Source organism: Candidatus Latescibacterota bacterium (assembly GCA_020633725.1).
Classification (GTDB): domain Bacteria; phylum Krumholzibacteriota; class Krumholzibacteriia; order JACNKJ01; family JACNKJ01; genus VGXI01.
Map to the genome: position 1 here is coordinate 461374 of JACKDC010000002.1, position 57671 is coordinate 519044.

The window sequence follows — 57671 nt, forward strand, 5'->3', positions numbered from 1 at the left end:
CCCTCAGCGGCAACCTGGCGCTCTCCGGCCGCTTCAGCTACGGCGAGCAGGAGAAGGACGAGCGCGCGCGCAACCTGGTGCTCCAGCGCGAGGGCGGCGCAGCGCCCACGGACACGACGCAGGCCGCCCCCGCCGCCGACGGCAGCGGCTTCGACCCCGACGCCCCGCTGCGGGACGAGGCCCCCGCGCCGCCGCGCGGCCCCGTCGGCGAGCAGCGCTGGAACTTGTCCGGTAGCTTCTCGTTGAACCGCACCCAGACGAGTTCGCCCAGCCCCACCGTCAACCTCAGAGGTCGCGTCGACCTTACAGATAACTGGAGCCTCGACTATCAAACGAGCCTGAGCCTTCAGGACGGCGAGCTGGGCACGCAGTCGATCCATGTGACACGCAACTTGCACTGCTGGGAGGCGACCTTCTCGCGGCTTGTCTTCCAAGGACGGGAGCAGTACTATTTCCGCATCTACCTGAAAGCGCACCCCGAGGACATCAAGCTCGAGTCGGGTGACCGCAGCGCCGGGTACGGCGGGTTCTAATGCGGCGCCACGCGGCGCCCGCCAGCCGAGGGAGCAGCATGAACAAAGCGGATCTCGTGGATCAGCTGGCCGAGGCCAGCGGTCTCAGCAAGAAGGACGCGCGCGCGGCGGTGGAGGTGCTCTTTGCCACCGATCCTCGCAACGGCGTCATCGCGAATGCGCTCGAACGGGGCGACAAGGTGCAGATCACGGGCTTCGGCACCTTCGAGCTTCGCCAGCGCAAGGCCCGCACGGGCCGCAATCCCCGCACCGGCGAGGAGATCAGCATCGCGGCCAGCCGCGCGCCGGTCTTCTCGGCGGGCAAGGGTTTCAAGGACCGTTACAACGACTGAGGCGTCGCCGGGACTCACCCGGCGGCGAGCGAAGGAGAGATAGCAACCATGCCAAGCCAGCGACACGGCCTCCTGCTGGGAGGCGCCCTGCTGCTGCTGGGAACGGTGTTCGGCGCCGTTCCGGCCGCCCATGCCGATGTGGACGTCGTCATCGGCTACGAGACTCGAGCCGTTGGCGAGCTCGAGCAGTGTGGGTGACATAGCAAGCAGAAGGGCGGCGTCGCCCGGCGGGCGGCGCTAATCAACACGCTTCGCGACGAGAGTGAGAACGTCCTCATCCTGAGCGGCGGCGACAACGTTTCCAACAAGGGCGATCGCCAGTGGAACCGTCAGTCGCAGATGCTGCTGAGCATGATGGGCGAGATGGGCACAGGTGCGGCGGCCGTGCAGAGCCAGGATCTCTTCCTGGGCCTGGACGTGCTGAACAGCGCCGCGGCGGAGCACGGCCTCAGCCTGATTTGCGCCAATCTGGTGGGGGAAGACGGCAAGCCGCTCTACCCGGCCTACAAGGTGTTCACCTACGGCGACAAGAAGCTGGGCGTGCTCGCGGTGACGGATCCGCGCCTTCAGAGCGCCATCAAGAGCATGCCGAACGGACTGAAGTTCGACGACCCCGCCCCCGCGCTGGCGGCCGGCGTCAAGGCGCTCCATGATGCGGAGGGCTGCGACGCGGTGGTCCTGCTCTTCGGCGGCCGCCGGGAGCAGGCGCTGGAGCGCTGCAAGGATCTGCAGGGCGTCGATCTGATCTTCTACGGCAACGCGACGATCAGTCAGCGCGTGCCTGCCGAGACGGATGCGGGGGTTCCCGTGTACACCGCGGCCAACCGCGGCAAGGACTTCGGCGAGATCACGCTGACGATGAAGGACGACGGCACGGTGGAGCTCAGTCCGATGCTCATTCACGAGCTGGACAAGAACTACGCGGAGGAGCCGAGCTACGCCGAGCGCGTGAACGCGTTCAAGGCGGAGATCGAGGTCGAGCACACGCGCGCGCAGGAGATCGAGACGATGGCGCGGGAGTTCAGCGCGGCGCCGGTGACGGACACCTACCTGGGGACGGACACCTGCGCACGCTGCCACGCGGACATCGCGAAGAAGTTCGAGAGCTCGGCGCACGCGCACGCAATGGCCACGCTCGAAGCCAAGTACGAGGACAACAACCCGGACTGCGTGGCCTGCCACGTGACCGGCTGGAAGGAGCCCGGGGGCTACGGGATCGATCCGCAGAACCGGGCCATGCTGGCCGGCGTGCAGTGCGAAGCCTGCCACGGCTACGGGACGGCGCACGACCGCAGCACGAACGCCATGGCGGCGCCCAAGGACATGTGCCTGCGCTGCCACGACGCCGCGAACAGCCCCGAATTCGACTTCGACCGCTACTGGGCGAAGATCAAGCACTAGGGGACGGCGTGCGCAGAACGGCTGTCGTGGCGGCCTGCCTTGGACTGGCCGCCGGATTCATCGCCCGGACGGGGAGCGCCTCGGCGCTCCTCGAGCCGGGCTTCTTCATGGCCTATCGCGTGGAGACCGTCAGCGCGGGCCAGCGCGCGGAGCAGCGCTTCCGCGTGGAGGTCACGGACGACCGCGGCGGCGGCCGCCGGGGGGTCCTGCTCAGCATCGACGGGGCGCCGTCCTACCGGGCCGTCTACCAGACCGACGACGACGAGCCCATGGGCGTCTTCGACGCCGAGCGCTTCGAGCGAATGGAGGGCCTGCAGGACGGCGAGTGGCTGCCGCTGGCGACCGACGACGTGGAGATGTTCGACGCGCTGCGGGCCATGGAGGCCAGCCTTGCGGGCGGCGCGGCCTCGAGCGACTCCACCGTCACCTTGGGCGGACGCGACTGGACCGCCCAGCGCTACGCCCTGACGGACAGCTCGACCACGGTGCAGGAGAGCGCGAGCGTCACGCTGCGCACGGAGCGCCGCACGCAGGGCGTGGCGTGGATGATCCCCGAGCTTCCCTTCGGCGGCTGGCTGCGCTACGAGGCGCTGACGGAGGCGCGCAAGGTGAGCGAGGTCGGCGGCCGCCGCTTCGCCGGCGACCCCGAGGCCAGCCGCGAAACGTGGACCCTGGTCGAGCTGGGACTCCCCCCGAACAATAAGTAAAGTCCGCCGGGCGCGTCCTACGCCGTGGGCGCCGCGTTCGAGCGGGGCGAACACCCCTCCTGGCCAGCCCTGGCGGCGGTTCGCCGCGTCCGCCCGCATTCCCCTTGACATGTTCTTGACGATTGGATAGTGTGTCCACTACATCTGGGGCGCTACTGTCCATTTCAGGACCCAAGGCCCCATATCTAGGGTGAGAGAAATCACCCCGCGACGAGTCATTACTCAAAGGAAAGGGTGAGCCGATGAGTAATACGAATCCGGGCGTTGCCACGTCTGCCTACCTGGAACGTGAGCTGGATTCTAATAAGAAATACGTCAAGTACCACAAACTCCTCGCCAAGGCCGAGAAGGAAGGCCGCATCGACGGGCGCTACGCGTGCCCGGTGTGCGGCATGCGCTACATGGTCTGGGACGAGGCCGATACGTGCTGCAAGTTGCTCCCGGGGATGAGGTAGCCCGCCGGCGCGGAGAGAGGATTCCATGAAGCAGTACTGCTCCGTTTGCAAGGACCACCTCGACATGGAAGTGGTGGAAGAGGGCGGAGAAGACGAGGTCACTTGGCTGAAGTGCCCGCGTTGCAAGGGAATCCTGCCTCACATGAAGCTGGAGGGCGAGGACGAAGGCGCCTCGGCCCCGGAGGCCGAGGCGTTCAGCCTCGACGGCATCGACGAGGCGTCGGTCCATGAGTACGACGCCTCGCGGAACTACGAGGTGGGGGACGTCATCTACCATCGCTCGTGGAACGACTACGGGCGCGTGGTGGAGAAGCTGATCCTGCCCGGGGACCGTCATGCCATCAAAGTGCAGTTCCTCAACCAGGGCGACGTCAACTTGCTCGAGGCCGTCCGCAACGAGGCCTAGCGCGGGCGCGCTGCGCGCCCGTGTCGTCGTCAGCGTGGTTCTACTGGTCCTGCTCGGGGGCCGGTCTGCGCACGCCCGCCTGCTTCTCCTGGAGTCGCCGCTCGAGAGCCTCGCGCCGCTGCCCGCGGATGCGCGTCGTCTGGAGTTCAGTTCGACGGCCTTCGGTGCGCAGCACTGGGCCGGCCAGCGCCTCCAGCTGCGCTACGCCGGTTCGCGCGGCACGCAGCTAAGCTGGAGCCTCGCGCTGCCCTGGCTGTACTCGTCCTATGCGAACGGCGGGCGGTCGGGGCGCGACAACCTCTTCCTGGGGGCGGGGCTGCGCGTGCTCGGCGACGAGGGCGCGCGCCTGCGCGTGGGCGGCGAGCTGTGGCTGCCCTTCGCGGCCCCGGAACTCGCGCCCCTCGGGGAACGGCGCGCGTTCGGGCGCCTGGCGCTGCTGGCCGGCGGCGGGCCGCGCGCACCGCTGCAGGTTTCGCTGAGCTGGCGAACCGAGCTGCGCGGGCTGGGCCCGGAACTCGACGCGTCCGCCGATCAACGCATCTGGCCCGAGCGCTGGAATCTGGACGCGCGACTCGGCCGCTTCCCGGCGGCGGGGCTTGCCGCCTTCGTGCGCGGCGGCAGCTCCCTGCAGTACGACGACGGCAAGCGCCGCCAGCTCGGCTGGATCGGCGGCGGCGCGCAGTTCGCCTGGGGGGAGGTCTTCAGCGTCGAGCTGTCAGGCGAGGGCTGGCTGGGGCTGGGTGGCGACCCCGTGCGCCCCGACTACCGGCTGCGCCTGACCCTGCGCCGCGACGCGATCGCGCCGCCAGCGCCCGCCGAACCTGCGTCCCCGGGCGAGCCGTCCTCCAGCGGATCCTAGCGCCGGCTCAGCAGCTCCAGCTTGTACTTGCCGTACTTGAAGCGGCTGCCGTCGCCGGAGATCACGAGCCGTGACTTCTCGTCGGGGCGCACGAGCACCTCCGGCACCTCCAGCTCGGCCGACAGGAGCTGGGACTGCTTCTCGCCCTGCTCCATGCGGTCCAGCTCGTTGCCCAGCACCACCAGCACGCGGTGCGGCCCCGCCGGCAGCGTGAGCGTGACGGGAGGGAACTGGTGCTGGTTGCGCAGGAAGGTCCAGCCGCGGTCGGCGAACTCCTTCTCGATGCTGTCGTCCTCGGTCTCGCTGAGCAACTCGCCGTCGACGTAGATCTTGAGGTGCAGCGTGTTCAGTTCGACCATGCGCTCGCGATCCGCGGGGCTGCGATAGCGGGCCGAGGAGCGCGGGACGTCGCCGATCAGGGCGACTTCCAGTTCGCCGCTGCCCTGCATCGCCGGCCGGGCGGCCTCCTGGGCCGGCGCGGGCGCGGTCGGCGGGGCCGCGGTCGCGCCGCGGGGATCCTCCAGCAGGATCGCCTTGATCTGATCGCGCGGAACGGCGAGGGAGTCCGCGTAGCTGGTGCGCAGCACCAGCTGTTCCGCGTCCATGCTCACGACCTCGCCGTGGAGCACGGAGCCATCCTGGAGCTGGACGTACTGCTGCATCGCCTCGGCGGCATGGGCCACGGCCGCCGGCAGGGCGGCGAGCGCGAGCAGGGACAGGCATCGACGGAGTTGCATCATGCTGAACCTCACGGGAGAGCGTCCGGGCGCCCCGGCTTGCATCGGCGGGGCGGCTGTGGCAGCTTCGGCGCAGTCTAGGCGGACGGCGCCGGTGGCACAAACACTTTCAGGGGAGCCGGGCATGGGCTTTCACAGCACTCGTGGGACGATGGCGATCTCGATCTGGGTCGTGGCGCTGCTGACGGTCATCGTGGCGCCGGTCGGCGCCGCGGATCTGCAGGAGCACCATCTCGACAACGGACTCGATCTCCTCTTCAAGGAAGCCCACGGCGGGCCCATGGTGGCGTCCATCGTCACGGTGGGCGCCGGCGCGCGCTTCGAGGACGAGACCAGCTACGGCGCCAGCCACTTCCTCGAGCACATGGTTTTCAACGGCACCGCCACGCGGAGCCGGGAGGACATCAACGAGGGCATCAAGGCCTACGGCGGTTACATCAACGCCATGACCCGCCGCGAGTACACCTGCTACATCCTGCTCGTGCCCCGCGAGTACCTGCGTCAAGGCCTGGAGATACAGGCGGACATGCTCTTCGGTTCCCTGCTGCCCCCGGACGAGTTCGAGAAGGAGAAGCGCGTCGTCATCGAGGAGATGAACAAGGACTACGACAGCGGCAGCTACCGCGGCGATCTCGCGCGGGGCAGCTTCTTCCTCGACGGCACGCCCTACGACCATCCCATCCTGGGCACGGTGGAGACCATCGAGCGGCTTCAGCGCGACCAGGTGATGGCCTACTACCGGTCCCGCTATCAGCCCGGCAACTGCCGTCTGTTCCTGGTGGGGGATTTCGAGAGCGAGCCGGCGCTCGCCCTCGTGGACTCGATCTTCGGCATCGTGCCGGGGCGCGCGGCGGCCACGCCGCGGCGGGTGCGTCCCATGTGGTCCGAGGAGCCGGAGTTCCGCGTCTACCGGGCGGAGGAGGGCACGCCGCGACTGGACCTCGCCTGGCTGGCGCCGGCGCTGCGGGACGGCGACTACGCCGCGCAGCTCGCCCTGGCCGGCATGCTCGGCGACGAGCACCGCTCGCCGCTGCGGGTGGACGACGAGGGCGGGCGCGTCCTCGAGCTGAGCGCGAGCGTCGAGCCCTTCGCGGACTTCAGCCTCTTCACGCTGACCCTGGACATCGGCGACCAGAACGTCGGCGAGCTCTCCCGGCTCCTCGCGGAACGGCTCGCCGGCCTCGCCACCTGGGTCCCCGACGCGGCCTGGACCGCGGAGGTCGCGCATGGCCTGCGCGTGGAGGACGTCTTCCTGCAGGACACCTACCACTACTACGCGATGATGAAGTCCGCCGAGCTGCACCTGGGCGGCTACGCCTTCCTCGCCGGCTACGACGCCTCCCTGGCGACGCTCTCGCCGGCGGCGCTCCGCGGCGCGCTGGAGCGCAGCCTCCTGGCGGGCGCGCCTCGCGTGATCTGGAGCGGGCAGGACGCGGACTCGACGGCGACGTCGATCCCCGGCGGCCCGCCGCTCGCCGACTTCCACGTGCTGCCGAGCACCGCGCAGCTGCCCATCCCGCCCGCGGCGGCGCCGGCGGGCGCGCTGGCCAGCGGGAGCCCGCAGGGCGCCGGAGGCGAGGAGCGTCTCGTGTTCGACAACGGCCTCACGGTGTTGCTGCGCTCGGACGCGGCGAGCCAGGTCTGCGCCGCGCATCTGCTGATCCGCGGGCGCTCGGACGCCGAGCCGGAGGGCCGCGAGGGCATGGTGGCGCTGGCCCACAACCTTCTGTCCAGCGGCACCCGCGAGCACGACGAGGCCGCGATCGCGGGCATCCTCTCCTCGCTGGGCGCCACGCTCAAGGTCGGGGACAATCCCTGGATCCCCTTCGACGACTACTACACGCGGCAGGACTTCTCCTTCCTGCGCCTGGAGCTGCTGGACGAATCCGCGGCCGAGGGCCTGGCCCTGCTGGCCGAACTGGTCGGCAACGCCACCTACCCCGACGCGGCCGTGGACCGTGAGAAGGGGCGCATGCTGGCGTCGCTGCGGATGGGCAGCCCGCGGCCGAGCGAGGTGGCGCGTGAAGCGCTGGCCGCCTGGACCTACGCGGACGGCCCCCTGGGCCGCCCGGTGGAGGGCACGGCCGAGAGCATCGCCGCGATCGACGCCGCGCAGCTGCGCGACTTCCATCCCCGCTACTTCGACCCGGCGCGGATGGTCCTCTCGGTGGTCTCCGGCCTGCCGCTGGAGCGCCTGCGCGGGATCGTGCGCGAGCGCTTCGGCGCCCTGACGCGGCCCGAGGAGCCGCTCGCACTGCCCGCCAGCGCGCTGCAGCCGGGACCCGGCGAGCTGCGCCACCCCATGGAGGACAAGGCCCAGGTCGCGCTCATCGCCGCGCGGCTCACGCCTCCGGCGGGCGATCTGCCCGACGGCCTGGAGGTGCTGGTGGACGTCCTCTCGGCCCGGATGGCGCTGGAGCTGCGGGAGAAGCAGGGGCTCGCCTATTCGGTCGGAGCGGGCCTGCGCCTGGTGCCGGGCCTGGCGGCGGGGGAGCACGGCTACGGGCAGGTCACGCTGCAGATGTCCACCGGCGCGGACAACCTGGAACAGGCGCGGACCGGCATGCAGGCCGAGCTGGAGCGCATGGGCGCCGAGCCGCCGAGCGCGGAGGAGGTCTTCCGCGCCGTCAACGGGCGCTGGGGGCGCGAGCTCATGCGGGATCTCTCTAGGATCCACCAGGCCTACCAGCTCGGGCTGCGCGAGCACCTGGGGCTGGATCCCTTCGCGGGGAGCGAGGGCCGCGTGGCGAAGCAACGGGCCATTCCGCCGGCAGAACTTGCCGCACTGGCCCGGCAGTATCTGCTGCAGGATGACTGGCTCTGGGTCCTGGCGGGTGGCGGATTGCAGTGAAATCCTCTATACCGAAGCCAAGCTGTTAGGGATTTGTCAGCCCTTAATTCCTGGAAATACGCCAAGAATCATCTGAATCTCTGAGCATAGCGCAAGGAATCCGGGATAGTTGTACGGCGTCAGGTCCGTAAGTGCAGTCAACAGCGTTTCTTGTGAGGGTGGATGGAACTTTCCGGAAGGGCCGGCGTTTTGCTTTGCACTTGACTTGAGCGCGTCGATCCGTGATACTCCCGGTGCCGAGTTGTGACAACCTTCACAATTCAGCACGATAAACCGGAACGGCAGAACTCTCCCAGGGTTCATCCACAGGGGCGAAGAAATGGCTGGAGTCTTTCAGAATCAGGCCGAGAGCGAGACCCTCAACGCTTACCTGCAGTCCATCGGTGACTTCCAGAGCCTGAGCCGCGAGCAGGAAGCCGCCGTCACGGTGCGCATCCGCGAGGGGGACGAAAAGGCGCTGGAGGAGATGATCACCGCGAACCTGAAGTTCGTGGTGTCCATCGCCAAGCAGTACGTCGGCCAGGGCCTGAGCCTGCTCGACCTGATCAACGAGGGCAACCTCGGCCTGATCAAGGCGGCCTATCGCTTCAACGAGAAGAAGGGCTTCAAGTTCATCTCGTACGCCGTCTGGTGGATCCGTCAGTCGATCATGCAGGCCATCGTGGAGCAGGGCAACATCGTCCGCCTGCCCATGAACAAGGCCAACATCCTCTACCAGATCCGCAAGCGGAACCGGGCGCTGTGGGAGCAGCTGGGCCGTCAGCCAACCAAGGCCGAGCTCGCCAAGGCGCTGGGCATCGCCGAGTCCGTGATCAACGAGATCGAGCTGGCGACGAACACCTACCGCTCGCTGGACGAGCCGCTCGGCACCGAGGAGGATCACATCCTCCTGAACACGCTCGAGGACGAGGATCAGCCCAGCCCGGCCGAGAACCTCGACATGAGCGAGTTCCACAGCCTGATCGAGGCGGCGCTGGATTCGCTGAGCCCCCGCGAGGCGATGATCCTGCGGAACTACTACGGGCTCGGCGCCCGTGAGCCGATGACGCTCGAGGAGATCGGCAAGGACCTGAACATCAGCCGTGAGCGCGTGCGCCAGGTGAAGGTCAAGGCCCTCAGCCGCATCCGCAACAGCCAGGTGGGCAAGCGCCTGGCCGAGCACGCCAGTTAAGCCATCGCTGCCAGTCAGCGACGCGCCGGCCTCCCCGCTCCGGGAGGCCGGTTTTTCTTGATGCGTGGCATCTGGACCCCGTAATCCGGCATGGCCGATTCCTCTTTCTCGGCGCGATGGCTGAGGATAGAATTGAAAGCACGGTGAGCTTCCCCGCTCAACTCACACCGGGTCGGATGCGTAGCGCGTCGGAGTCTCAGTCCCCTCCTGAAGGTCCCTGCTCGCCGCCGGCCTCCGCCGGAGGTCATCATGTTCGCTTCTTCGATGCGGCGCTCGCTCGCGATCGCGCCTCTCGTCGTGGGACTGCTCTCGCTGCCGGTCACGCCCGCCTCGGCGCGCGATCGCGCGCCCACCCCGACCGCGCTGAAGCCGGTTCCCGCCTCATCCCTCAGCGTGCGCGCGGACACGCTCTTCCTGTTCGCGGCCAGCGGTCCGGGCAGCTTCGGCAGTCCCGGGACCGTCGCCCGCGGCTTCAGCTTCGACGCGGCGGACGGCTCGCCGGACCCCGCGGGCTGGACCGGCGTCGACGCATCGGTGCTCGACCAGAACGTCCACTGGCATGTGACCGAGACCGCGGTCACCGCCGGGCACGACACCGACATGAGCGGCGCGGCGCCCTTCGACCCTGGCGACACCGCGAACGACTACTCCTTCTGGTGCGGCGAGCTGGACCAGTGCAACTGGGTCCACCCCAGCGGCTACGGGCTGAACTGGATCCAGAGCGCGGTGATCGACCTGGAGGGGGCGCCCGTGGGCAGCGCGCTCCAGCTCGACTTCGGCATGTCGACCTGGTTCGAGGGGGACGTCTACGACTATCTCGAGGTCATCGCCCGGTGGCGTGGCGGCGGCGAGCAGCTGATCGCCACCTACAACGACTACCTGGCCAGCCCCTACGCGCCGTACACGCTCACGCTGCCGGCTGCGCAGGCCGACGGCGACAGCCTCGACGCCGTGATCTTCCGCTTCACGTCCGACGGTTCCTTCGCCGACCAGGACGGCCAGTTCCCCACCGACATCGGCGCGGTCTGGCTGGACAACATCGTGGTCACGGTGGACGGCGCCGAACGCTTCGCCGCGGACTTCGAGGACGGCCAGCTCCCCGCCGCGATGAGCCTCGTAGCCGGCGCGCCGGGCGCGGGCGACTTCGCGACGCTTCGTCATGGACTGAACACCCAGGACAGCTGCGTGAACAACGGCAGCTACTACTGGACCTTCTTCGACCCCTCGCTCCCCGAGCCCGGCTGGCCCGACGGCGTGGTTCCCTACGGACCGCCCTTCATGTGGAACTACGTGCGCAGCCCGGTGCTGAGCCGCGACCAGTACGGACAGCCGCTCAACCTCGACGCCAGCTCGCGGCTCATCGTCTCCGCCGACGTCTACCTGGATCTGCCCCTGGAGCAGGTGGTCTTCTTCCAGGCGGCCATCTCCGCGGGGAGCGGCGAGGATCCGAACTGCTACGTCAGAACCGCCGACAACAATCTCTACTTCGGGGAAGAGACGCAGTGGCGGCACTACGCGCTCGACTTCACCTACACCCTGCACCAGATCATGGGTGACGGTGTGGGCGACACCGGCGGCATCGTGGTCGACATCGGCGTCGTCGACGCCTGCCCCTTCTTCTGCAACATCTACGGGGACGGCCAGCACCACCACGGGACGCCCTACATCGACAACATCACCGTGGCGATCCTGGACGGCGGTCCCGCGGCCTTCGACGTGCTCCCGGCCGGGCGCTTCCAGGACGCCTTCGACGTGGACGGCGACGGCACGGTGCGCATCGACAGCGCGCGCGATCTCGTCCAGCTGAACAACACCATGAGCCACGTGGCCGGCGATTCGCTCGGCTTCACGCTGGGCCTCGACGCCCACGGCGGCGTCGCCCAGACCTTCAACGGCCTCGCCGGCGAACCGCGCCCCGAACTGCGGCTCTTCTGGCGCGTGGTGGACGGCCCGCACGCCGGCTCCACCGATCCGACCATGGCGGATCCCGACGCGGCCGACGGCATCTGGTCGCCCTGGGCGGGCGTCATGACCCTGGACGACGGGCCATGGTGCACCATGCAGGCGGAGCTGGTCTGGGATCGGCCGTTCCTTCCCGACTACTACGCCTTCGACTTCAACGACGCCTACTTCCTGCCCGGCGACAGGATCGAGTACTTCCTGCGCGGCCTGGCCGTGGACGGCAAGGAGGCGCTCGCACCCGGAGACGCCCGCGCCGCCGACCCCGCGGCCCGCGCGTACTTCCACGTGAGCTGCCTGCCCACGGCGGGGCACAACCTGCTCCTCGTCGACAAGGGCGGCGATCTGCTGGACGCCTGGGAGCTCGCCTTCGCCGCGAACGGACTGAGCGCCCAGGTGGACCGCTTCACGGCCAACGCGCCGGGGGGCGAATACCTCAACTCGCTGGGCACGCAGGCGAGCCTCGCCTCGCTGTCCGGATACCGCGCGATCCTCTGGGACAACGGCAGCACCGGGGCGAACACGCTGATCACGGGTCTCGGGCCACGCGACCGGGCGGACGAGGGCCAGCTGCTCCAGGACTGGCTGGCGGCCAGCACCGTCGACGCCGGCCTGTGGATCATGGGCGATCACGTGGCGGAGGACATCGACGACGGCTCGCCCTACCTCGCGGAGTTGCTCGGCGCCGAGCTCCACGGCGGCAGCTACCAGCAGCAGACCGGCATCCTCACGCCCAGCGTGCTCGCGAGCCATCCGCTGCTCGCCTACCTCGGCGGGACCCCGGACTTCATCGCCGACGGCGGCTGCCCCGACCTGCGCGAATTCTCCGGCATTCGACCCGTCGTGGACCCGCTGGTGGAGACCGCTTTCACCTGGGCCGACGACGGCGGCTCCGGCACCGTGGCCGGGACCTACGCTCTCGATCCGGAAGGCGACGGCGACAGCACCAACGCCGGCGGCCACGCGACGCGCGCTCTCCTGACGCCGTTCGGTTACGCCACGCTTCGCGACACCGGCTATGGCAACGTGGACCCGGACTACGTCCGTCAGCTTCCGCTCATGGTCCTCAGCCGCTTGATGGGCTACCCCGGGGACGTCACGGGCACTTCCGACCCGGCGCCCTCGGTCACCGGGCTGGCGCGGGCCTATCCGAATCCCTTCAACCCGTCCACGACGCTCCGCTACTCCCTCGCGGCGCCGCAGCGCGCGCGGCTCAGCGTGCACGACATCCTGGGCCGTGAACTCGCCGTGCTCGTCGACGGACTTCAGCCCGCCGGGCCGCAGGAGGTGGTCTGGGACGGCCGCGACGGCGCGGGCCGCCCGCAGGCCAGCGGGATCTACTTCGCGGAATTCCGCGCGGGGGTGTCGCGAGAGCGGCAGAAGCTCGTACTCCTAAAGTAGCGAGCCTGTGTCCTCTCGCGCGCCGCTTCGAAGGCGCGCGACCCGGACACAGGGCTCGCTAGCGTCCGGAAGGTGCGCGACCCGCACACGCACCTGCTCGCGGGCAGAGTGCACGGCCAAGACGACCACTCGCTCGCAGGCAGAACAGAAGGTGCGCGACCGGGATACGCGCCGCAGCGAAAGACCGAGGCCGGCCGAATCCTGTTTGACGTCGCCGGCATCCAAGGCCACACTGATCGCGGTGTGACGAACCGGGAAGGAGAGCCCGCATGAAACGGATTCTGATCCTCTTTGCCTTGCTGGCCATGGGCGTGCTGGCCGTCAACGGCCTCCAGGGCTGCGCCAAGCAGGCGGACGCCATGGTCCAGTGCGCCGGCGGATGCGGCATGGAGATGCCCAAGTCGGCGGCCAAGGAGATCGACGGCAAGTTCTACTGCGCCGGCTGCGCGGCCAAGATGGCCGGCGACATGCACGACCATGGCGACATGGTCGCCTGCGCCGGCGGCTGCGGCATGGAGATCGCCAAGGCCGATGCGACCGAGCACGACGGCAAGTTCTACTGCGCCGGCTGCGCGGCCAAGATGGGCTTCGAGACCGCCATGGTGCAGTGCGCCGGGTGCGGCATGAAGGTCGCCCAGGCGGACGCCAAGGAAATGGACGGCAAGTTCTACTGCAGCGGTTGCGCCGAGCATGCCGGCCACGGCCACTAGAGCTTAAGGTCTTGTAGCGCAGAGAGTTGAGGGGCCCGGGGCGCATTGACACCCCCGGGCCCCCTTCTTATCATATCCCCGTGCGGCCGATCGGCCGCGGCTCCGCCGTTTCCCGCTTCCGGAGGCCATCATGAAAGTAAGCACCTTCGAGGAGAAGGTCGGACTCGCCGAGATGCTCAAGGGCGGGGTCATCATGGACGTGACCAACGCCGCGCAGGCGAAGATCGCCGAGGACGCCGGCGCCGCCGCGGTGATGGCCCTCGAGCGCATTCCTTCGGACATCCGGGCCGACGGCGGCATCGCCCGCATGAGCGACCCGCGCATGATCCGCGAGATCCAGGCCGCCGTGAACATCCCCGTCATGGCGAAGTGCCGCATCGGGCACATCGCCGAGGCCCGGGTACTCGAAGCGCTGGAGGTGGACTTCATCGACGAGTCCGAGGTGCTCACGCCGGCGGACGATGCGAATCACGTCTGGAAGCACGAGTTCAAGGTGCCCTTCGTCTGCGGCTGCCGTGACCTGGGCGAGGCGCTGCGGCGCATCGGCGAGGGCGCGGCCATGATCCGCACCAAGGGCGAGGCCGGCACGGGCAACATCGTGGAGGCCGTGCGGCATCTGCGCGCGGTGGTGGGCGGGATCCGTCGCCTGACGCAGCTGGACGCGGGCGAGCTGATGGCCGCCGCCAAGGAACTCGGCGCGCCCTTCGCGCTGGTGAAACAGGTGGCCGAGTCGGGCAAGCTGCCCGTCCCCAACTTCTCCGCCGGCGGCGTGGCCACGCCCGCCGACGCGGCGCTGATGCGCACGCTGGGGGCGGAGGCGGTCTTCGTCGGCTCGGGCATCTTCAAGTCGTCCGATCCGGAGCGCATGGCCAAGGCGGTCGTCGAGGCCACGACCCACTGGCAGGACGCCGACCGTCTCGCGCGCATCTCCGAGGGGCTGGGCGCGGCCATGCGCGGCCTCGACATGGCCGAGATTCCCCAGGATCAGGTCCTGCAGACGCGCGGCTGGTAGCGCATGCCCACGGTGGGCGTGCTCGCCCTGCAGGGCGCGGTGGAGAAGCACCTGCGGCGGCTGGAGTCGCTGGGCGCGGCGGCGCGCCCCGTGCTCACGGCGGCCGATCTCAACGGCCTCGACGCCATCGTCCTCCCCGGCGGCGAGTCCAGCACCATGACCCATCTCCTGGCCGCGGGTGGCCTGCGCGCACCGCTGGCCGAGTTCCTCGCCGCGCGTCCCGTGCTCGCCACCTGCGCGGGGCTCATCCTGCTGGCGCGCAGCGCGAACCACCTGCCGGCGCCGCCCTTCGGCCTGCTGGACGTGGACGTCGCCCGCAACGCCTGGGGACGCCAGGTCTTCAGCTTCCAGGAGGAGCTCGACTGGCCGCTGCCCGCGCCCGACGGCTCCCCCGGCGCGCCCACGCTCAAGGCCATCTTCATCCGCGCGCCGCGCATCACGCGCGTGGGGGAGGGCGTCGACGTCCTCGCGCGCTTCCGCGGCGAGCCCGTGGCCCTGCGGGAGGGCAAGCTGCTGGCTCTGGCCTTCCACCCGGAGCTCACCGACGATCCCCGCGTCCACGCCTGGTTTCTGCGCGAGTTCGTCGGCGCGGCGGAGATTCGCGCTTAACGCGACCGTCGGCGCGCGCTATCCTTCCCGCGGCCGGCTTCCCCGCCACGCCATCCGGAGCGGAACGCCATGCGCACTCAACTGCCCCTGCTCGTCGTCATCGCACTGTCCTTCAACGCCTGCGCGCCCCACGGTCTCGTGCCGCGCGGCGACTACCTCGGTCAGACGCCGCCCGCCCCCGGCGCGGACGCGGCGCTCTTCGCACCCGGGATCGTCTCCACGGCGCTATACACCCGCGACCTCGCCATGACGCCCGACGGCGGCGAGATCTACTTCGGCGTCGTCCTGGGCAACTTCGACTACAGCACGATCATGGTCACGCGCCGTGGCGACGACGGCCGCTGGTCCGCGCCCGAGGTCGCGCCCTGGGCGGCGAACCCCGACTGGAAGGACCTGGAGCCGCACGTCAGCCCCGACGGCACGCGGCTCTTCTTCATGTCCGACCGCCCCGATCCGGCCGCCGGCGAGACCGAGCCGGGCGACGCCGACATCTGGGTGATGGAACGCGCGGGCCGCGGCTGGACCGAACCGCGAAACCTGGGCGCCCCGATCTGCAGCGACTCGGCCGAGTACTTCCCGTCGACGACCCGCGACGGCACCCTCTACTTCACGCGCGAGGACGCCGAGACCCGCTCCGGCGGGATCTACCGCAGCCGCCGTCTGCCGGATGGCGGCTACGCGGAACCCGAGCGCCTGGGCGAGGCCGTGAACTCGACGCCGAACGTGTTCAACGCCTTCGTCGATCCCGACGAGCGCTTCCTCGTCGTCCCGACCTTCGGGCGCGACGACAGCCTGGGGCGCACCGACTACTACGTCTGCTTCCCGGACGGCGAGGGCGGATGGGAGGGGCCCCACAACCTGGGGCCGCGCGTGAACTCGCCCGGCGGCCTGGAGTACTCGGCCTCGCTGTCGCCCGACGGCCGCGTGCTCTTCTTCATGGCCACCCGTCCGCGGTCCGCCCCCTTCGGCGACGAGGGCATGACGGCGCGGTCCCTGCATCAGCTTCAGGCGGAGCCGGGCGTGAGCAATCCGGCCATCTGGTGGATCGACGCGGGGGTGATCGACGCGGCGCGCTGAGCCTGGCGTAAATGGCATTCACCCGCTAGCTTCTGCCTGAACGCCAACGGGGAGCGACGACATGCCCTTCTACGAGTACGAGTGTCGCGAGTGCGGCGAGAAGTTCACGGCCCTGCTCAGCATGAGCCGGCGCGACGAGCTCGAGCCCACCCTGGCCTGCCCGCGCTGCGAGGCCAAGGGTCCCCGTCGCCTGCTGTCCAGCTTCGCCACCGGCGGCTCCGGCAGCGGCGGGGCGCCGGCGCCCAGCTGCGGCGGTGGTGGCTGACGGATCGGCTAGGGAGGCGTCGCCTCCCCAACCGCCGTCACCGCAGCCGCATCACCGCCGCAACTGGCCGGCCCGGATCACTTCATCAATAGAGCGACTTGACCGCGCTGAGGCTGGTCTCGTCCGTGGGCGTGGGATCCATCACGGTGATGGTGACCCTGGCCGAGGGCGGGAAGTTCCAGGTCAGCACGCCGTAGGTCGGATCGTTGACCACGCTGTAGCTGCTGATCATGCTGATCGGGTTGTCCTCGTCCGGTCCCGTGTTCGGGTTGCCGTAGAAGCCGAGGTCCTCGATCATCCCCGTGTTGACCTCGGTGCCCGAGTCCCAGACGTCGGTGTCCATGGACATGGAGCCGCTGGCCGGCAGCACGATGTCGTAGAGGCCCGCGAAGAGGTCGTTGGTGCGGCCCAGCATCCAGGCCACCGAGAAGAGGTCGCCGGGGTTGCCCTCGATCATGATGCTCTGCGAGCCGAAGAAAGGCCCGCTGCCCACGACCACCGAGTAGACGTTCGCGTCGCCCATGGCCTCGGCGGCCAGCGTCGTGGGATCGCCCTCGCGGGCGACGATCTCGAGTCCCGGCGAGGCCATCGCGCCGGGCGCCCACTGCGAGTAGCCGGCATTGTGGACGACGCAGACCGGAGGCGAGAACGGCTGGCCGGTGTCGAGGCCGCCGGGGATGAGGTTCTCCACCGTCACTTCGTAGTTGGTGGCGCTCGCGCTCGCGCTCAGCACGGTGGCCAGAGCGAGGGCGGCCAGCGCCGCGGTAGTGCGAAAGTTCATGGGTACTCCCTTCAAGATCGCGTCGCGCGGTGAACACGGTGCGGCTGCTTGCCGGTGTCCGCGCGACGCACAGTGACGGGGAGTACGAGTCGCGCTTCGGCGCGTGACCCTTCGCATCAAAAAGATCACGGGAAGCGGCGACGCCGCTCCCCGTGCGAGCATTCCGGACCGATGAGGGTGCTACTTGTCCTTGTCGCCGTCGGCGGCCCACATCGCGGCCTTGGTCTCTTCCACCTTGCTGGTGGGCCAGTCCTCGATCTTCACCTCGAGGATCTTCTGGTCCTCGTTCGGGCGGTCGCGGTCGTTGCGCGGCGTGTTCACGATCGCGTCCACGACCTCGATGCCGTCGATGGTCTCGCCGAACACGGTGTACTTGCCGTCGAGGAAGGGCGCGTCGCCGTGCATGATGAAGAACTGGCTGCCCGCGCTGTCTGGGTCGCGCGAACGCGCCATGGACAGGATGCCCCGCGTGTGGTGACGGTCGTTGAACTCCGCCGGCAGGCTCGTGCCCGGGCCCTTGTAGCTGTAGCCGCCCATGCCGTCGTTGTTCGGGTCCTCGTCCTTGCTGTTGGGATCGCCGCCCTGGATCATGAACCCGGGGATCACGCGGTGGAACAGGGTGCCCGTGTAGAGCCCGCTCCGCGCGTGCGTCAGGAAGTTCTTCACGTGCTCCGGGGCGCTGTCGGGAAAGAAGCGCAGGACGATGTCGCCCCGGCTGGTGACGAGCGTCACCACCGGCTCGGTGGCGCTCTCGTCGGCCGCCGCGAATCCTGCCATCCCCGCCACGAGGGCGAGGGCGAACAGGGGCAGCAGCAGGATGCGTTGGGTTCGGGTCATCGGTTCACCTTTCGATTGCGGTCGCGCTGCGAGCCGTGTCAATGCCCCGGTCCGGCGGGGGTTCCCGCCGACCGCTTCAGAATCGGGGTGCCGCGGGGTCGGCCGCGGTCATCTCCTCCTTGACCGCTTCCACCTTGGCCGTGGGCCAGTCCTCCACGCGCGCGGCGAGGATGGTCTGGTTCTCCACGGGGCGGTCGCGGTCGTCGCGGACGACGTTCGCGATGGCGTCGACGACCTCGATGCCGTCGATCACCTCGCCGAAGACGCTGTACTGGCCGTCGAGCTGGGGCGCTTCGCCGTGCATGATGAAGAACTGGCTGCCCGCGCTGGCCGGATCGGTCGCGCGCGCCATGGACAGGATGCCGCGCCGATGCCGCCGCGCGCTGAACTCGGGCGGCAGGGTCGTGCCCTCGCCCAGGTAGCTATCGCCGCCCATGCCGTCGTTGGCGGGGTCGTCGTCCTTGCTGTTGGGATCGCCGCCCTGGATCATGAAGCCCGGGATCACGCGGTGGAAGGTGCAGCCGGGATAGGTGTGCGCCGCGTGCCAGAGAAAGTTCTTCACGTGTTCGGGCGCCGTCTCGGGGAAGAAGCGCAGGACGATGTCCCCCTGCGCCACGCTCAGGACGACCACCTGCTCGGTGGCCGGCTCCCGACCCGCGCTACCCGCGCAGCCGGCGAGACCAAGCGCGAAGAGGACGGCCACCCGCAGGGCGACGTGCCTCACCGCCCCTCCTTCGCGAGCGCGCTGAGCGCCGCCTGCACCTGGTCGCCGTCCCACTCCTCGACCGTGACGCTCTCGATGCGCTGGTCCTCCCGGGGGCGGTCGTTGCCGTCGGTGTCGGCGCTGACGATCGCGTCGACCACGTCGAGTCCCGTGATCGCCTCGCCGAAGACGCTGTACTGGCCGTCGAGGAAGGGCGCGGCCTCGTGCATGATGAAGAACTGGCTGCCGGCGCTGTTCGGATCCTGCGAGCGCGCCATGGACAGCGTGCCGCGCACGTGGGGACGCTCGTTGAACTCCGCCTTGAGCTGCGTGCCCGGGCCCTTGTAGCTGTGCCCGCCCGTCCCGGGGATGCCCTTGGCGCCGGGTTTGGTGTTCGGGTCGCCGCCCTGGATCATGAAGCCCGGGATCACCCGGTGGAAGGTGCAGCCGGGGTAGGTGTTCTCGGCGTGCCAGATGAAGTTCTTCACGTGCTCCGGCGCCGTGCCGGGGAAGAAGCGCAGGGCGATGTCACCCCGGTTGGTCTTGAGGGTGACCACGGTCTCCTTGTCCGCCATGTTCTTCTCCTGATTGAGGTTCTCCGATTCCGGGGGACGTCGGAAGCTAGCATTCGCGCCGGGAGGGGTCAAGCGGAGGGCCTAGGGCGTGCCGCCCGGCACCTCTCGGCACCAGAGCGCCAGTCGGCCCGCTCGCGCGCGCGGCCGCAGAGCGATCCCCGTGGCGCGCTCGAGCGCCTGGTCATCCCCGGAGCCGGCCAGCACCGCTCCACCCGCCTCGAGGGCCGCGGTCAGCACGATGGGGTCCGTGGGCGCCCAGCGGGCGAGCGCCGCGGGCGAGTCGAAGGGGCCCGTGGGCTCACGTTCCAGCACCGGCACCGGCGATCCCCAATAGTAGGAAAGCGCCGTGGGCATGACCCGATAGGCCACCAGCGGCCCCCCCTCTGCCTTGGCCGCGCGGACGAGCGCGCGCGTGGGCGGCGTCCAGTCGGAGCGCAGGCCCAGCACCAGAGGGGCCAGGATCGCCAGTCCCACCCAGAGCCCCGTGCGCCAGCGCAGCCCGCGCAGGCCGCCTTCGGGAAGCGCGGCGGCGGCCATCAGCGCCAGCGGCGGCACGAGGGGCAGGAGATAGTTGGGACGCTTGCTGCCGCTGAGGCTGAGCAGCAAGAGCGGCAGCAGCGCCCAGGCGACGAGCGTGGCGCGCCGCCGGTCGCGCAGCCCTCGCCACAGGCCACGCGCAGCCTCGGGCAGCCAGGGCAGCAGCGCCGCCGGCGTCAGCGCGAGAAAGTACCACCAGGGCTCCGCGCGGCCGTGCGCCGTGCTGAGGTAGCGCTGTTCGGTCTCGCCCCAGATCCAGTAGTGCAGGAGTCCGGGGTGCCGCAGGATCTCCGCCACGAACCAGGGGAGGCCGAGCCCGAGCAGGAGCAGCCAGGTCAGGGGATGGGCCAGCGTCAGCAATCGCCGCGGTTCCCGCGCCAGGGGCAACCCGACGGCGAGCGGTAGCCAGCACCAGAAGAGCACCATGTGTCCCTTGGCCAGCAGCCCGACGGCCAGGCCGGCGCCGGTCCAGAGCGCACGTCGCCAGCCGGGCCCGGCCGACAGCACGCCGCGATAGGCGAGGATCACGCCGAGTGCGAGGAAGACGTCGCTGCTGAGCATGTGCCCCTGCACCATCGCGAGCGGCGCCGTGCCGCCGAGCCAGGCCGCCCAGCGCGCGCGCCGTCGATCGAGACCGAGGTCCAGCGCGAGCGGATAGAGCAGCAGGGCGCCCGCCAGCCAGGCCAGCGTGGCGGGCAGGCGCAGCGCGAACTCGCCGTCGGGCAGCAGGGTCAGGCCCAGCGCCCCGGCCCAGTAGGCGAGCGGCGGCTTGGTGAGGTGGACCAGGCCGTTGAAGTGCGGCTCCAGCCAGTCGCCGCCGCGCCGCATCTCCGCGGCGACGGACCCGTAGCGCCCCTCCGTGCTCTCGAAGAGCGGCGTCGTGGCGAGCCCCGCGAGCCAGAGCAGGCCAGCGGCCACGGCGAGGAGGACCCGGCGCCGGCTCACGCGGCGCGAACCCGGCGGCGCAGGGCGAGATTGCGGATGTAGACCACGAAGCCGAAGGCCTGCCCGATGGTGAAGATGGGATCGCGGATGTGCAGCGCATAGACCAGCAGTCCGGCGGCCCCCACGAGGCTCGCGTACCAGAAGTAGGCGGGGATCACGCTCTGCCCGCGCGCCTCGGACACCACCCACTGCACGATGAAGCGCGAGGCGAAGGCGAGCTGCGCCGCGCCGCCGAGGACATGCCAGCCGTCGAGTTGCATCAGGAGCCCAGCCTTTCTCGGCGCAGACGTCGCGCGAGGCGCGCCATGCGCAGCAGGTCCGCGGGGCCGCGCAGGGCGCGTCCCAGGTTGCCGTACTTGCTCTGTCCGTGCTGCCGCGGTCGATGCCGCGTCGGCACCTGGAGGATGCGCCAGCCCGCCCGTTCGACCAGCGCGGGCAGATAGCGGTGCAGATCGGGGAGCGGGGGCAGCGTGGTCAGCACGTCGCGGCGCAGCACGCGGGTCGAACAGCCGATGTCGACGATGCTGTCGCGCAGCACCCACTTGCGGATGGCGTTGGCCGCCCGGCTGGCAAGGCGTCGCGACAGCGAGTCGCTGCGTGCCGCGCGAAAGCCGAAGACCGCGTCGTAGCCCTCGCGGGCTTTGGCGAGCAGGGCGGGGAGGTCGCGGGGATCGTTCTGCAGGTCCCCGTCGAGGTGGGCCACCCAGTCGGCGCGGGCGATCTGCAGGCCGTCGTGGAGGGCCTGGGTCTGTCCGCCGCGGGCGTCGCGCAACACGGGACGCAGGCGCGGCTCGGTCAGGGCGGCCTCGCGGAGGAGGGCGCGCGAGGCGTCGGTGGAGCCGTCGTCCACGAGGATGAACTCGGCCGGCACGCCGGCCGCGTCGAAGGTGGCCTGCAGCTCCGCCAGCAGCGAGGGCAGCGAGCCGGCCTCGTTGAGGCAGGGGATGACGACGGAGAGCTCGGGGCGGGGCTCGGCGTCCGCGGCCTGGGAAGGCCGGCCTGCGGAGTGCGCGGTGGACATGGCCGCAGTGTAGGCGCGGCGGCCCCCGCAGGCAAGACCCGCCCGAGTTGACCCCCCGCGGCGCTTGGGCTAGATTACCGGCTCTTGCCGCCGGGAGGGGGCCGATGTCGCGCTTTTACGTCACCACGCCGATCTACTACGTCAACGACGAACCGCACCTGGGCCACGCCTACACCACGGTGCTGGCGGACGTGCTCGCGCGCTACCACCGTCTCATGGGCGACGAGACGCGCTTCCTCACCGGCACGGACGAGCACGGCCAGAAGGTGCAGCAGGCTGCCGAGAAGCGCGGCATCAGCCCGCAGCAGCACACCGACGCGATGAGCCCGCGCTTCGCCGAGGTCTGGCGGCGCCTGGGCATCAGCAACGACTTCTACATCCGCACGACCATGGCCGAGCACAAGGCCGTGGTGCGGCGTGTGCTGCAGCAGCTCTGGGACGAGGGCCAGATCTACGCGGACGACTACGAGGGCTGGTACGACGTCTCCGAGGAGCGCTTCTTCACCGAGAAGGAGCTGGTGGACGGGCAAAGCCCGCTGGGCAACCCCGTGGTGTCCATCAAGGAGAAGAACTACTTCTTCCGCATGGGGCAGTACCAGCAGGCGCTGATCGATCACATCGAGGCCAACCCGGGCTTCATCGTGCCCGAGAAGCGCGCCAACGAGGTGCTGGGCTTCCTGCGCCAGCCGCTGGGCGACCTCTGCATCAGCCGGCCGAAGTCGCGGCTCGGTTGGGGGATTGCTCTGCCCTTCGATGACGACTACGTCTGCTACGTCTGGTTCGACGCGCTGCTCAACTATTACAGCGCGCTGAGCTTCGGCTTCGCCGGCGACGAGACCGACGCCTTCTGGCCGGCCGACCTGCACCTGATCGGCAAGGACATCCTCACGACGCACGCGGTCTACTGGCCCACCATGCTGATGGGCGCGGGCCTGCCGCTGCCGAAGACGATCCTCGCCCACGGCTGGTGGCTCTTCGGCGATGCCGGCGCGAAGATGAGCAAGTCCAAGGGCAACGTGGTGAAGCCGCTGGACACGATGGATCTCTACGGGCGGGACGTCCTGCGCTACTTCCTCATGCGCGAGATGACCCCGGGCCAGGACAGCGCCTTCAGCGAAGGGCTCATCATCGAGCGCAACAACGCCGAGCTGGCCAACGACATCGGCAACGGCCTCAACCGCGTCACCAAGCTGGTGGAGACGCAGTTCGAGGGCAAGCTGCCCACGGGCCAGGGCTACGGCGAGGCGGAGCGCGCCCTCAAGACGCTGGCGGGGGAAGTGGCCGCGCGGGTCGCCGAGGAGATCGCGCGCTATCATCCCAACGGCGCGATCGGCGCCGTGCGCCAGCTCTCGGGCGCGGTGAACCGCTACCTCGAGGAGAAGGCGCCCTGGAAGGCGGTCAAGCAGCCCGGCGGCCGCGAGGCCACCGCGGTCACGCTCTACCACGCCGCCGAGGCGCTGCGCATCGTGGGGACGCTGCTGCACCCGGTGATGCCCGAACGCTGCGGCGAGCTGCTGCGGCGGCTGGGGGCGGCGCCCGAGCCGGCGCCCTTCGCCGAGAGCCTGGCCTGGGGCGGCCTGACGCCGGGCGCGCCAGTGTGCACCGGCGAGCCGCTCTTCCCGCGCTTCGATCCGTTGGACTAGCGGAAGCGCCGACTCCACATCGGTAATCCTCTCAGGAGATCCGTCCCACTGCGATGGACGCTGGGCCGGCGTGCCCATGCGATCGTCACCGCATCTCCTGGAGGTACCCAATGCGTTCCCTGAAGCGTCTTCCGCTGCTGGGTGTCGGACTCGCCGCCCTGCTCGCCCTCGCACTTCTCTCGGCCCCACCGGGGGCCACGCGGGCCCAGGCCCAGTACCAGTGGCCTCAGTCCGGGCACGTCTACAATCAGAACGGCTACCCCGTGAACGACTTCCACCTGATCATGGTGGGTTCGCAGCAGGGGGTCCTGCACACCTACACGGAGACCGACGGCTCCTACGTGTTCTACGCCAATGCCTGGGAAGTCTTCACCATCGAGCCCTTCGACGGCTCCGTCGACGCCACTCCGCCCTCGCATTCGGGGCAGGCGACAGCCCCTCACAGCAACTACGACTTCTCCATCGTGACCATTGGGCACGTCAGCGGCTCCATCGTGAACGCGCCCGGCGGCAACCTGGAGCTCGGTGGCATCCGGATCACCGTGGGCGGCAGCTATGCCGCGACGACGGACGCGACGGGGCACTTCGGCTTCTCGACTTTCGACGGCCACATCCTCCCCCCGCTTCCCCCCATGCAGGGGACGGCCACTCCGCAGCACTCGTTCTACAGTTTCAGCCCCGCGGGTCTCGCCTATGACAGCCGGCCCGGCGACGTCCAGCTGGCGCCCATCACCGTGACCCTCGCGAACATCGCCGCCGCGGGCGTGGCGGAGTACAGCTGGGACAACCCCGGCGGCGAGGGCTGGTCCTACTTCCCGCTGGATCCCTACAATCGCGCCACCAACAACCCGAACGTCGTGGTTGAGGTGGACTTCGACGACGCGCTCATGTCCACGCCCGTTCCGGCCGATCACGTGCGGCTTCTCGACACCAGCGGGGGCATGCTGCAGGGCGCCTTGTACCCCGTGGAGGAGCTGAACAGCGCCAACGGCTGGACGGCGCGCTTCGAGACGCCGATCGGGAACTGTGGGCGTGGCGAGCTGGGCGTCTATGTCGGCATCGACACGCAGACGCGAGGCCGCGTCTGGCAGTCGCTGTCCGAGACGCTGGAGACCGGCACGAGCCACCTGGATCTCAACGACGACGGCGTCATGAACCTGGCCGATATCGTCCTCTTCAGCGGGACCTATGGCCGGAGCGAGGGCGACCCGCTGTTCCTGCCCTGCGCGGACTACGCCCCGGACGGCGTGATCGACCTCAGCGACATCACCGTGTTCACCACCTACTACAACATGGCGCCGCCGCGGACTCCGGTGGACCAGCCGACGCTGGAGGCCATCTCCGGCCTGTTCACGATCGACCCGATCTCGGGCAAGCTCTCGATGGCGGGGGACGAGCCCGTGGACGCGCCGATGGCCGTCGGCCTCAGCGCGCAGCCCAATCCCTTCAACCCGAAGACGACGCTCAGCTTCGCGCTCAACGCGGACAGCCGCGCGTCCCTGACCATCTACGACATCAGCGGCCGCACGGTCCGCCATCTGCTGGACGGCGCTTCTCTCGCGGCCGGCCCGCACAGCGTGGAGTGGCAGGGCCGCGACGACGCCGGCAGCCCCGTGGCCACGGGCGTCTACTTCGCGCGGCTGGACACCGCCGAGGGGCGAGTGGTCCAGAAGCTCACGATTCTGAAGTAAGCCAGCGGGGAACACTCTGCTCGCGCCCCCGGCCATCATGGCGCGGGGGCGCTTTTCATGCAGAAATGTCGTGGCCACAGATCCACCATACTGTATCATTTCAGAGTTGATGATGTAATCGTGGCGCGGCCTGACCGCGCCCAACCGTGGAGCGCGACATGACCCTCTGGCAACGCCTGGCGACCCTGTCCCTTCCCGTCACCCTGGCCCTGCTCAGCATCGGGGGCAGTTGCGGCAACGACCCCAGCGGCTCGGACGGTTCCGTCTGCGAGGGGCCCGTCTACATGCCGGACACCCGGACCTCCACCTTGCTGGTGGATGAGCCCGACGACGTGGACATCGCGCCGAGCTTCACGGAGGCCGACCACGAGCCGGCCGAGGTCAGCCTCATCAGCGGTACGCTTCCGCCCGGGATGGGCGTGGACGACGTCAACCAGCAGATCAGCGGGACGCCGACGGTCACCGGCAGCTACCCGCTCGTGGTGCAGGCCCTGGTGAACTGCCCGAGCGGCGATACCTACTCCGCGCAGCTGGACCTCACGATCGAGGTGGTTGACGCCTGCCCGCAGCTCTTCGCCGCGCCCACGGCCAGCTTGGCCTTCAACCTGAACGAGGACGACTGCAAGGGACCGCTGATCGCGGGCGGCCTGGGCGAGCTCACCTGCACGATGACCGGCGATCTTCCGGACGGCCTCGCCTTCGATCCGGTGGGCTGCGAGTTCTGCGGCGCGCCCACGGAGACGGGGCAGTGGAGCGTGGACGTCCACGTGGAGGACGAGTGCCCGCAGACCCAGGCCGTGGACATCGCCTGCGACATCGTGGTCACCGAGCCCGGCAGCGGGCCGCCGCTCGGCGTCTACACCTGCGCGCAGACCGGCGAGGAGGGAATCTGGATGGAGCCCACGGTGAGCTTCGGCAGCCTGCAGGCGCCCTACCTGCTCTGCGCCGGCGACAACCAGTGGGGCGCCTTCAGCCTGCGGGACCCCTTCTTCGCCACGCTGGAGAGCCGGTGGATGTACCCGGTCCAGGCGAACGGCGTCTGTCCCGTGGCGGGCGGCCCGGACGGCAGCGGCGACTACGCCGACAAGGCCATCTTCGCCTACGGTCCCAACGGCGGACTGTTCACGCGCTGGGACTCGGGCAGCGGCGACTTTGGCTTCAGCCTCGCAATCAACGGCGCGGAGATCACCGACGCCTGTCCCTATGGCGGCGTCGCCGAGAGCGGCGGCCTCTGCTACGCCCGCGGCGGCACGCAGCTCGCCTTCATCGAGTACGACGCGTCGTCCGGGCAGTTCGGCTACGCGGCGCCGCCGATCCCCGCCAGCAGCCTGCCCGGCGGGGACGTCATCCGCAGCGGCTGCGTGAGCAGCATCACGGGCTCGGCGCTCCTCATCTGCGACGGCTCCCCCGGCACCCTCTTCCTGCACGACCGCGCGAACGTGAACGCCGACGCCGTTGTGGTGGGGCAGGTGGGCGACCAGCCGCTGCGCGTGCGCGAGGCCGGCGGCATCGTCTGCGTGGGCAACTACCTGGACGGGACGCTGGACGTCGGCACCTGGGTCCAGAGCCGCACGGCCGATCGCAGCGACGTGGTCACGCTGACCGACCAGGCCAGCGTCGGCGCCGGCCCCTTCGGCATCGACATGCTCGAGCTGGGCGATGGCAGCGTGGCCATCGCCTGCGGCGGCTACGAGGACAACAGCTACTCCGTCACCGTGGTCAGCGCCGCGGGCGCCGTGCTGAGCAGCACGACGACCGCGCTGCCGGCGGGGGTGGAAGGCCCCGGCCACGTGGCCTGGCTGCGCGACGGCAGCGGCCACCTGCTGGTCGCCGGCAACCTCACCAGCAACATCGCGGTGGTGGACGGAGGGCTGTAGGCGGGGCCGAAACGACAAGCGCCCCCTTCCGGAGGAAGGGGGCGCGTCTGCGAATCGCGGAGCCGCTACTTCTTTCCCTGCCCCGCCGCGGCACGCTTGTACGTGTCGTAGATCGTCGCGTCCCAGCCGTTCCAGGGGCCGTCCTCGTCGTAGGAGGAAACCACCGCCCGGTTGACCGAGGTGACGCTGACCGTGCCCTGCGACCCCACCGTGAAGTCGAACACGTGCCAGTAGTCCTGGTACTCGGTCTGCGTGTTGTCATCGTAGTAGTAGCCGCCGTCGTGGAAGCTGCCCGACGCGGTCGAGGCGTCCCAGGTGCGATAGTAGTTGCCGACCTCGAGCGTCACGCGCGCAGGCGAACCGCTGACCGTGCCGTCGCCCGAGTAGTGATGCACGAAGTAGGAGTACTTGCCCGCGTAGAGCTTCGTCCCCCCGACGATCTCCGGCCCGAAGCTCGTGGTGTCGTCCGTGTCGAGAATCGTGTACGGGTCGGTCACCAGCGTGCCCATGTTGTGGTACGAGATGTGGAAGTAGTCGTAGCCCGCGTCCCAGGTCATGGGAATGAGCAGGTGCGAGTCCAGATCCTCGGGATTCTCGCCCCAGACCAGCGTGATGGAGAAGGCCGGCACGCTGAGCACCAGGGGCTCGGGGAGCGCCTGCGTGTCGTCGGTGCCGATGTCGGCCTGCGCGGGCGCGCTGGAGTAGGTGCCCCGCATCGCCACGAAGGACGCCGAGCAGTCCTTGATCGCGCGGACGCTGAAGTTGCCGCCGGCGTCGGTGTAGACGTCGTCGGCGAAGGTGCAGCCCAGACCCTGGGAGATGACGCGCGCGTCCGGCACGGGGTGGCCGTCCATGTCCTGCACCTGGCCCGTCACCTGGCAGATCTCGGTGACCGGCAAGTCCCAGTTCCAGATGCTGAGGTGGCTCACCTCGGCGACGTAGGCGGAGCCATTCCAGACGGCCTCGCCCTCCTCGACCCAGACGCCTCGCGCCTCGTCGAACCACCACATGGGAATCGTGCTGGACCCGGTGTTCGGCAGGGCCAGCGAAAGCGCGGCCGTCACGCCGTCGGCGAGCTGCAGGGGCGCGCCGCGGCTGTCGTCCGTGAGCTCGACGCCCATGAACCCGAAGGAGACGATGGGCACCGTGCCGCCGCCGGTGGCCTCGCCCTCGAAGTCGCCGGGGAAGACGTCGTAGAAGTCCGAGCTGCTGGGCAGCGCCGCCGACAGGTCGACGTTGACGTCGCCGGTATAGGCGCCACCCGCGGCGGTGGCGAAGGCGTTCGCCGGGAAGCTGGCGGTGGCGAGGCCGCCGAGCGTCGACGCGCTGCCGCCGGTCGCCGCATCGAGCACCACCGTGTCCGCGGTCAGCAGCGCCACGTCGGGAAGGTGCGTCGTCTCGTTCGCCAGGATGGCGACCGTGCGGAAGGTCGGCAGGTAGCCCGCGAGCGCGAAGCCGATGACGGCGTTGTCCGCAACGGCGAGATCGGTGACGGCGAACCAGCCGTCCTCGTTGGTGGTCACGGTCTTGCCGCCAATCGCGACGACGACACCCTCGAGCGGAAAGCCGCTCGTGGCCACGATTCCGCTCACCGTACCGCGGTTGGCGGGTGTCGTGCCTGGCCCCGAGGAGCTGTCGTCGCTCGAGCAGGCGGGCAGTCCAAGCAAGGCCGTCAACAGCGCGAGAACCAGAACCCATCGCATACCCATATGTTTCCCCCTTGGCCGCGGAAGCGCGGCGCTGCCGTGGAAGCGATCCGTGGACCCATGACACCAGCGGGTGCGCCCTATCTGGATGGCGGCATCCTGAACCTCGCCCTCGCGGCGGTCAAGCGCTAGCGTGGGCGGCCGGCCTTTCCACCTTGCTTTGCTGCCTCGGGGCGCTAGAATCATGGACGTCACCCCCGCGCCGGGCCCCTCCCGCCCGCCCGTGCGCGCCAACTCAGCGCAGCGCCCGTCCGCAGGAGTGCCCGTGGCCACCGCCGCCCGTCGCCGCCGTGTCGCCGATTCCCCCCGTTTCATCGAGATCCGCGGCGCCCGCATCCACAACCTCAAGGGCGTGGACGTGAGCATCCCCCGCAACACAGTGACCGTCTTCACGGGCGTCTCGGGCTCCGGCAAGAGCAGCCTCGCCTTCGACACGCTCTACGCCGAGGGGCAGCGGCGCTACATCGAGTCGCTGTCCAGCTACGCGCGGCAGTTCCTGGGGCAGATGGAGAAGCCCGACGTCGATTCCATCACCGGCCTCTCGCCGGCGATCTCCATCGACCAGAAGACCGCGAGCGTGAACCCGCGCTCCACCGTGGGGACGGTGACGGAAATCCACGACTACCTGCGCGTCCTGTTCGCGCGCCTGGGCACGCCGCACTGTCCGAGCTGCGGCCGCGAGATCGGCTCGCAGACGGTGGACCAGATGGTGGACCGCCTCTTCCACCTGCCGCAGGAGACGCGCTTCAGCGTCCTCGCGCCGCTGGCGCGGGGGCAGAAGGGCGAGTTCGCGGACCTGTTCCCCAAGCTCGAGAAGCAGGGCTTCGCGCGCGTGCGCGTGGACGGCGAGACCTACCGCCTCGAGGAACCGCCGACGCTCGCCAAGAACCGCCGTCACACGATCGAAGTGGTGGTGGACCGGCTGGTCCTCGCCGACGGCATCGGCGCCCGCCTCCACGAAGCGCTCGAGACGGCGCTGTCCCTGGGCGAGGGGTCGGTGCGCGTGCTCACCGAGGAGGGCGAGGAGATCCTCCTCGGCTCGGCGCACGCCTGCCAGGCCTGCGGGCTGAGCTTCGAGCCGGTGGAGCCGCGGAGCTTCTCCTTCAACAGCCACTACGGCGCCTGCCCGGACTGCCAGGGCCTGGGGGTGATCCGCGAGCCCGTGCCCGAGCTGCTGGTGCCGGACGACACTCTGAGCATTCGCGCCGGGGCCATCCGCGAGGTCGCGAGCTGGATCGAGGGCAAGGGGCACTGGAGCGAGCTGCTGCAGCGGATCTTCCGCGAGTACGGCATCGACATCGACCGGCCCTTCCGCCGGCTGACGGCCAAGCAGAAGCGGATCATCTTCCACGGCGATCCGAAGGCGGCGGGACTGCCCAAGCAGGATCACTTCCTCGTGCCGGTGGACGCGCCCAACGCCAACTGGGGCGCGCGGCGCTGGCTGCTCGGCGGCCTGGTGCCCAACATCCTGCGCCGCTACCGGGCGACGAAGTCCGAGTCCGCGCGGCAGTACTACGAGAGCTACATGGCCGAGGGCCCGTGCCACAGCTGCCACGGGCATCGGCTGCGCCCCGAGAGCCTCGCCGTGACCTTCCGCGAGCAGGGCATCCACACGCTGAGCGCCATGCCCATCGGCGAGCTGGACCTGTTCTTCCGCGGCCTCAAGCTCGCCGCCGCCGAGCGCGAGGTGGCGGGAGAACTGGTGCTCGAGATCAGCGAGCGGCTGGGCTTTCTCGTCAAGGTGGGGCTGGACTACCTGAATCTGGGACGCCCCGCGCCCACGCTGAGCGGCGGCGAAAGCCAGCGCATCCGCCTGGCCAGCCAGATCGGCCGCGGTCTCACCGGCGTGCTCTACATCCTCGACGAACCCAGCATCGGCCTGCACCCGCGCGACAACCGCAACCTGCTGGACACGCTCTTCCGCCTGCGCGACCTGGGCAACACCGTGGTTGTGGTGGAGCACGACGAGGAGACCATCCGTCTGGCGGACCACGTGGTGGACTTCGGTCCGGGCGCCGGTCACCTGGGCGGCGAGATCGTCGCCGCGGGCTCACCGACGCAGGTGGAGCGCGCGCGGCGCTCGGTCACCGGGGCCTTCCTGTCCGGGCGGCGGCGCATCGTCGTGCCGCCCACGCGCCGCGAGCCGGGGAGCGAGTGGCTGCGGCTGAAGGGTGTCGAGCACAACAACCTGCGTGGACTGGACGTGGACATCCCCCTGGGCGTGTTCACCGCCGTCACCGGGGTGTCGGGGTCGGGCAAGAGCAGCCTCGTGGCCGAAACGCTCTACCCGCGCCTCGCGCGACACTTCCACGGCGCGCAGGGGCTGGGCGGGCGCATCAAGACGCTGGGCGGACTCCAGCACCTGGACAAGGTGATCGAGATCGACCAGAAGCCCATCGGGCGCACGCCGCGCAGCAACCCGGCGACCTACGTGAGCGTCTTCGATCTCATCCGCGCACTCTTCGCCGAGTTGCCCGAAGCGCGCGCGCGCGGCTACAGGCCCGGGCGCTTCAGCTTCAACGTGAAGGGCGGGCGTTGCGAGGCCTGCGAGGGTCACGGGCTGAAGCGCATCGAGATGCACTTTCTGCCCGACGTGTGGGTGACCTGCTCCGTTTGCCAGGGGCGCCGCTTCGATCGCGAGACGCTCGAGGTCACCTACAAGGGGCAGAACATCCACGACATCCTGGAGCTCGACGTGGCGCAGGCCCTGGAGCTGTTCGGCGCGCAGCCGCGCATCCGTCGGCTGCTGCAGTCCCTCAGCGACGTGGGCCTCGACTACGTCAAGCTGGGACAGAACGCCACCACGCTTTCGGGCGGCGAGGCGCAGCGCGTGAAGCTCGCCAAGGAACTGGGGCGCGTGGCCACAGGGCGCACGCTTTACATCCTCGACGAGCCGACCACGGGTCTGCACTTCGCGGACGTCGACAAGCTGCTCGAGGTGCTGCAGCGCCTCGTGGACGCCGGCAACAGCGTGCTCGTGGTCGAGCACAACCTCGACGTGGTGAAGTGCGCCGACTGGGTGATCGACCTCGGCCCCGAGGGCGGCGCCGGCGGCGGGCAGCTGGTGGCGGCGGGCACCCCCGAACGGGTGGCCAAGACGCGCGAGTCGCGCACGGGGCGCTTTCTCCGGGACCTGCTGCGCTAGGCGAGCATTCCCCGCGTACATGCTAAGTTACTGATGAACAGCCGGTTGCTGTTGAAGGACAATCGGGCCTGATATACGCTGACGGGTCACGCCCCACCGAGGAGGTTGCGATGATCCGCCGCGCCGCGCTGTTGACCTTCGTCTGTCTCACGGCCGCAGGGCCTGCCGCCGCCGCCGCCGGGGACGCCGCCTTGGGCACCCAGCCCTATGACCGCTTCGAGTCGCCCTCGATCTGCGCCGACTGCCACGTGGACTTCGCGCGGCAGTGGGAGCAGGCGATGATGTCCCAGGCCTACACGCACCACTGGGACGAGATCGAGTACTTCGAGCTGGCCGTGCCCCACGCCGAGAAGGACGCGAAGGTGGCCGGCGTGCGCGCGGGCTGCAACGGCTGCCACGCGCCACTGGCCTTCCTCGCGGGCGACGTACCGCCGCCCCGCCCCGAGGCGGGGAGCCGGGCCAACGAGTCGGTGTCCTGCGACCTCTGCCACACGATCACGGGCTTCGAGGGCGACACGCCCTACAACTTCAACTGGACCGTCAGCCCGGGCGACACCAAGGTCGGGCCCGGCCGCGGTGGCGAGTCGCCCTACCACGGCATCGCGAAGAGTGCGTTCCTGGGCACGTCCGAGTTCTGCGGCACCTGCCACAACGAGAAGAGCCCCTACGACCAGTGGGTGAAGTCCACGCATCTCGAGTGGCGGGAGGGGCCCTACGCCGCCGAGGGCGTGCGCTGCCAGGACTGCCACATGCCGATGGCGATGGGCACGGCCGCGGTGGATGGCGACGCGCGGCTCGTCGCCCAGCATCTCTTCCACGGCGCGCACGATGCGGGCAAGCTGGCCGGTGCGGTCGAGCTGCGCATGCATCCGGATCGGCGCGCGCAGCGTCGCGGCGGCGTCGTGCGTCTCAGCGTGCAGCTCTTCAACGCCAAGGCCGGGCACCAGATCCCCACCGGCTCAGTGGAGGACCGCATCGTCTGGCTGCACGTGGAGGCCACGGACGCCGCCGGCAAGGTCTACACCCTGCCCGTCGATCCCAAGGGCTTCGACGGCGAGGAGACCACCATCGCAGCCGACGTGCTCGCCTACCAGGACATGGGCATCGCCAAGGGCATCGCCGATTTCGCCGGCATCCAGCGCGACGGAGTGCCCGTGGGCGACCGCATCTTCCGCAAGGCCTACTTCGACCCCCAGGGCCGCATGACCATGCAGCAGTGGAACACGGCGTCCTTCGGCCCCGACTACCGCCTGGGCCCGCGCGAGACGAAGATCGAGACCTTCACGTGGCGGCTACCCGAGGACATCGCCGCAGGTCCGGTCACCGTGCGCGCGGTGCTCAACTACCAGAAGCTGGTCACGCCGGTCGGCGAGTTCCTGAAGGTGCCGTCCGAGGAGATGGCCACCATCGTCATCAACCGCGCCAAGACCGGCTTCGAGGTGCAGGGCTGAGGAGACGGGGATGAAGGGCTGGGTTGGCGTAGCGACATTGACGTTCGTCATCGGCACGGCGGCCATCGCCACGGCGCAGGAAGTGCCGGACAGTCTCGCCCACTACTGGCTCGAGCCGGTGCTGGTCGAGGCCGCGCCGCTGCACACGGGCGACGTGGAGATCCTGCTCGACAAGAGCAATCACGTCGAACTGCTGCGCGAGCACGGCTTCGCGATCATCGAGCGGGGGCCCGCCTTCGCGAGCGACCTCTACCTGGACGGCCTGAAGCGCGAGGACATCGCCCTGCGCGTGGACGGCGAGCGCTTTCCCTGCGCCTGTCCCAACCGCATGGACACGCCGGTCTCGCGCATCAATCCGCTGGAGATGGCGAGCTGCGCCCTCGATCGTTCCAGCACCTCGGATGCGGGGGGCCTCGGCGGCGCGCTGGAGTTCCGGCGGGCGGCGCCGTCGTCGGCGCTCGGCGTCCAGGCCGCGCTGAGCGGCCGCCTGCTGGGCGGGGAAGACTTCGACGCCTCGCTGGCCGGCGACTGGCGCGGCTACCGTCTGACGCTGCGCCGGGCCGAAGGTGGTCCCTACGTGGACGGCGGGGGGCTCGACTTCGTCGGACGCTACGGGCCGACGCTGGGCTACGCCGCGAATCACCGCCACGGACTCACCGAGTTCTCGGCCTACGGCGGCAGCCCGCGCTGGCGGCAGGGCCTCAGCCTCTCGGCGAGCAAGGACGTCCTCTTTCCCTACCTGCTCATGGACGAGCGCCGGACCGAGTTCTGGAGCGCGTTCGGCGAGTGGCGGGGCCACAAGCTCTACCTGAATCACACGCGCCACCTCATGGACAACGCGCTGCGCAACCAGCCCATGTCGATGGTCTCCGACGCGGACAACCTGACCGTCGGCGTGACGGGCCCGGGCTACGAGCTCTACTACCGCAACTGGGACATCGCGAATAGCTTCCACAGCCCGGCGCTGCACATCGACAACGCCATGATGCCCGATCTCATGCTGGCGTCGCTGGCGCTGTCGCGGCAGGTGCACGCGGCGCGGGGCGTCTCGCTGGGGGCGCGCCTCGGGCTCCAGCACCAGTGGCTTGGCGACGCCTCGCGGCTGCCCTTCTACCAGACGCTCTACCCCGCGGCCGCCGACGAGCGCTGGTTCGTCCCCTTCGGGCTCATGGCCAACCTGGCGCGTCCGCTCGGCGACGCACTGGTGGGCGGGCTGCAGGCGGATCTCGGCAGCGAGGCGCCGCACCCGCGCGATCTCTACATCGCCGTGCAGAAGCCCATGGGCAAGCCCTGGTGGAGCGGCAATCCGACCCTGCGACAGCCGCTGCGCGCCACCTTGCGCGCACGGCTGCGGGGCCACGGCGTCACCGTGGAGGGCTTCGCCACGCGGATCTGGGACTACGCGGGGCTGGCCGCGAGCCGCGTGGAGGTCATGGAGACGGTCCGCGCCTACCAGACCGTGACGAACATCGACGCCGCGCTGGCCGGCGCGAGCGTGGCCGTCGAGCGCGCGTGGTTCGTGCTGCGGGCCTCGGGGCTGATTGGCCAGAACCTCAGCGCCGATAGTCCGCTGGCCGAGGTCCCGCCCCTCAGCGTCGAGACGACCCTGCGCGCCCCGCGCTGGCGAGGCCTGGGGCTGTGGGTCCGTCACCACTGGGATGACGCGCAGGCGCGCGTGGATGGCAGCCTGGGCGAGACGTCCACGCCGGCCTGGAACCGGGTCGACGCCGGCGCGGTCTGGGAGCGCGGGCCGCTCACGGCCACGCTGGAGTTGCACAACCTGGGCGATGTGGAGTATGCAGAGCATCTGTCCTTCCAGCGCGATCCCTTCGCTGCGAAGGAGCGCGTCTACGCGCCCGGGCGCCAGCTGCGGCTGGCCCTGAGCGTTCGCGGATGACTCTCAGCCGCCGAGGACCGACGCCGTGACCACCGACTCGCGCATCGACGCCACACGGAGCGCCCTGCTGGCCGACGGCGTGATCGTCGCGATCCGCTGCGACGACGCCGCCACCGCCGAGCGGGCCGCTCGCGCCGCGCTCGCCGGCGGACTCCGCGTGCTGGAGATCACCCTGACGACGCCGGGCGCGCTGGAGCTGATCGCCCGTCTCGCCGGCGAAGGCGTCGCGCTGGTGGGGGCGGGCACGGTGCTTGGCCCCGCCGACGTGACCGCCGTGGCCGCGGCCGGGGCGCGCTATGCCCTGTCACCGGTCTTCGGGGCGGACGTGGCGGACGCGGCGCGTGCGGCCGGTCTGCTCTACGTGCCCGGCGCCGCCACGCCCCTCGAGATGCTCACAGCCCACCGCGCCGGCTGCGCGCTGGTGAAGTTCTTTCCCTCGGGCGCGCTGGGCGGCCCCGCCTTCCTGCGCGCCGTGCGCGGTCCGCTGCCGGAGATCGGACTCATTCCCACCAGCGGCCCCGACTCGACGAACATCGGCGACTTCGTGGCGGCGGGCGCGCGCGCCGTGGGCGTGGGACCCGAGCTCTTCGGGCCGGGCTGGACGCCGGAGAGCGTGACCGCCGCCGCGCGCCGCACGCGGGAGGCCATGGATGCCGCCCGCGCCGCGCGTTGAGCGCACAAAAAGACCGGACCCACCCGGACCCGGTCACCACAGAAAGAAACGAAGCGGTACCCTTACCCCGGTTTGCCATCCGGGGCGAGGACAGTGTCGCAACTGGAGCCGGCCGGCGCCAGTGAAACGTCGGTGAAGAGCCGAAAGAGTCGCTAGGGCGTGTCGCTGCGCAGCCGCGCCAGCAGCTGCTCGGCGGCCTGGGCCTGGTCCTCGAAGCCCTTGGCGCGCTCCAGCAGGGCCACGGCGCCGGCCTCGTCATCCTGCTCCAGGGCGCAGTAGCCCTGCATCAGCACCGCGCGGCCCTGGCCGGCGTCCATGTCGGCGCAGTGGGCGTAGGCGTCGCGGGCGCGGCCGTACTCCTCCTCCATGTAGAGCAGGTCGCCCAGCAGCGACCAGAGCCGCACCGAGGGCTCGGCCGCCAGCGCGCGCTCCAGCGTGTCCAGCGCCGCCTCGCGCTCGTGCGCGGCGAGGTAGGTGCTCGCGAGACGCTCGAAGTCCTCCGCGCTGGGTTCGTCGCCCAGGGCGGCGGCGTAGCAGCTGCCGGCGAGGTCGGGCACCCCCGCCGCGCTGTAGAGATTGCCAAGCTGCACCTGCTCCTCCTCCGTGAGGGGTCGCAGGTAGCCGGCGACGGTGAGGTCCACGGCCGAGCGCTGGTAGTCGCTGACGGCCGCGTGGAACTGGCAGGCCAGCACCCAGGCCTCGGGGTCGTCGCCGTGCTGCTTGAGCAGATGCGCGACGGCGCGCTCGCCCTCGTCGCGGGCGTCCGTGTCCAGGCAGGCCGCGATCAGGGCGCGGTACCAGTCCAGCTTGGCGAGCTCCGTCCGCCGGTAGACGAGATCCTCCAGCAGCGGCAGCGCCTTGGCCGGCTGCTCGGCCAGCACGTAGGCCGCCGCCGCGGCGTAGAGCAGGTGCTGCGGCTGCGAGGGCGTGAGCAGGTAGCCCTGGTAGATGCCCTCGGCCGCCTCGGCGAAGTCGCCGGCCTGGTAGGCCAGCTCGCCCATGTTCAGCCAGCTGTCGGCGTGGCGCGGCTCGAGGTGGGCCGCCTCGCGGAAGGCGTCGCGGGCCTCGTCGGGGCGCTCCAGTTCGAGCAGCAGGGCGCCCAGCTGGAAGCGCAGGAGGTAGTGGTCCTCTCCCGGATTGTCGCGCAGGAAGGAGCGCAGCACCTTGACGGCGTCCTCGGCCTGGCCGAGGGCCTTCTCCTGCTGGGCCTTGAAGAGGGCGAGCCGCGCGCGGCGGGGGACGTCCGCGAAGCCGTCGAGCTTGGGCGGCTCCGCGGCGAGGGCGCCCAGCGGGAGCGTCAGGGCGAGCAGCAGCGCGAGCGCCGCGCGCCGCATCACAGCTCGAAACGGACGGCCGTGGTCACCCATGCGGTGACCGGCTGTCCCTCCACCTTGCCGGGATCGAATCGCCACTGGGGTACCGCCTTGGCCACGGCGTCCTCGAAGACGCCCTCGGGTCGCGCCGCGAGGATGAGCACCTGGCCCACGGTGCCGTCCGCGCGGACGAGCAGCTTCACCTGCACGACGCCCTCGATGCCCTGCTCACGGGCCTTGTAGGGATAGATCGGCGGCACCTTGGCCACCGGCTCCGGCGGCGAATCGAGCTCGTAGGACTCGAAGACGAACTCGCCGCCCAGGTCCGTGTTGCCCAGTCCGCCGAGGTTCACGGCGATGCCCGCGTCGAGCCCGCCGAAGCCGGAGAACTGGGGCTGCATCAGCTCGGGCTTGAAGTCCACCTCGGGCTCCGGCTCGGGCTTGGGCTTCTCCTTCACCTTCTCGGGCTCCTGAGGCTTGGGCGGCTTCAGGGTGACCAGGCTCACGCCGCTGACGAGCTCGTCGTTCTCGGGCCGCTCCCGCTCGTGCGAGAGCAGCGGCGCCAGGCCCAGCAGCCCGAGATTCACGAGCAGCGCCCCGCCGACGAAGAGCAGCCATCCGCCGCGTCGCATCAAGAGTCGGCCTCCTGCTTGGCCGCCAGGCTCACGCTCGAGGCGCCGGCGAGGCGGCACTGGTCCATCACCTTCACCACGTCGCCGGTCTCGCTGTGCTTGTCGGCCACCACGATCACGCCGCTCTCGGGGTCCTCGGCCAGCGCGCGCTCCACGAGGCTGCGCACCGAGCGCACGTCCACGCGCTTGCCCTCCATGTAGACGTCCCCGTCGGGCGTCACGCCGATCATGATGTTGCCGCGCTCCTTGACCTCGGCGGTGGCGGCGCTGGAGCGCTGGACGTCGATGCCCGCCTCCTTCACGAAGCTCGTCGTCACCACGAAGAAGATGAGCAGCAGGAAGACCATGTCGATGAGGGGGCCCATGTTGATGTCCACGCCCTTGTCGGCGGCGCGAAGGCTGCGGCGGACGTCGATCATGTCAGGCTCCTTTGGCCGCGAGGGCCGGTGGCGTGGCGTTGCGGATGTGGCGGCCGAGCACGGTGCTGATCTCGTCGAGGCGCGTGCGCAGCTGCCGCGCGCGCCGCATGAGCACGCCGCTCAGGAAGAGGCCGGGAATCGCCACGAGCAGGCCGGTCTGGGTCGTCACCAGCGCGACCGAGATGCCGCCCGCCATGGCCTTGGCGTTGCCCGTGCCGAAGCGGCTGATCACCTGGAAGGTCTCGATCATGCCGAGCACCGTGCCCAGCAGGCCCAGCAGCGGCGCCACGGCGGCGAGCACCGCGATGAGCGCGAGGTAGCGGTTCAGCTCAGACTCCAGGCGCAGGCGGCAGGCGTGGAGCAGGCTGGCGTCGGCCGTGGGGTCGCCGCTGCGCGATTCGAGGAAGCCGGCGAGCAGACGCGCCCGCAGGCCCTCGCGCCGGCCGCGCCGCTTGAGGTCCTTGCCGGCGAGCGCCTGCAGCGCCTCGTCCACGCGGATGTCCTTGCGGCTCAGCACCCGGTAGCGGTGCAGGCGCTCGAGGATGAGCGTCCACATGGCGATCGACGCGGCGCCCAGGGGCAGCATGATCCAGCCCCCCTGGGCGAGGTAATCAAGCGCTTGCCAGAGCGCGTCGTTCATCCCGGCCTCGCTGCTTCTGGATGGTGTTGGTCAGCGAGACGGCGTACTCCTCCATCTCGCCGATGATGTGATCGGCCCGCCGCGACAGGAAGACGTGGGCGAGCATGATGGGAATCGCGATGGCCAGGCCCACCTCGGTCGTCACCAGCGCCTCGCTGATGCCGCCGCTCATGAGCTTGGGGTCGCCCGTGCCGAAGCGGGTGATGACGCGGAAGGTGTCGATCATGCCCGTCACCGTGCCCAGCAGTCCGAGCAGCGGCGCCACGGCGCCCAGCACGGCCAGCACGGAGAGGCCGCGCTCCACCCGGGGCAGTTCGCGGAGGATCGCCTCCTGCAGCACGCTCTCCAGGGTCTCGCGATCCTCGCCGCGCGCCTTGATGCCCGCCTCGAGCACGTGGTTCACCGGCGAGCCCTCGCCCTTGTGACGCTTCACCAGGGCCTCGGCCTCGGTCCAGTTGCCCTCCTCGGCGAAGCTGTTCACGCGGGGCATGTACTTGCCCGTGTTGCCGTGCACGCGGTTCAGGAAGACGACCTTGTAGAGGATGAGCACCAGCGCGGCCAGCGCGATCAAGGCCAGCGGCCACATGATCGGCCCGCCGGCGGACAGCTGCTCCCGCAGTCCGCTGTCGCCGCTGATCTGTCGCAGGGCGGCCCCGCCCGAGATGTCGACGGGCGCCAGGTCGCTCTTGCCCTCGAGATAGCGCCCCAGGCTGCGCCCCACCGCGCCGCCCGGCAGCGTGGCCAGGGCGTAGAAGCGGTGGCTTTCGGGCTTGTAGACGAGGAAGCCGTTCTCGTCGGCCTCGCTGTACGCGGAGGTGAAGCGACCGAGGGTGAGGATGCGCCCGGTGCGCTCCTCGCCGTCGCGACCCACGTAGCTGCCGGTGCTGAAGCCCACCTGGCCGCTGCGGCGCATCTCGTCGAGGAAGAGCGCGGCCATGCCGGTGATGTCGTCGATGTCGGGGAAGTAGCCGGTGCGGAGCACGGGCACGAGGGGATCCATGCGCCCGGGCTCGAGCGCGGTGAAGGGCGACTGGTCGAGCATGGTCTCCAGGTCGCGCGCCACCACGCGCACGTTGCCCGAGATCTCGCGGAAGTTGATCTCGAGATCCGACCAGCGCTCCTCCAGCTTGGCGGAGCGGGTCTCGTCCTGATCGATCCGCGACTCCAGGCGCGCGATCTCGGTGTTCAGGGCGCGTTCGCGCGCGGACAGGGAGTCGACGCGGGCCTGCAGCGCCCCGCGGTCGGAGAGGATCTGGGTCTCGATGGCCTCGGCGCGGGCCTCCGCGGCCTTGCGGTCGGCCTCGGCCTTGCGCGCGGCCTCGCGGACGTCCTGCGCGCCGGCGACGCCGGCGGCGAGAACGATCGCCAGCGCGAGCGCGCCGGCAAAGCGGTTGGGTGTCGTCACGGCTCAATCCTCCCCAGAGGCAGGTCCACGAGCTCCACGGGCCGCATGCGGGCGGCCATCTCCATGGCGGTGGCGATGTTGCGGCGGTCGCTGCCGGGCAGCTCCACCCACTGCCGGGCGGCGGGGTCATACTCGCCCACGCGCTTCCCATCCGGCGTGCGCCAGAACACCGAGACGCGGCCCACGCGCAGCAGGTCGGCGTAGATCTCCTCGCCGGCCACGGTGATGGGGGCCTGGTAGACCTCCACGTTGCTGCCGTACTCGGCCTCGATCTGCAGGGTCTCGAGCAGGCGGCGCAGCTTCTCGGCGCCGCTGACCTCGGGGCGCGCCAGCTCCTTGCGCAGCGCGTCGAGGCGCTGCTGGCGCTCGGCGGCCAGGAAGGGCAGGTCGGCGTCCACGGCGGCCTCGAGCCGGCCCATGATCACGGCCAGCGTGTCCTGCAGGCTCTCCTGCAGGCGCGCGGACTCGTCGATGCTCCGCTCGAGTTCACCGATGTGGCCCTCCAGCCCCGCGGCCTTCTCGGCCAGCAGCGCGCGCTTCTCTTCCAGGTAGTCCACGGAGCTGACCAGGTTGCGATAGCGGTTCGTGAGCTCGGCGCGCTCCGTGGCCCAGTCGTCCTGCTGGCGCTGGGAGCCGGCGTGGATGTCCACGGTCTCGTCCACGGTCTTGCCGAGTTCCTGCCCGTCGCTCTGGGCCAGAGCCCGGGGCGGCGCGTACCCGATGAGGGCCAGGAGCGCCGCGGCCAGCAGCGTCCTCCGGCTCATGCTCAGTCCCATGGGCTGCGTCCTTTCGTGCTGTCGGGGATGTGGCGCGCGGCGCGCCCGGCGCCGGCCAGGCAACAGATACGTCAGCTCCGTGAACGCTGAATGACGCTCCGGTGAAGATTGCGTGAACCCCGGGGAAAGGGCCCGTGGGGCGCGGATTTTCACCCGGGCTTTACGCAGTGTTCACGCCGAGGCGCTATCTCCTGGAAGCTGCCGCGCAGGAGGCGCGGTGCACGAGGGAGGAATCGCGCCGTCATGTCCATCGGTCATCGTCTCGGGTTCGCGCTGCTGCTCGCCTGTCTCGCGCCGTCGCTGGGGGCTGGTCCCGTCGCCGCGGCGAGTCCGGGCGGAACGCTGCACGCCGTCGTCGCCGACGGCCAGACCGGCGACCCGCTCATCGGCGCGAACCTGCTGCTCCTGGGCACAGATCTCGGCGGCAGCTCCGATCTCGACGGCGCCGTGACCGTGAAGGACGTCCCCCCGGGCAGCTACGATCTTCGCGTGAGCTTCATGGGCTACGAGAACCAGATGGTGAGCGGCGTGGTGATCCGCGCGGGGGAGACGGCCAGCGTCGACGTCGCCCTGGCCGCCAGCAGCGAGGCCTTCGTGATCGAGGACGTGGTGGTCTCGGCCGAGCGCGTGCTCTCCACGGGCGTGGCCGTGCTCGCGCAGCGCCAGCAGTCGGCGGTGATCGGCGACGGCATCAGCGCCGACATGATCGCCCGCTCCCCCGACGCCACCAGCAGCGACGCGCTCAAGCGCGTCACCGGCCTGTCGGTCGTCGACAACAAGTTCGTCTACATCCGCGGCGTGACCGACCGCTACAACGCCACCGAGCTGAACGGGGTGTCGGTGGCCGGCACCGACGCGAACGTCGACAAGAAGAGCTTCGCCTTCGACCTGATCCCGGCGGGCCTGATCGCCAACACGGTGGTGGTGAAGTCGGCCACGCCGGACCTCCCGGGGGACTTCTCCGGCGGCCTCGTGCAGGTGAACACGCTGGAGTTCCCCACGCACCGGCTGGCCCGCGTGGGCCTGTCCAACTCCTGGAGCGACCTGAGCACGGGCCACGACTTCCTGCGCAGCGACGGCGGGTCCACCGACTGGCGCGCCAAGGACGACGGCGGCCGCTCCCTCCCCGGCGGGCTCGTGGGCAACGCGCTGGCGCGCGCGCTGCCCAACAGCTGGGCGCCGCACCAGGAGGCCGCGCCGGTGAACCGGAGCGTCAACCTCTCCTACGGCGACCGTCTGCGGCTGGGCGGGCAGGAACTGGGCTTCATCGGCGCCATTACCTACAAGGACGAGTACTCGGTGGACGAGGTCCACGAGGCGCCGCTCTACTACCATCCGCTGCTCGACGAGCCCTTCCTGCTCTACGACTACCGCGCCAGCCAGTACAGCTACAGCGTGCTCTGGGGCGGCCTGCTCAACCTGCACGCCAAGCTGGGCGAGCGCCACAAGCTCAGCCTCAAGAACAACTACAACCGCGCCGGCAAGGACGAGATCGAGCTCTCCGACGGCCAGTTCGAGAGCGGCGAGTTCGAACGTCACGAGACGATCCAGTGGGACGAGCGCGAGATCATCGTGAGCCAGCTCGAGGGCGAGCACCGCTTCGGCGCCCGCGCCGACACGCGGGTGAAGTGGAGCGCGAGCAGCGCCCGGTCCACGGCCAAGCAGCCCGACCGGCGTCACGTCGCCTATCAGAAGAACTTCGCGATCCCCGACCAGATGAAGGAGAACTACCGCGGCTGGTCGGACCTGGACGAGCGGCGCACGGACGTCAAGCTCGACCTGGAGCATCCGCTGGGCGACGCCAAGCTGAAGGCGGGCGGTCTGCTCGGCCACCGCAAGCGCGACTACGACGCCAAGGTCTTCTTCGCCGACTTCAGCTACTACGACGGCAGCGTGGCCTACGAGGCCATCGACAGCATCTTCTCCGCGGAGAACTTCACCCAGGACGAGGGCGAGGCGGGGCCCGAGTTCATCTTCAAGGAAGAGCCCAACTACACGGCGCTCTACCACGCGACCCACGATCTGACCGCCTACTACCTCATGGTCGACTCGCCCTTCATGCTGCTGGGGGAGAGCTTCCGCTTCGCCGGCGGCTTCCGCGTCGAGGACTCGGACCAGCGCGTGGACAGCGAGGTGGCCAACGCGGACAGCACGGTGAAGTCGCAGGTGGACAAGCTGGACTTCCTGCCCTCGGCCAACCTGACCTACCTCTTCAACGAGCGGACGAACCTGCGCCTCGGCTACTACGTCTCGGTGAACCGCCCCGAGTTCCGCGAGCTGTCCCCGGTGGCCTTCTTCGACTTCCATCGCCGCCAGAAGGTCTTCGGCAATCCGGAGCTCACGCGGGCCGTGGTGCGCAACTTCGACCTGCGCCTGGAGACCTTCCCCCAGCCGGGCGAGGTGCTGGCCATCAGCTTCTTCTCGAAGCGGCTACAGGACGCCATCGAGGAGCGGCTGATCCCCAACCCCGAGCGCTTCGTGCGCACCTGGTTCAACTCCGCCAAGGGCACCAACTCGGGCATGGAGCTGGAAATCCGCAAGTCGCTGGGCTTTCTGACGGGCTACCTCGACCAGAGCTACGTCAGCGGCAACTACACGCGGGTCCACTCGGCCATCGAGTACCAGTTCGAGAAGACGGACGACGAGGGGAACGACATCATCGAGACGCGCACGCGCCCCATGCAGGGCCAGTCGCCGTGGACGGTGAACCTGGGCCTGCTCTTCGTGGAGCCCAAGACCAACGTTTCCATCAGCCTGCTCTTCAACCGGATCGGACGCCGCCTGAACGCCGTGGCCGACGACGAGAAGCAGCACGAGTACCAGGAGCCCCGCGACCTGCTGGACCTGGCCGTTTCACGCACCTTCCTTCGGCGCTACCAGGTCAAGTTCACGGCCAAGAACCTGAAGAACGAGGACGAGGTCTACACCCAGACGCTGGGCCTGCCCTTCCGGACGGTGCACCGGGGCAGCAGCTACTCGCTCTCGCTGGGCGTGGATCTCTAGAGGGCGCCGGGGGCGCGCCGCGGCCCAGGATTCCCCCAAACTCCACCGCGTCTTTATCAAAGCCAAACACGGCGAGCCTATTCTGGCGACGCTCTTCGCCACAGTCTCTCCGGCGCTTCGCCGCGCCGCAAACACGCGCTAACCAAGGAGTCACCGCATGAAGCACCGCATCGCCCTGTTGGCCCTCGCCATGCTGGCCTGGGGGGGGAGCGCCCTGGCCCTGCCCGAGGCCATTCTCGGCCCCGGCATCGACACCGGCCGGACGCCGTATCACCAGACGGGCAACGTCTCCCTGTCGGCCGACACGCTCTACACCCTGACGGGCCTCTACTACGTCGAGTCCGGCGCCAGCCTGACGATCCCGGCCGGCACCGTGTGCAAGGCCGACACGGCCGCCACGCTCATCATCAAGCCCGGCGGGCAGATCTTCGCCAACGGCGAGCAGGACGCGCCCATCGTCTTCACGTCCCGCAAGGCCCCGGGCCAGCGCGCCCGCGGTGACTGGGGCGGCGTCATCATCCTCGGCAACGCGCCGGTGAACAAGGTGAACCCGCTCATCGAGGGCGGCATCATCGAGGGCACCTTCGGCGGCGCCAACCCCCTGGACAACAGCGGAGTCTTCAAGTACGTGCGCATCGAGTACTGCGGCTATCGCTTCCAGCTCAACAACGAGATCAACGGCCTCACGCTCGGTGGCGTGGGTCGCGGCACCGAGCTGCACCACGTGCAGGTCAGCTACTCCTTCGACGACAGCTACGAGTGCTTCGGCGGCACGGTGGACATGCACCACATCGTGGCCTTCGGCGGCACCGACGACGAGTTCGACAGCGACTTCGGCTGGACCGGCAACGTGCAGTTCGCCTTCGGCATCCGCGACGAGAACATGTGGGACCCCACCGGTGAGAGCAACGGCTTCGAGTCGGACAACGACGGTTCGAGCACCAGCACCGACGAGCCCTACACGCATCCCGTCTACAGCAACGTGACGCTGATCGGCCCGGCCCGCAGCGACGCGATGGTCGGCAATCTGCCCGCCGGCAACAAGTTCCAGTACTCCGCCGTGCTGCGCCGCAGCACCCGCACGAGCGTCTTCAACAGCGTGATCGCCGGCTACCCCTGGGGCATCAGCCTCCGTGATCCGTTCACGATCCAGTGGGCGACGAACGACATCCTGCGCTGGGAGAACGTGAGCGTCGCGGCCTGGCAGTACCCCGATGCGGCGGCCCAGGCGGCCGGCACCATCCACGACGTCACCCGCTGGAGCGGCGTGAAGGACTGGTTCAACACCACCGGCAACGACAACTTCGGCGTCGATCTGCGCAACCCCAGCGCCGTGGGCCTGGGCGACTGCAGCGACCTGAACTACCCCAACCCCGTGCCGCAGACCGGCTCCGAGCTCATCGGCACCGCGGCCTGGGGCGACAGCTACCTGCAGGACGCCTTCTTCACCTCGGTGAACTACCGTGGCGCCTTCGACCCCACCCTGCCGATGGACCAGCAGTGGACCGCCGGCTGGACCAACTTCAATCCCCAGGGCTGGGACCAGGACACCGCCGCCGGCGACGTCGCCAGCAGCTTCCGCCTGGCCGGCAACTTCCCCAACCCCTTCAACCCGAAGACCGAGATCCGCTTCAGCCTGCCCGAGACGGCGGCCGTCACGCTCACGGTCTTCGATCTCCAGGGCCGCCAGGTGCGCGAGCTGGGCGCGGGCGCCCAGATGACCGCCGGCGACCACGTCCTGACCTGGAACGGCAAGAGCGACGCCGGTGAGGCCGTGGCCTCGGGCGTCTACTTCTACCGTCTCTCGGCCGGTGACTTCAGCCAGACCCGGAAGATGACCCTGCTCAAGTAGGGCGCGCCCGGACGTCCGGCCTCGCTTCGCACTTCGTGAGGCGCTCGGGCCGGACGTCCACGCGCTCGCGAGGAGAACCCCGCCCCACTCCCTCTTCGGGGGCGGGGTTCGTCTATTCGGGGGAGGCCGCGGGTTCCGCGGCGTAGAGCCGCCGCACGCGGAGCATCACGAGCAACGTCTCGAGCGTCTCGCTGCCCATGAGGAGCAGCGTGCCGAGCAAGGCGCCGTTCAGGGCGGGTTCGTCGCGCACGAGGGCGAAGCCCAGCGCGAGCACCAGCAGGAGCTTCACGAAGCTGGCCACGCCGATGGTGCGCGTGCGCTCCTGGGCCATCAGGTAGCCCTGGTTGATCGTCCGCAGCCCGAGGCTGATGGGTTGCCAGGGAATGATGAGCAGCGCCGGCAGCACCGTGGCGTAGAGCGCCGCGTCGGCCGAGAGGCCGAAGACCCGCGACAGCAGCAGATCGCGCAGCGGCGTGAGGACCACGAGGGCGATGCTCAGCACGAACAGCGCGATCGTGACGCCACCGAAGCGAAGCATCACGGGGAAGTCCTCGCGGCGCTTGACCAGCACCACCGTGGTGCTGTTGAAGGCCCAGAGCGGCGAGCTGGACAGGATGAGCAGCGGCAGCACGAAGCCGAAGCTCGCCTGCGCCAGGTCGGGGTCGGCGGTGCGTCCCACGATGGCGTTCAGCACCGGACGCATGGCGCTCCAGGTGACGGCGTTCACCATGAGCGGGCCGATGAAGTCCCAGAGCCGCCGCCAGCCCACCGGCCGGTCGGCGGCGGGGCCGTCGATCCCCGCCGCGCCACGGCGCAGGAGACCCAGGCCGCGCACGGTGATGTAGGCCGTCTCGCCGGCGATGCCCAGGGTCAGCGCGGCGCCGCCCAGCAGCGCGCCGGGCAGGTGTCCGGCGGCCGCGACCCCGAAGAGCAGCGCGGACAGCAGCGCCAGCCGCAGCACCGTGGCCTGGCTGATCAGCTTCGTGTTCTGGTGGCGCATCACGATGCCGTTGTAGAAGGAGCGCAGCGTGATGAGCACCGGGATCGGCCACTGCACCAGCGCCACCTGCTGGGCGATGCGCGAGACCGCGGGCGTGGAGCCCATCAGGCGTCCGATCAGGGCGGCGCCGCCCTGGCTCAGGGCCAGGGCCAGCTCCAGTGCGGCGAGCGCCACGGCGAGGACGAGCATCTTCACGAGGAGGCTGCGCCGCGCCGCGCCGCCCACGCCCAGCACGGCCGTGGTCTGCACGAAGGGAAAGAGGGGGGAGTTGAGGAAGACGAGCAGGCCGAAGCCCACGGCGTAGCCGGCGAGCTGCTGCTCGGGACTCTCCGCGCGGCCGAGGCCCATGTTGATGATGGGCGCGGCCAGGGTCATCATCTGGCTCGTCAGGACCAGGGGCCAGTAGAAGTCGAAGATCTGCCGGTAGCGGAGCATGGGGCCTCAGTACTCGTCGGCGTGGGCGGCGCGAGCGCTCACTCGTAGCGCAGCGACTCGATGGGGTCAAGGCGGCTGGCCTTCACCGCGGGGTAGAGCCCGAAGAAGATGCCCGTCCCGGCGGACACCAGCAGCGCGCCGACGATGTAGGGCACGGGCACGCTGGCCGGCAGGTGCAGCGTGAGGTGGAGGATCCAGCCGATGGCGAGGCCCGCCAGCACGCCCACCAGGCCGCCCGCGCCCGTTAGCGTGGCCGCCTCCACCAGGAAGAGCTGCAGGATGTCCCGTCGTGTGCCGCCCACGGCCATGCGCACGCCGATCTCGCGCGTGCGCTCCTGCACGCTCACCAGCATGATGGTGATGACGCCGATGCCGCCCACCATCAGGCCGATGGACGCCAGCACCACGCCGACCAGGGTGAGCGGGCCGGTGACCTGGCGCGTGAAGTCCACGGCCATGTTCTGCGTGCTCACGTTGAAGTCGTTGTCGGCGCCGGGCGAGAGGCGGTGACGGATCCGCATCAGCAGCTCGATGTCCTCCTCGGCGCGCTTCATCTGGTCGTTGCCCTCGGGCACGGCGACGATCACGATCTCGTCGGCCCAGGGGAAGTTCTTCCGCAGGGTCGTCAGCGGCAGGACGAGGTAGTTCTGCGCCAGGCTGCCGAAGATGCTCTCGCGCTTGGCGAAGATGCCCACCACGGTGAGCTCCTTGTTCTCGTCCACGCGGATCTTCCGGCCGATGGGATCGCGGCCGCCGAAGAGGTCGTCGGCGGGCTGGCGGCCGATCACGCAGACGTCGCGCGCGCCAGAGTACTCCACGGCCGTGAAGAAGCGCCCGGCCTCCAGGAAGTCGTTCTCGACCTCCTGGTAGTTGAGCCCCGCGCCGATCACGTTCATCAGGCTGGCCTTCTCGCCGGCGTGCCGCGCCACGGTGCCCGTGCTCGCGCGCGGGTCCACCAGGCGCACGCTGGGCAGCTCGGCGATGGCCTCGCCGTCCTCCTCCGTGAGCCGCGGCCGGCGGGCCCAGTCCTCGGTCTCGCCGAAGGGATCGTTGCGGGTCAGGTAGATCTGCGTGATGTCCGTGTTGAGGATCTCGCTCTCGAGGCGCCCCTTGAAGCCCTGGATGATCGAGACCTCGGCCATCAGCGTGGTCACCCCCAGCGCCACGCCGAGGATGACCAGCGCCGAACGTCCCTTGTTGCCCCGCAGATTCTGCAGGGCCATGACCAGGTTCTCGCCGAGGGCGCTCACGCGCAGCCGCCTACTCATGGCGCAGCGCCTCCACCGGATCCAGGCGCGCGGCCCGCCTGGCGGGGTAGAGGCCGAAGCCCGCGCCCACCACGACCGCCAGCAGCAGCCCCAGGACCACCGACCAGGGCCGCACCGCGTAGGGCAGCGGACTCAGCGCGGCCACCGCCGCCGCGGCCTGATAGCCGATGAGGATGCCCACCAGCCCGCCGGTCGTGGACAGCGTCAGCGCCTCCACCAGGAACTGCCAGAGCACGTCGGCCTGGCGCGCCCCGATGGCCTTGCGCACGCCGATCTCCCGCGTCCGCTCCTGCACGCTCACCAGCATGATGTTCATGATGACGATCCCGGCCACCACCGCGCTGATCCCCACGATCAGCAGCAGCACCGACAGCAGCAGGTTCTTGATGCGTCCCCAGAGGCTCTGCAGCGTGGCGCTGGCCGTGATCTCGAAGTCCGAGCAATCCCCCGGCCGCAGGCGATGCCGCTCGCGCATCGCGGCCTCCAGCTCCTCCTGCAGCGCGGGGATGTGATCCAGATCCAGCGCCTTCGCCTCGATGTTCACGCTGAGCGAGCGGCCATGCCGCCCGTAGTGCTTGAGCACCTTGGTGATGGGCACCGCCGCAAAGGTGTCACGGTCGTCGCCGAGCACGCGGCCCCGCTCGACGGCCACGCCCACCACGGTGTAGGGCCGGCCGCCGATCTTGATCCGCCCGCCGATGGGATCCTTCGCGCCGAAGAGATCGGTCGCCACCCGGTGGCCGATCACGGCCACGGGCCGGCCGCGCTCCACCTCGAAGTCCGAGAAGTGCCGCCCGGCGGCCAGCTCCAGGTTCTGCCAGAAGGGGTAGTCGGCGGTGTAGCCGTTGATCGGCACGCCGCGCAGGCGTTCGCGACCCCGGGTGACGTCCTGCCGCACGCGGCGGCTCGCGCCCACGAAACTGGCGTTGCTCAGCCGCTCGCGCAGCCAGTCGCGATCGGCCAGTGTGAGCGCGGGGTTGTACATGCTTTCCAGGAAGGCGTCGAGGTCGGTGAGCACCTTCATCTCGTCGACGCGCTGCACGGTCAGCAGGCCGTTGCCCTGCTCGAAGACCTTCGTCTGCACGTAGGCGTTCATGCCGTCGACGATGGACACCACGGCGATGATGCTGGCCACGGCGATCACGTTGCCCAGCATGACCAGGAAGGAGCGCAGCTTGTGCGCACGGACCGCCGACAGCGCGATGCGGATGCCCTCGAGGAGCGTCACCGTGGGCTCCTACTCGTCGGTGTCCACCTCGACGCGGACGCCGCCGCCGCCGTTCTCGTCCTCGTCCTTGGCCTTGCGGGTCACCTTCACGCGCTCGCCGTGATGCAGCGTGCGCACCGCGCGCATGGGCCCGGAGATCACCTGCTCGCCGCCGTCGAGCCCGCTGAGCACCTCGAAGTAGCGGTCGCCGGCGATGCCCGTCTCCACGGCGCGGAAGACGGCGCTGCCGTTCGCCACGACGAACACGCCCTCGCGCTCCTTCACGTCACCCGTGAACGTGACGCTCGCGCTGTCGACGCCCGCCTTCGCGAGCTGCACGGCGAAGCGCTTCCGGTCGTCCTCGAGCGCCTTCTTGGTGCGCAGCGTGAGGGCCTGGATGGGGATGGCGAGGGCGTCGTCGCGGTGGGCGGCGGTGATCTCGGCCGTGGCCGAGAGGCCCGGGCGCAGGCCCGGGTAGCTCTGATCCAGGGTGATGACCACGCGGAAGTCCACGCCCTGGTTGTTGGTGTCCGTGCGGGGACTGTTGGCGATCTCGGTGACGCGGCCGCCGAAAGTGGAGTCGGGGAAGGCGTCGATCTCCACCTTGGCCAGCTGGCCGATGGAGACGCGGGGGATCTCGGTCTCGTCGACGTCCACCTCCACCTCCATCACCGACAGGTCGGCGATCACCATCAGCACCTGGATGTTGAGCGTGCTCTGGATCGCGATCTCGCCCGGGTCGGCGTTGCGGCGGACGACGACGCCGTCCATGGGCGAGCGGATCTCGGTCTTGGCGAGCTGATCGCGCTGCTGCTCCAGGTAGGCGGCGGCCTGGTCCACGCTGCGCAGGGCCGTGACCTGGCGGGCGTCGGCCAGCTTCACGGACGCGCGCGCCGACTCGAAGTCGCGGTCGCTCAGGGTCTTGCTCTCGTGCAGGGACTGGGCGCGCCGCCACTCCAGCTCCTGCTGCTCCAGGCTGGCGCGGGCCTCGTCCAGGGTGGCCAGCGCGCTCTGGTACTGCGCCTCGGCGCTGCGCACGGACTCGCGGATCTGCGTGGCGTCGAGCTGGAAGAGCAGGTCGCCGCTCTTCACGACGTCGCCTTCCTCTGCCGCGACCTTGACGATCTTGCCGGTGACGTCCGCGCTCACGTCCACCGACACCTTGGGCTGGATCTTGCCCGAGGCGCTGACGAGTTCGGTGAGGGCGCGCCGCTCCACGGCCTCCGCCTGCACGTCCACCGCCTTGCTCTGGTTCTTCTTGAGGTTGAGCAGCACAAACACGGCGATGACTGCCACAATCCCGATCGCGATGAGCGCTTTCTTCATGCCGATCCTTCCGCGAGGCGAATCCGCCCGTCCCGGCAGAGCATACGAAGTCGCCCCGCCGAGTTACAGGAAAAAGCCGGAGCGCGCGCCGCGGCACTCGGGACGCTGCTATAATGGACGGGGCGCCATGCTGGCGCTCGTGGAGGTGAGGACGATGATGTGGAATCGCCGGATCGCGGGCGCGATCCTCTGCCTGCTGGCCGCCGTCCCCATGGCGAGCGCCAGCCTCGAGTTCTACCCCCTCTCGGACACGCCCCTGGACTGCCACTCCACTCGCATCGCCGGCGGCGCGCGCGTGGTGGCGGCGTGGGTTCAGGGCGAGAGCGGCGTCTTCTCGCGCACCTGGACCGAGGACGGCCTTCAGCCGCTCGTGGACCACGGGGTGGGCACCTGGCCCGACGTCGCCGACGCCGAGGGCGGCTTCGTGCTGGCCTGGGAGCGGGAGGACATCATCCATCTGAAGAGCGGCGACGGCCTCAGCTGGTCGGACATGGAGGTCTACGACCTCGGCGTGCCGCTGCGCTTTCCCCGTCTCACGGGCTACGACGTGAGCCAGTGGGTGCACGGGTTCTACCTTTGCTTCCAGGGCGTGGACGGCACGGTCTACTTCGCCGAACGCGACCAGGGCGTCTGGCAGCCGGCGATCCCCGTGTTCACGGGCCTCACGCCCTACGGCACCCTCTTCGCGCAGGCCGTGGCGGTGCCTGACGGCGGGGGCGTGCAGCCGCGGGTCTATGCCGTGGACGAGGACGAGCTGCTCTACACCCAGCGCACGAGCACGGGCTGGACCGCACCGGTCGCCGTGCACCCCGGCCTGAACTTCTACGGCGTCGAGTTCGCCGTAGCCTCCGGCGCCGACGGCAGCCAGCACCTGCTGAGCAACGGCCCCCAGCCCACCTGCCCCTGCAACGTGATGACCTACACGAGCTGCACCCCCGCGGGCGAGTGGAGCTGGCCCCTGCAGATGTCGGTGGAGATCGACAACTTCACCTGGCCCCAGGATCCGGCCATCGCGGTGGACACGGCCGGCCGCGTCCACGCCTCCTGGTTCCAGCAGCACTACGGTCTGAACATGCAGCCCACCTGGAAGGCGCTCTACTACGAGGTGCTGGACGGCGGCGTCTGGACCGACCACGGCGAGCCCTTCTGCTGCCAGCGCGGCGAGGACGTCGACATGGACCTGCGCCAGGGCATCGCGCCGGCGCTGGTCTGGACCCAGGACTGGGACGGGCCCTTCGAAGTGTGGATGGCCGTCGACCGCACGATCAGCGCGACCGAGGGTGCCCCCGCCGCCCGCGCGCAGCTCACGGCGCAGCCCAACCCCTTCAACCCGAAGGTCACGCTGCGCTTCAGCCTGCCCGCGCCGGGCGAGGCGCGCCTCGCCATCGTCGATGCCGCCGGCCGCCAGCTCCGCACGCTCCTCGACGGACGCTTGCCCGCCGGCGAGCAGGTGCTAGACTGGGACGGTCGCGACGACACCGGCCGGCCGCTCGCCAGCGGCGTCTACCTGGCGAGTCTGCGCAGCGCCGACGGTTCGAGCGCGACCAAGCTCGTCCTGCTGCGCTGATCCGGCCGCGGCCGGAGCGAAGGAGTTGCGATGTCCGGCCGTCCGTCCCTGCGCGCGCCGCTGATCCTCCTCGTGGCACTGGCGCTCGCGCGCTGGGGCGGCTTCGGCTGGGCCGTGTGGCTCGTCGCACTGCTCAGCCTGGCGGCGCTGCGCGAGTACCTCTCCCTGGCCGACCTGCGCCCCGAGGACCGCTGGGCCATGCTGGCCTGCTATCTCGCCGTGCCGCTGGTCTTCCGGCTCGTGCAGACGGACTGGTACGGCTTCTTCATCGTGTCGGTGCCGGTCTGGGTCTTCGTGCTGGTGCCGGTGCTGGCCGCGGCCGGTGGACGTGAGACGCGCGGGCTGGTGTTCTCCATCGGCGCGCTGGACTTCGGCCTGTTCCTGCTCGTCTACTGCCTGGCGCACTTCGTCTACCTCGCGCGCTTCTCGCCGGCGCTGGCGCTGCTGGTCCTGCTGGCCGCGCTCCTTTGCGACGCCCTCTTCCGCATGGTGCGCCGCGCGGGGGGCGGGGGGCTGCTCACACTGGTGGCGTCCTGGCCGCCCGTCTTCCTCCTCGCCGCGGTGCTGGGCCGGCCCGCGGGCCTGACCGGCTTCGAGGTGCTCTGGGTGACGGCCATGCTCCCGCCTCTGGTCCTGCTCGGCGACTTCACCCTGAGCCGCGTGGAGACGGACCTCGGCATCGACGCCACCCAGCTCGAGCCCGGCCGCGGCCGGCTGATCCACGGTCTGCGCCCGCTGCTCTTCGCCGCGCCGATCGTCTTCCACACGCTGCGCTACGCCACCGAGCTGCTGTGATCCTGCGCTGGGTCCTGCGCCCCCTGCTCAAGCTGCTCTTCGGGCTGCACGTGCAGGGGGGCGCGCAGCTCGACCGCTTCGGGCAGGTGCTGATCGTCGCCAATCACAATAGCCACCTGGACGCGCTGCTGCTGCTCAGCGCGCTGCCCGCGCGCCTGGCGAAGCAGACCCGCCCCGTGGCGGCGCTGGACCACTTCGGCCGCTCGGCACTGCTGAGGCGCGCGATGGAGCGCCTGCTGAATCCCGTCTGGGTGGATCGCGCCGGCAGCGCCGAGGCGGCGGTGGACGCCATGAGTGCCGCGGTGGCCGAAGGGTCGAGCCTGATCCTCTTCCCCGAGGGGACGCGCGGCGCGCCCGGCGAGCTGGCGCCCTTCAAGCGTGGCGTGGGTTGGCTGCTGGAGCGGCATCCCGAGTTGGTCGTGATCCCCGCCTGCATCGTCGGCTCCGAGCGCGCGCTGCCCCGCGGCGGCGCGCTGCCGCTCCCTGTCTGGAACCGCGTGCTGCTCGCGCCGGCGCGCCGTGTGATTGCCGCGCCGCGCGAGGCGGCGGCGTCGCTGGAGGCGGAGCTGCGGGAAGTCGCGGCGGCGGAGCGGGCGCGTCGTCACACGCGGGCGGCCCGGCGGCGTGACGCTCCCGCCATCGCCGTGCTCGGCATCGACGGCTCCGGCAAGAGCACCCTGGCTTCGAACCTGGCGCGCGCGCTGTCGGAGCGCGAGCCCGTCTGCCTGGTGGGGGACAGGCTGGAACGCTTCGTCAATGGGGCGGCGCAGCCCCTGCAGCTCCTCGCGACCGAGCGCGTGCGTCGCGAGCTGAGCCGCCGCGCCAAGGCCGCGCGCAGCCTGGGCGGCTACAAGCTGCCCAAGCTGGCGGAGATGCTGATGCGCGAGCTGTTGCAGAGCGAGTGCCGGCGCTGGCTGGATCCGGCGTGGATCGTCCTCGACGGCTCGCCGCTGCTCAACCTCGCCGCGTGGGTGTCGCTCTACCGCGAGGGCGACTTCGACCCGGACTTCTGCGCCGCCGCGCTGCTGCAGCTCGCCGGCCGCGAGACGGCCCCGCGCCGCTACCCAGCCCTCCGCCAGCTGCGACTGCTGGTGCCCTTCCGCCTCGCGCTGCCCGCCGCGGCCGTGCGGATCGAGCTGCCGGCGACCGACGCGGTGGCGCGCATCGCATCGCGGGGCGCGGCGCGGCAGGTGCACGAGACCGAAGCGTCGCTGGACAGACTGCAGCAAGGTTACGCGGCCGTCTGCCAGGTAGTGGCCGAGCGCCTGGGCCTCACGGTACTCACGCTGGATGGACGGGACTCGCCCGAGTCGCTCGCCACGGCGGCGGCGGAGATCGTCCTGAGTCGGGAGGCCGCTCATGTCCGCCACTGACACGCGCGTGGAGGTGATCGCCACCCGGGTCTCGGGCTCCATCAGCGACTGGGCCAAGGTGGCGCGAATCCTACCGCTCTTCGAGCAGCGCGGCTGGACCCGGGTCGCGTTGACCGAGGTGGAAGGTCACGGCGAGGCCCGCGCCGCGTCGGCCCGACTGGCCGCGGACGGCGCCCGCGTGCTCGTCGCCGCGGGCGGTTCGGGCACCTTCAACGCGGTGATGGAGGGCCTCGTGGACTCCGGCGCGCCGCTGGACGCGCAGCGCCTGGGCTTCCTGCGCAAGGGCTCGGCGGATCTCATCGGCAAGGTGCTCGGCATGCCGGACGACGTGGAGCCCGCCGTGGCCCTGCTCGCCGACGCCATCGAGGCCGATCACGTGGAGCCCTGCGACCTGCTGCGCGCGGAGACCGCCGACCGCCCGTCGCGCCACTTCCTCGGCTACGGCGGCGCGGGCCTCTTCGGACGCATCCCGTACTTCACCGAGAACCGCGCGATGAAGTGGTACAAGGGCGTGCTCGGGCAGGTCTTCGGCGACCTCGGCCCCTTCACCACGGGCATGACTCTCGCGCTCGGCGAGCAGCTATTGCGCGCGCCCTTCACGCAGGCGCGCGAGTGGCGGCTCACGGTGGACGGCGAACCCGCCGCCCACGGCCGCTTCCAGGCACTGATCCTGGTGAACGGCTACCTGGGCCCTCAGCTCGCCTTCAGCGACGACGCCCTCGGCTCCGGCCGCTTCCACTGTTTCGGGCTGCGCGACCGCGGCGCGCTCGCCCTGCTAGGACAAGCGCGGGCGGCGCGGAGCGGGGCCATCCGCGAAGATCCCCCGCGCTGGGGCATGGAGCACTTCACGATCACCGAGCGCCTGGAGATCGCCTGCGACCGGCCGTTTCCGCTGAACGTCGACGGGTCGACGTTGCTTTGCGAAGGCGGTGCGAGCATCACGCGCGTGGGGGCGATCGGCCTGCTGAGCGCGATTCGGTGAATTCGCCCCCGGGGGCGGGTGGGGTCGGACGGGTCATTGTGCTATGCTTGGGCTGTCCAGTTGGGAGTGACGCCCGTGCAAGCAAGCATAACAGCCCTCGTCCTCCTCGCCGCCCTCGCCGCGCCCGGTCGAGCGGCCACCTACTACATGCTCCCCGACAGCACGGGGGCCTTCACCACCCTGCAAGAGGCTGTGGACGCCTGCGTCGATGGTGACTCGGTGGTTCTCGCCGACGGCACCTTTTACATCGAGAATCCCCTCGGCGTGATCTTCTGGGGTAAGAACATCTTCTTCGGCTCGGCAAGCGATTCGCCCGAGGACTGCGTCATCGACGTTGCAGCGGGCGAGTCGGGCTACAAGTTTGGCTTCAACCTGTCACAAGGCGAGACGCGGGATTGCGTTGTCCAGGGGGTGACAGTCTGCAACGGCCGGGGGCACGATGGAGGGGCGATTCACATCCGGGGCAACTCCAACCCCACGGTTCGCAACTGCATTCTCCGGGACAACTACAGCGTTGCAGGTGGTGGGGGACTAAAGGCGTACGAGCTATCTAGCCCCCTGATCGAAGGCTGCCACGTATTTGACAACAGGATATCGGAGGGCAGCGGTGGTGGGGGGATCTACTGCAGCGGAGACTCCATCGACATTCGAGGATGCCTTGTTGAACTCAATGACGGGGGGAACTCTGTTTACCTGGGCATAGGGGGGGGGATCGACGCGGATGGCGCGGGGCGCATCCGGAATTGCATCGTTCGCTACAATACGGTCGGCGTCGTGGGCGGCGGTATCTGCATCTCTGGCGACGTCTCAGTCGAGGGTTGCCAGATCTACGGTAATGAGACTTTCGTGACGGGCGGCGGCCTAGGCTACTACACGGCCCCTTCTCCCCCCCCTCCGCTAGTTACCAATACAACTTTGGTTGACAATGCCTCGCCCAATGGCTCTGCACTCTGGAACGGCAATCTCTTCGTGGGCTACCCAGCAGGACCCATCGTACTGCTCAACTGCCTCGTCACCGACAACCACGGCGCGGGCGGCCCCTTCTTCAGCGAGATCCCGAGCGCAGACTTCACCCTCCGCTGCACGGACGTCTGGGGCAACGAGGGCGGCGACTGGGTGGGCCCGCTCGCCGGCCAGCTCGGTCAGCAGGGGAACATCAGTGCCGATCCGCGCTTCTGCGATGCCGCTAGCAGTGAGTACACGCTCCGCGACGACTCGCCCTGCCTGCCGGCGAACAACGACTGCGGCGAGCAGATGGGCGCCCTGGGCCAGGGCTGCACGCTGACCGCGGTGCCGGGCGGCACGCCGGGCTTCGCGCCGCTCCTCGCCCAGAACCATCCCAACCCCTTCAACGCGCACACGCGGATCGATTTCAGCCTGCCGTCGGCGGGCTCCGTGAGCCTGAGTATCTACACGATCGCTGGCCGCGAGCGCGTGCAGCTCCTGCGCGGCGCCTGGCTGGAGGCCGGCACGCACCGGCTGGACTGGGACGGCACCGACAGCGAGGGGCGGGCCCTGGCGTCGGGCGTCTACGTCTACCGGCTGGTCACGCCATGGGGCACGCTGGCCCGCAAGCTGACCTTGCTGCAGTAGTCCGCCCCCGGGGGCGGGCTACAACCCGTAGTCCTTGATCTTCTTGTAGAGCGTGGATTCGGCGATGTCGAGGCTCTTGGCCGCCTTGCGACGGCTCCCGCCGCAGTGCTTCAGCCGC

The 57671-nt window shown here is 70.0% G+C and carries 49 protein-coding genes (2 of these 49 only partly in view); 29 read left to right on the forward strand and 20 right to left on the reverse strand.

Features of this window, described 5'->3' with window-relative positions; all coding sequences use genetic code 11:
- The 7 genes from H6693_06480 to H6693_06510 all read left to right on the forward strand — a co-directional run.
- Positions 1-533, forward strand: partial view of a hypothetical protein gene (locus tag H6693_06480; GenBank protein MCB9515823.1) — the final stretch only. Its footprint begins 3055 nt before the window's first position; only the last 533 of its 3588 coding nucleotides appear in the window; its start codon lies off the left edge, out of view; its stop codon occupies positions 531-533.
- 38 nt (positions 534-571) lie between these two features.
- Entirely contained in the window at positions 572-865 is a 294-nt protein-coding gene (locus H6693_06485; protein MCB9515824.1) for an HU family DNA-binding protein, read from the forward strand.
- Positions 866-913: 48 nt separating this feature from the next.
- On the forward strand, positions 914-1063 hold the full coding sequence (locus tag H6693_06490) for a hypothetical protein (protein MCB9515825.1): 150 nt from the start codon (positions 914-916) through the stop codon (positions 1061-1063).
- A 141-nt stretch (positions 1064-1204) separates the two neighbouring features.
- Positions 1205-2266: a hypothetical protein gene (locus tag H6693_06495; GenBank protein MCB9515826.1), complete on the forward strand. Its 1062-nt coding sequence runs from the start codon at positions 1205-1207 to the stop codon at positions 2264-2266.
- Positions 2267-2274: 8 nt separating this feature from the next.
- Positions 2275-2973: a hypothetical protein gene (locus H6693_06500; protein MCB9515827.1), complete on the forward strand. Its 699-nt coding sequence runs from the start codon at positions 2275-2277 to the stop codon at positions 2971-2973.
- A 480-nt stretch (positions 2974-3453) separates the two neighbouring features.
- Positions 3454-3834 carry a hypothetical protein gene (locus H6693_06505; GenBank protein ID MCB9515828.1) on the forward strand — a complete coding sequence of 127 codons (381 nt, stop codon included), beginning with the start codon at positions 3454-3456 and terminating at the stop codon, positions 3832-3834.
- Between the two features lie 34 nt (positions 3835-3868).
- Positions 3869-4693: a hypothetical protein gene (locus tag H6693_06510; GenBank protein MCB9515829.1), complete on the forward strand. Its 825-nt coding sequence runs from the start codon at positions 3869-3871 to the stop codon at positions 4691-4693.
- Here H6693_06510 and H6693_06515 read toward each other — a convergent pair.
- On the reverse strand, positions 4690-5433 hold the full coding sequence (locus H6693_06515; protein MCB9515830.1) for a hypothetical protein: 744 nt from the start codon (positions 5431-5433) through the stop codon (positions 4690-4692). The two genes, H6693_06510 and H6693_06515, sit on opposite strands and share 4 nt — an antisense overlap.
- A gap of 148 nt (positions 5434-5581) precedes the next feature.
- On the opposite strand from H6693_06515, the gene H6693_06520 reads away from it, so the two are divergent.
- From H6693_06520 to H6693_06555, 8 genes are all read left to right on the forward strand, one after another.
- Complete coding sequence (locus H6693_06520; GenBank protein MCB9515831.1) at positions 5582-8281, forward strand: insulinase family protein; 2700 nt, start codon at positions 5582-5584, stop codon at positions 8279-8281.
- A 319-nt stretch (positions 8282-8600) separates the two neighbouring features.
- On the forward strand, positions 8601-9452 hold the full coding sequence (locus H6693_06525) for a sigma-70 family RNA polymerase sigma factor (protein ID MCB9515832.1): 852 nt from the start codon (positions 8601-8603) through the stop codon (positions 9450-9452).
- A 249-nt stretch (positions 9453-9701) separates the two neighbouring features.
- The gene (locus H6693_06530; GenBank protein ID MCB9515833.1) at positions 9702-12812 is read left to right on the forward strand and encodes a hypothetical protein; all 3111 of its coding nucleotides are present in this window, start codon (positions 9702-9704) and stop codon (positions 12810-12812) included.
- Between the two features lie 269 nt (positions 12813-13081).
- Positions 13082-13522, forward strand: a complete 441-nt coding sequence (locus tag H6693_06535) for a hypothetical protein (GenBank protein ID MCB9515834.1) — start codon at positions 13082-13084, stop codon at positions 13520-13522.
- Positions 13523-13652: 130 nt separating this feature from the next.
- On the forward strand, positions 13653-14534 hold the full coding sequence (gene pdxS, locus H6693_06540) for a pyridoxal 5'-phosphate synthase lyase subunit PdxS (GenBank protein ID MCB9515835.1): 882 nt from the start codon (positions 13653-13655) through the stop codon (positions 14532-14534).
- Positions 14535-14537: 3 nt separating this feature from the next.
- Positions 14538-15143: a pyridoxal 5'-phosphate synthase glutaminase subunit PdxT gene (gene pdxT / locus H6693_06545; protein MCB9515836.1), complete on the forward strand. Its 606-nt coding sequence runs from the start codon at positions 14538-14540 to the stop codon at positions 15141-15143.
- A gap of 69 nt (positions 15144-15212) precedes the next feature.
- The gene (locus tag H6693_06550) at positions 15213-16220 is read left to right on the forward strand and encodes a PD40 domain-containing protein (protein MCB9515837.1); all 1008 of its coding nucleotides are present in this window, start codon (positions 15213-15215) and stop codon (positions 16218-16220) included.
- Positions 16221-16281: 61 nt separating this feature from the next.
- A complete protein-coding gene (locus H6693_06555; GenBank protein MCB9515838.1) occupies positions 16282-16485 on the forward strand; it encodes a zinc ribbon domain-containing protein in 204 nt (67 codons plus the stop codon).
- An 85-nt stretch (positions 16486-16570) separates the two neighbouring features.
- On the opposite strand, the gene H6693_06560 is transcribed toward H6693_06555, so the two are convergent.
- From H6693_06560 to H6693_06590, 7 genes are all read right to left on the reverse strand, one after another.
- Positions 16571-17266 (reverse strand): spondin domain-containing protein, encoded by a 696-nt coding sequence (locus H6693_06560; protein ID MCB9515839.1) that lies wholly within the window; start codon positions 17264-17266, stop codon positions 16571-16573.
- A gap of 180 nt (positions 17267-17446) precedes the next feature.
- Positions 17447-18103, reverse strand: coding sequence for a peptidylprolyl isomerase (locus H6693_06565; GenBank protein MCB9515840.1), 657 nt, complete (start codon positions 18101-18103; stop codon positions 17447-17449).
- A gap of 76 nt (positions 18104-18179) precedes the next feature.
- Complete coding sequence (locus H6693_06570) at positions 18180-18734, reverse strand: peptidylprolyl isomerase (protein ID MCB9515841.1); 555 nt, start codon at positions 18732-18734, stop codon at positions 18180-18182.
- 89 nt (positions 18735-18823) lie between these two features.
- Positions 18824-19381, reverse strand: a complete 558-nt coding sequence (locus H6693_06575) for a peptidylprolyl isomerase (GenBank protein MCB9515842.1) — start codon at positions 19379-19381, stop codon at positions 18824-18826.
- 81 nt (positions 19382-19462) lie between these two features.
- Entirely contained in the window at positions 19463-20863 is a 1401-nt protein-coding gene (locus tag H6693_06580) for a glycosyltransferase family 39 protein (GenBank protein ID MCB9515843.1), read from the reverse strand.
- Positions 20860-21123, reverse strand: coding sequence for a lipid-A-disaccharide synthase N-terminal domain-containing protein (locus H6693_06585; protein MCB9515844.1), 264 nt, complete (start codon positions 21121-21123; stop codon positions 20860-20862). Before H6693_06585 ends, H6693_06580 begins: the two co-directional genes overlap by 4 nt.
- Entirely contained in the window at positions 21123-21884 is a 762-nt protein-coding gene (locus H6693_06590) for a glycosyltransferase family 2 protein (protein MCB9515845.1), read from the reverse strand. The genes H6693_06585 and H6693_06590 overlap by 1 nt, the downstream gene beginning before the upstream one ends.
- A 104-nt stretch (positions 21885-21988) precedes the next feature.
- On the opposite strand from H6693_06590, the gene metG reads away from it, so the two are divergent.
- The 3 genes from metG (at position 21989) to H6693_06605 (ending at position 27095) form a co-directional block, all read left to right on the forward strand.
- On the forward strand, positions 21989-23527 hold the full coding sequence (gene metG, locus H6693_06595) for a methionine--tRNA ligase (protein MCB9515846.1): 1539 nt from the start codon (positions 21989-21991) through the stop codon (positions 23525-23527).
- A 110-nt stretch (positions 23528-23637) separates the two neighbouring features.
- The gene (locus H6693_06600; protein ID MCB9515847.1) at positions 23638-25218 is read left to right on the forward strand and encodes a T9SS type A sorting domain-containing protein; all 1581 of its coding nucleotides are present in this window, start codon (positions 23638-23640) and stop codon (positions 25216-25218) included.
- A gap of 158 nt (positions 25219-25376) precedes the next feature.
- Positions 25377-27095, forward strand: a complete 1719-nt coding sequence (locus H6693_06605; GenBank protein MCB9515848.1) for a hypothetical protein — start codon at positions 25377-25379, stop codon at positions 27093-27095.
- 65 nt (positions 27096-27160) lie between these two features.
- On the opposite strand, the gene H6693_06610 is transcribed toward H6693_06605, so the two are convergent.
- A complete protein-coding gene (locus H6693_06610; protein MCB9515849.1) occupies positions 27161-28687 on the reverse strand; it encodes a hypothetical protein in 1527 nt (508 codons plus the stop codon).
- Between the two features lie 298 nt (positions 28688-28985).
- Between H6693_06610 and uvrA the strand changes: the two genes are divergently transcribed.
- The 4 genes from uvrA to H6693_06630 all read left to right on the forward strand — a co-directional run bounded on the left by uvrA (position 28986) and on the right by H6693_06630 (position 35967).
- Positions 28986-31946 (forward strand): excinuclease ABC subunit UvrA, encoded by a 2961-nt coding sequence (gene uvrA / locus H6693_06615; GenBank protein MCB9515850.1) that lies wholly within the window; start codon positions 28986-28988, stop codon positions 31944-31946.
- A 110-nt stretch (positions 31947-32056) separates the two neighbouring features.
- On the forward strand, positions 32057-33397 hold the full coding sequence (locus H6693_06620) for a NapC/NirT family cytochrome c (GenBank protein ID MCB9515851.1): 1341 nt from the start codon (positions 32057-32059) through the stop codon (positions 33395-33397).
- 10 nt (positions 33398-33407) lie between these two features.
- Positions 33408-35294 (forward strand): hypothetical protein, encoded by a 1887-nt coding sequence (locus H6693_06625; GenBank protein ID MCB9515852.1) that lies wholly within the window; start codon positions 33408-33410, stop codon positions 35292-35294.
- Between the two features lie 25 nt (positions 35295-35319).
- Positions 35320-35967 carry a 2-dehydro-3-deoxyphosphogluconate aldolase gene (locus tag H6693_06630; protein ID MCB9515853.1) on the forward strand — a complete coding sequence of 216 codons (648 nt, stop codon included), beginning with the start codon at positions 35320-35322 and terminating at the stop codon, positions 35965-35967.
- A gap of 152 nt (positions 35968-36119) precedes the next feature.
- Here H6693_06630 and H6693_06635 read toward each other — a convergent pair whose 3' ends face one another.
- Genes H6693_06635 through H6693_06660 form a run of 6 tightly spaced genes read right to left on the reverse strand, consistent with a single transcriptional unit; the run spans position 36120 to position 41140 of the window.
- Positions 36120-37301 (reverse strand): tetratricopeptide repeat protein, encoded by a 1182-nt coding sequence (locus H6693_06635; GenBank protein ID MCB9515854.1) that lies wholly within the window; start codon positions 37299-37301, stop codon positions 36120-36122.
- Positions 37301-37912, reverse strand: coding sequence for an energy transducer TonB (locus tag H6693_06640; protein MCB9515855.1), 612 nt, complete (start codon positions 37910-37912; stop codon positions 37301-37303). The genes H6693_06635 and H6693_06640 overlap by 1 nt, the downstream gene beginning before the upstream one ends.
- Positions 37912-38331: a biopolymer transporter ExbD gene (locus tag H6693_06645; GenBank protein MCB9515856.1), complete on the reverse strand. Its 420-nt coding sequence runs from the start codon at positions 38329-38331 to the stop codon at positions 37912-37914. The genes H6693_06640 and H6693_06645 overlap by 1 nt, the downstream gene beginning before the upstream one ends.
- 1 nt (position 38332) lies before the next feature.
- Positions 38333-38971: a MotA/TolQ/ExbB proton channel family protein gene (locus H6693_06650; GenBank protein ID MCB9515857.1), complete on the reverse strand. Its 639-nt coding sequence runs from the start codon at positions 38969-38971 to the stop codon at positions 38333-38335.
- The gene (locus H6693_06655) at positions 38943-40376 is read right to left on the reverse strand and encodes a DUF3450 family protein (GenBank protein ID MCB9515858.1); all 1434 of its coding nucleotides are present in this window, start codon (positions 40374-40376) and stop codon (positions 38943-38945) included. The genes H6693_06650 and H6693_06655 overlap by 29 nt, the downstream gene beginning before the upstream one ends.
- On the reverse strand, positions 40373-41140 hold the full coding sequence (locus H6693_06660) for a DUF3450 domain-containing protein (protein ID MCB9515859.1): 768 nt from the start codon (positions 41138-41140) through the stop codon (positions 40373-40375). The genes H6693_06655 and H6693_06660 overlap by 4 nt, the downstream gene beginning before the upstream one ends.
- A gap of 255 nt (positions 41141-41395) precedes the next feature.
- Between H6693_06660 and H6693_06665 the strand changes: the two genes are divergently transcribed.
- The gene (locus H6693_06665; GenBank protein MCB9515860.1) at positions 41396-44155 is read left to right on the forward strand and encodes a TonB-dependent receptor; all 2760 of its coding nucleotides are present in this window, start codon (positions 41396-41398) and stop codon (positions 44153-44155) included.
- Positions 44156-44312: 157 nt separating this feature from the next.
- Positions 44313-46007, forward strand: coding sequence for a T9SS type A sorting domain-containing protein (locus tag H6693_06670; protein ID MCB9515861.1), 1695 nt, complete (start codon positions 44313-44315; stop codon positions 46005-46007).
- A 112-nt stretch (positions 46008-46119) separates the two neighbouring features.
- Here the strand turns inward: H6693_06670 and H6693_06675 are convergent, their stop codons facing one another.
- From H6693_06675 to H6693_06690, 4 genes are read right to left on the reverse strand one after another with little or no spacing between them, the layout of a single operon-like run.
- Entirely contained in the window at positions 46120-47442 is a 1323-nt protein-coding gene (locus H6693_06675) for a hypothetical protein (GenBank protein ID MCB9515862.1), read from the reverse strand.
- Between the two features lie 38 nt (positions 47443-47480).
- Positions 47481-48710: an ABC transporter permease gene (locus H6693_06680; GenBank protein ID MCB9515863.1), complete on the reverse strand. Its 1230-nt coding sequence runs from the start codon at positions 48708-48710 to the stop codon at positions 47481-47483.
- A complete protein-coding gene (locus H6693_06685; GenBank protein ID MCB9515864.1) occupies positions 48703-49938 on the reverse strand; it encodes an ABC transporter permease in 1236 nt (411 codons plus the stop codon). The genes H6693_06680 and H6693_06685 overlap by 8 nt, the downstream gene beginning before the upstream one ends.
- 9 nt (positions 49939-49947) lie before the next feature.
- Positions 49948-51243: an efflux RND transporter periplasmic adaptor subunit gene (locus H6693_06690; GenBank protein MCB9515865.1), complete on the reverse strand. Its 1296-nt coding sequence runs from the start codon at positions 51241-51243 to the stop codon at positions 49948-49950.
- A 127-nt stretch (positions 51244-51370) separates the two neighbouring features.
- On the opposite strand from H6693_06690, the gene H6693_06695 reads away from it, so the two are divergent.
- The 5 genes from H6693_06695 to H6693_06715 all read left to right on the forward strand — a co-directional run bounded on the left by H6693_06695 (position 51371) and on the right by H6693_06715 (position 57553).
- Positions 51371-52810: a hypothetical protein gene (locus H6693_06695; GenBank protein MCB9515866.1), complete on the forward strand. Its 1440-nt coding sequence runs from the start codon at positions 51371-51373 to the stop codon at positions 52808-52810.
- A gap of 30 nt (positions 52811-52840) precedes the next feature.
- Positions 52841-53605 (forward strand): hypothetical protein, encoded by a 765-nt coding sequence (locus tag H6693_06700; protein MCB9515867.1) that lies wholly within the window; start codon positions 52841-52843, stop codon positions 53603-53605.
- Positions 53602-54978, forward strand: coding sequence for a 1-acyl-sn-glycerol-3-phosphate acyltransferase (locus H6693_06705; protein MCB9515868.1), 1377 nt, complete (start codon positions 53602-53604; stop codon positions 54976-54978). The genes H6693_06700 and H6693_06705 overlap by 4 nt, the downstream gene beginning before the upstream one ends.
- The gene (locus H6693_06710) at positions 54965-55960 is read left to right on the forward strand and encodes a hypothetical protein (protein MCB9515869.1); all 996 of its coding nucleotides are present in this window, start codon (positions 54965-54967) and stop codon (positions 55958-55960) included. The genes H6693_06705 and H6693_06710 overlap by 14 nt, the downstream gene beginning before the upstream one ends.
- Before the next feature lie 75 nt (positions 55961-56035).
- Positions 56036-57553 carry a right-handed parallel beta-helix repeat-containing protein gene (locus tag H6693_06715; protein MCB9515870.1) on the forward strand — a complete coding sequence of 506 codons (1518 nt, stop codon included), beginning with the start codon at positions 56036-56038 and terminating at the stop codon, positions 57551-57553.
- An 18-nt stretch (positions 57554-57571) separates the two neighbouring features.
- Here H6693_06715 and H6693_06720 read toward each other — a convergent pair whose 3' ends face one another.
- Positions 57572-57671, reverse strand: partial view of a sigma-54-dependent Fis family transcriptional regulator gene (locus H6693_06720; protein MCB9515871.1) — the 3' portion only. The gene runs 1238 nt beyond the window's last position; only the last 100 of its 1338 coding nucleotides appear in the window; its start codon lies beyond the right edge, outside the window — the gene reads right to left on this strand; its stop codon occupies positions 57572-57574.

Coding starts and splice junctions, on each gene's coding strand:
- H6693_06635 (MCB9515854.1), bottom strand. CDS start 37,301: ATGCGGCGCGCGGCGCTCGCGCTGCTGCTCGCCCTGACGCTCCCGCTG.
- H6693_06565 (MCB9515840.1), bottom strand. CDS start 18,103: ATGACCCGAACCCAACGCATCCTGCTGCTGCCCCTGTTCGCCCTCGCC.
- H6693_06620 (MCB9515851.1), top strand. CDS start 32,057: ATGATCCGCCGCGCCGCGCTGTTGACCTTCGTCTGTCTCACGGCCGCA.
- H6693_06650 (MCB9515857.1), bottom strand. CDS start 38,971: ATGAACGACGCGCTCTGGCAAGCGCTTGATTACCTCGCCCAGGGGGGC.
- H6693_06690 (MCB9515865.1), bottom strand. CDS start 51,243: ATGAAGAAAGCGCTCATCGCGATCGGGATTGTGGCAGTCATCGCCGTG.
- H6693_06515 (MCB9515830.1), bottom strand. CDS start 5,433: ATGATGCAACTCCGTCGATGCCTGTCCCTGCTCGCGCTCGCCGCCCTG.
- pdxT (MCB9515836.1), top strand. CDS start 14,538: ATGCCCACGGTGGGCGTGCTCGCCCTGCAGGGCGCGGTGGAGAAGCAC.
- H6693_06665 (MCB9515860.1), top strand. CDS start 41,396: ATGTCCATCGGTCATCGTCTCGGGTTCGCGCTGCTGCTCGCCTGTCTC.
- H6693_06560 (MCB9515839.1), bottom strand. CDS start 17,266: ATGAACTTTCGCACTACCGCGGCGCTGGCCGCCCTCGCTCTGGCCACC.
- H6693_06575 (MCB9515842.1), bottom strand. CDS start 19,381: ATGGCGGACAAGGAGACCGTGGTCACCCTCAAGACCAACCGGGGTGAC.
- H6693_06525 (MCB9515832.1), top strand. CDS start 8,601: ATGGCTGGAGTCTTTCAGAATCAGGCCGAGAGCGAGACCCTCAACGCT.
- H6693_06700 (MCB9515867.1), top strand. CDS start 52,841: ATGTCCGGCCGTCCGTCCCTGCGCGCGCCGCTGATCCTCCTCGTGGCA.
- pdxS (MCB9515835.1), top strand. CDS start 13,653: ATGAAAGTAAGCACCTTCGAGGAGAAGGTCGGACTCGCCGAGATGCTC.
- H6693_06490 (MCB9515825.1), top strand. CDS start 914: ATGCCAAGCCAGCGACACGGCCTCCTGCTGGGAGGCGCCCTGCTGCTG.
- H6693_06505 (MCB9515828.1), top strand. CDS start 3,454: ATGAAGCAGTACTGCTCCGTTTGCAAGGACCACCTCGACATGGAAGTG.
- H6693_06590 (MCB9515845.1), bottom strand. CDS start 21,884: ATGTCCACCGCGCACTCCGCAGGCCGGCCTTCCCAGGCCGCGGACGCC.
- H6693_06710 (MCB9515869.1), top strand. CDS start 54,965: ATGTCCGCCACTGACACGCGCGTGGAGGTGATCGCCACCCGGGTCTCG.
- H6693_06675 (MCB9515862.1), bottom strand. CDS start 47,442: ATGCTCCGCTACCGGCAGATCTTCGACTTCTACTGGCCCCTGGTCCTG.
- H6693_06585 (MCB9515844.1), bottom strand. CDS start 21,123: ATGCAACTCGACGGCTGGCATGTCCTCGGCGGCGCGGCGCAGCTCGCC.
- uvrA (MCB9515850.1), top strand. CDS start 28,986: ATGGACGTCACCCCCGCGCCGGGCCCCTCCCGCCCGCCCGTGCGCGCC.
- H6693_06660 (MCB9515859.1), bottom strand. CDS start 41,140: ATGAGCCGGAGGACGCTGCTGGCCGCGGCGCTCCTGGCCCTCATCGGG.
- H6693_06495 (MCB9515826.1), top strand. CDS start 1,205: ATGCTGCTGAGCATGATGGGCGAGATGGGCACAGGTGCGGCGGCCGTG.
- H6693_06550 (MCB9515837.1), top strand. CDS start 15,213: ATGCGCACTCAACTGCCCCTGCTCGTCGTCATCGCACTGTCCTTCAAC.
- H6693_06520 (MCB9515831.1), top strand. CDS start 5,582: ATGGCGATCTCGATCTGGGTCGTGGCGCTGCTGACGGTCATCGTGGCG.
- metG (MCB9515846.1), top strand. CDS start 21,989: ATGTCGCGCTTTTACGTCACCACGCCGATCTACTACGTCAACGACGAA.
- H6693_06680 (MCB9515863.1), bottom strand. CDS start 48,710: ATGAGTAGGCGGCTGCGCGTGAGCGCCCTCGGCGAGAACCTGGTCATG.
- H6693_06695 (MCB9515866.1), top strand. CDS start 51,371: ATGCTGGCGCTCGTGGAGGTGAGGACGATGATGTGGAATCGCCGGATC.
- H6693_06605 (MCB9515848.1), top strand. CDS start 25,377: ATGACCCTCTGGCAACGCCTGGCGACCCTGTCCCTTCCCGTCACCCTG.
- H6693_06645 (MCB9515856.1), bottom strand. CDS start 38,331: ATGATCGACGTCCGCCGCAGCCTTCGCGCCGCCGACAAGGGCGTGGAC.
- H6693_06640 (MCB9515855.1), bottom strand. CDS start 37,912: ATGCGACGCGGCGGATGGCTGCTCTTCGTCGGCGGGGCGCTGCTCGTG.
- H6693_06530 (MCB9515833.1), top strand. CDS start 9,702: ATGTTCGCTTCTTCGATGCGGCGCTCGCTCGCGATCGCGCCTCTCGTC.
- H6693_06535 (MCB9515834.1), top strand. CDS start 13,082: ATGAAACGGATTCTGATCCTCTTTGCCTTGCTGGCCATGGGCGTGCTG.
- H6693_06625 (MCB9515852.1), top strand. CDS start 33,408: ATGAAGGGCTGGGTTGGCGTAGCGACATTGACGTTCGTCATCGGCACG.
- H6693_06555 (MCB9515838.1), top strand. CDS start 16,282: ATGCCCTTCTACGAGTACGAGTGTCGCGAGTGCGGCGAGAAGTTCACG.
- H6693_06600 (MCB9515847.1), top strand. CDS start 23,638: ATGCGTTCCCTGAAGCGTCTTCCGCTGCTGGGTGTCGGACTCGCCGCC.
- H6693_06485 (MCB9515824.1), top strand. CDS start 572: ATGAACAAAGCGGATCTCGTGGATCAGCTGGCCGAGGCCAGCGGTCTC.
- H6693_06670 (MCB9515861.1), top strand. CDS start 44,313: ATGAAGCACCGCATCGCCCTGTTGGCCCTCGCCATGCTGGCCTGGGGG.